The organism is Parabacteroides sp. AF18-52 (assembly GCF_003479145.1).
GTDB lineage: Bacteria > Bacteroidota > Bacteroidia > Bacteroidales > Tannerellaceae > Parabacteroides > Parabacteroides faecis.
The window spans coordinates 57,672-106,752 of sequence record NZ_QUGR01000018.1; the positions used below are offsets into that span (position 1 = coordinate 57,672).

General features: G+C 44.7%; 31 protein-coding genes (1 of these 31 running past the window's edge). 22 read left to right on the forward strand and 9 right to left on the reverse strand.

The features are described from left to right. The 11 genes from DWX23_RS20820 to DWX23_RS25025 all read left to right on the forward strand — a co-directional run. Positions 1–281, forward strand: the end of a protein-coding gene (locus DWX23_RS20820; RefSeq protein WP_233587717.1) for a SusC/RagA family TonB-linked outer membrane protein. The gene continues 2,971 nt to the left of window position 1, outside the view; only the last 281 of its 3,252 coding nucleotides appear in the window; its start codon lies off the left edge, out of view; the stop codon is at positions 279–281. An 11-nt stretch (positions 282–292) separates the two neighbouring features. Next, on the forward strand, positions 293–2,002 hold the full coding sequence (locus tag DWX23_RS20825; RefSeq protein ID WP_122375875.1) for a RagB/SusD family nutrient uptake outer membrane protein: 1,710 nt from the start codon (positions 293–295) through the stop codon (positions 2,000–2,002). A gap of 138 nt (positions 2,003–2,140) precedes the next feature. After that, the gene (locus DWX23_RS20830; protein ID WP_122375876.1) at positions 2,141–4,015 is read left to right on the forward strand and encodes a glycoside hydrolase family 97 protein; all 1,875 of its coding nucleotides are present in this window, start codon (positions 2,141–2,143) and stop codon (positions 4,013–4,015) included. 142 nt (positions 4,016–4,157) lie between these two features. After that, complete coding sequence (locus DWX23_RS20835) at positions 4,158–6,272, forward strand: right-handed parallel beta-helix repeat-containing protein (protein WP_233587719.1); 2,115 nt, start codon at positions 4,158–4,160, stop codon at positions 6,270–6,272. A gap of 110 nt (positions 6,273–6,382) precedes the next feature. After that, positions 6,383–8,371 carry a DUF5054 domain-containing protein gene (locus DWX23_RS20840; protein ID WP_122375901.1) on the forward strand — a complete coding sequence of 663 codons (1,989 nt, stop codon included), beginning with the start codon at positions 6,383–6,385 and terminating at the stop codon, positions 8,369–8,371. A gap of 115 nt (positions 8,372–8,486) precedes the next feature. Further along, positions 8,487–9,050, forward strand: a complete 564-nt coding sequence (locus DWX23_RS20845) for an RNA polymerase sigma-70 factor (protein WP_122375877.1) — start codon at positions 8,487–8,489, stop codon at positions 9,048–9,050. Positions 9,051–9,328: 278 nt separating this feature from the next. Then, a complete protein-coding gene (locus tag DWX23_RS20850; RefSeq protein ID WP_122375878.1) occupies positions 9,329–10,288 on the forward strand; it encodes a FecR family protein in 960 nt (319 codons plus the stop codon). A gap of 210 nt (positions 10,289–10,498) precedes the next feature. Then, entirely contained in the window at positions 10,499–13,879 is a 3,381-nt protein-coding gene (locus DWX23_RS20855; RefSeq protein ID WP_158607108.1) for a TonB-dependent receptor, read from the forward strand. Positions 13,880–13,913: 34 nt separating this feature from the next. Then, the gene (locus DWX23_RS20860; protein WP_122375902.1) at positions 13,914–15,710 is read left to right on the forward strand and encodes a RagB/SusD family nutrient uptake outer membrane protein; all 1,797 of its coding nucleotides are present in this window, start codon (positions 13,914–13,916) and stop codon (positions 15,708–15,710) included. Between the two features lie 199 nt (positions 15,711–15,909). After that, the gene (locus DWX23_RS20865) at positions 15,910–17,832 is read left to right on the forward strand and encodes a glycoside hydrolase family 97 protein (RefSeq protein ID WP_122375880.1); all 1,923 of its coding nucleotides are present in this window, start codon (positions 15,910–15,912) and stop codon (positions 17,830–17,832) included. Between the two features lie 6 nt (positions 17,833–17,838). Continuing rightward, positions 17,839–20,085 (forward strand): hypothetical protein, encoded by a 2,247-nt coding sequence (locus tag DWX23_RS25025; RefSeq protein WP_199673354.1) that lies wholly within the window; start codon positions 17,839–17,841, stop codon positions 20,083–20,085. Between the two features lie 111 nt (positions 20,086–20,196). Here DWX23_RS25025 and DWX23_RS20875 read toward each other — a convergent pair whose 3' ends face one another. Continuing rightward, positions 20,197–21,087 (reverse strand): AraC family transcriptional regulator, encoded by an 891-nt coding sequence (locus DWX23_RS20875; RefSeq protein WP_122353429.1) that lies wholly within the window; start codon positions 21,085–21,087, stop codon positions 20,197–20,199. A gap of 147 nt (positions 21,088–21,234) precedes the next feature. Here DWX23_RS20875 and DWX23_RS20880 point away from each other — a divergent pair, with 147 nt between their 5' ends. From DWX23_RS20880 to DWX23_RS20915, 8 genes are all read left to right on the forward strand, one after another. Then, positions 21,235–23,577, forward strand: coding sequence for a glycoside hydrolase family 3 N-terminal domain-containing protein (locus DWX23_RS20880; RefSeq protein ID WP_122375881.1), 2,343 nt, complete (start codon positions 21,235–21,237; stop codon positions 23,575–23,577). 102 nt (positions 23,578–23,679) lie between these two features. Then, positions 23,680–26,574, forward strand: a complete 2,895-nt coding sequence (locus DWX23_RS20885) for a glycoside hydrolase family 38 C-terminal domain-containing protein (RefSeq protein WP_122375882.1) — start codon at positions 23,680–23,682, stop codon at positions 26,572–26,574. A gap of 142 nt (positions 26,575–26,716) precedes the next feature. Beyond that, a complete protein-coding gene (locus tag DWX23_RS20890; RefSeq protein WP_122375883.1) occupies positions 26,717–29,245 on the forward strand; it encodes an alpha-N-acetylglucosaminidase in 2,529 nt (842 codons plus the stop codon). Between the two features lie 124 nt (positions 29,246–29,369). Then, entirely contained in the window at positions 29,370–31,259 is a 1,890-nt protein-coding gene (locus DWX23_RS20895) for a right-handed parallel beta-helix repeat-containing protein (RefSeq protein WP_122375884.1), read from the forward strand. A gap of 19 nt (positions 31,260–31,278) precedes the next feature. Next, entirely contained in the window at positions 31,279–32,532 is a 1,254-nt protein-coding gene (locus DWX23_RS20900) for a uroporphyrinogen decarboxylase family protein (protein ID WP_122375885.1), read from the forward strand. Positions 32,533–32,552: 20 nt separating this feature from the next. Beyond that, the gene (locus DWX23_RS20905; RefSeq protein WP_122375886.1) at positions 32,553–33,188 is read left to right on the forward strand and encodes a corrinoid protein; all 636 of its coding nucleotides are present in this window, start codon (positions 32,553–32,555) and stop codon (positions 33,186–33,188) included. Between the two features lie 4 nt (positions 33,189–33,192). Next, entirely contained in the window at positions 33,193–33,870 is a 678-nt protein-coding gene (locus tag DWX23_RS20910; RefSeq protein WP_122375903.1) for a vitamin B12 dependent-methionine synthase activation domain-containing protein, read from the forward strand. Continuing rightward, positions 33,870–34,877 carry a uroporphyrinogen decarboxylase family protein gene (locus DWX23_RS20915; RefSeq protein WP_122375887.1) on the forward strand — a complete coding sequence of 336 codons (1,008 nt, stop codon included), beginning with the start codon at positions 33,870–33,872 and terminating at the stop codon, positions 34,875–34,877. The genes DWX23_RS20910 and DWX23_RS20915 overlap by 1 nt, the downstream gene beginning before the upstream one ends. Before the next feature lie 68 nt (positions 34,878–34,945). On the opposite strand, the gene DWX23_RS20920 is transcribed toward DWX23_RS20915, so the two are convergent. The 3 genes from DWX23_RS20920 to DWX23_RS20930 form a co-directional block, all read right to left on the reverse strand. Beyond that, positions 34,946–37,135 (reverse strand): glutamine synthetase III, encoded by a 2,190-nt coding sequence (locus DWX23_RS20920; protein ID WP_122353333.1) that lies wholly within the window; start codon positions 37,133–37,135, stop codon positions 34,946–34,948. Positions 37,136–37,460: 325 nt separating this feature from the next. Continuing rightward, on the reverse strand, positions 37,461–38,627 hold the full coding sequence (locus DWX23_RS20925; RefSeq protein ID WP_122375888.1) for a 6-bladed beta-propeller: 1,167 nt from the start codon (positions 38,625–38,627) through the stop codon (positions 37,461–37,463). Positions 38,628–38,734: 107 nt separating this feature from the next. After that, the gene (locus DWX23_RS20930) at positions 38,735–40,939 is read right to left on the reverse strand and encodes a sodium-translocating pyrophosphatase (protein WP_122375889.1); all 2,205 of its coding nucleotides are present in this window, start codon (positions 40,937–40,939) and stop codon (positions 38,735–38,737) included. A gap of 148 nt (positions 40,940–41,087) precedes the next feature. Between DWX23_RS20930 and DWX23_RS20935 the strand changes: the two genes are divergently transcribed. The 3 genes from DWX23_RS20935 (at position 41,088) to DWX23_RS20945 (ending at position 44,776) form a co-directional block, all read left to right on the forward strand. Further along, the gene (locus DWX23_RS20935) at positions 41,088–41,927 is read left to right on the forward strand and encodes a patatin-like phospholipase family protein (protein ID WP_122353343.1); all 840 of its coding nucleotides are present in this window, start codon (positions 41,088–41,090) and stop codon (positions 41,925–41,927) included. A gap of 58 nt (positions 41,928–41,985) precedes the next feature. Continuing rightward, positions 41,986–43,680, forward strand: a complete 1,695-nt coding sequence (locus DWX23_RS20940) for an alpha-amylase family glycosyl hydrolase (RefSeq protein WP_199673356.1) — start codon at positions 41,986–41,988, stop codon at positions 43,678–43,680. A gap of 154 nt (positions 43,681–43,834) precedes the next feature. Beyond that, positions 43,835–44,776 (forward strand): ribose-phosphate pyrophosphokinase, encoded by a 942-nt coding sequence (locus DWX23_RS20945; protein ID WP_007654670.1) that lies wholly within the window; start codon positions 43,835–43,837, stop codon positions 44,774–44,776. 71 nt (positions 44,777–44,847) lie between these two features. Here the strand turns inward: DWX23_RS20945 and DWX23_RS20950 are convergent, their stop codons facing one another. The 5 genes from DWX23_RS20950 to DWX23_RS20970 form a co-directional block, all read right to left on the reverse strand. Then, a complete protein-coding gene (locus DWX23_RS20950) occupies positions 44,848–45,129 on the reverse strand; it encodes a transcriptional regulator (protein ID WP_122375893.1) in 282 nt (93 codons plus the stop codon). Continuing rightward, positions 45,114–45,743 carry a hypothetical protein gene (locus tag DWX23_RS20955; RefSeq protein ID WP_122375904.1) on the reverse strand — a complete coding sequence of 210 codons (630 nt, stop codon included), beginning with the start codon at positions 45,741–45,743 and terminating at the stop codon, positions 45,114–45,116. The genes DWX23_RS20950 and DWX23_RS20955 overlap by 16 nt, the downstream gene beginning before the upstream one ends. Before the next feature lie 80 nt (positions 45,744–45,823). Next, a complete protein-coding gene (locus DWX23_RS20960) occupies positions 45,824–48,196 on the reverse strand; it encodes an outer membrane beta-barrel family protein (protein ID WP_122375894.1) in 2,373 nt (790 codons plus the stop codon). A gap of 4 nt (positions 48,197–48,200) precedes the next feature. Next, positions 48,201–48,575 (reverse strand): DUF2141 domain-containing protein, encoded by a 375-nt coding sequence (locus DWX23_RS20965; protein ID WP_122375896.1) that lies wholly within the window; start codon positions 48,573–48,575, stop codon positions 48,201–48,203. After that, positions 48,572–48,796, reverse strand: a complete 225-nt coding sequence (locus DWX23_RS20970) for a 2TM domain-containing protein (protein ID WP_075556213.1) — start codon at positions 48,794–48,796, stop codon at positions 48,572–48,574. The genes DWX23_RS20965 and DWX23_RS20970 overlap by 4 nt, the downstream gene beginning before the upstream one ends. Between the last annotated feature and the right edge of the window lie 285 nt (positions 48,797–49,081).

A 49,081-nucleotide genomic window follows, 5' to 3' on the forward strand; every position in this document is an offset into this window, starting at 1 on the left:
AGTATCCGCGTCTGGATTATAATTCAAATGCAAGATATAAAGGAACAAAGTATATGGATCGTAGTTTCATTAAATTACAAAAAGTCGCTTTAAGTTATGATCTCTCTCGTTTTGTTAAACGGTTCGGATTTAATAATATGCGTTTGTCTTTGAGTGCTGATAACCTATTGACGTTTGCTCCTCATTGGGATGGTCTGGATCCGGAAACAGGTTCCGGTTTGACTATTTCGTCTTCTCCTTCTATCCGTACATATCAAATGACTTTATTGTTTAACTTCTAATCTGATTAAAAATGAAATTAATAAAACAACTATTTATAGGATTGGTACTTGCTGGCTCTATGACCTCCTGTTATGATTTACTGACAGAGGTACCTAAAGATTTTTTGACTCCGGAAAATTCATATACAGATAGAAAAGGTTTCGAGGCTGCTTTAGCAAATATTTATCTGAGCATAAGAAATGATTTTTATGCCAATACGGATAGCTGGCAGAATTATGACCTGATGGGGGTGGATGTGGATTTGAACAGTCCTCGTTCCGGTACAGATACATATCCGGAGTATTTTTACTGGAATACGTTGAATGCCGATAATGGATTTGCCAAAAAATGGTGGCAACGGTTGTATGGATATATTTACAGTTGTAATGTCATTATCAATCGGGCAGAGAGTTCACTTGTAAAATGGAATTCTGAAGAAGAAAAGAATGCGATTGTAGGAGAGGCGAAATTCTTACGCGCGTTTGCTTATCGCTTTTTAGCTAATATGTGGGGAAATGCACCTGTCGTTTTAGAAGAAACCACTTCTCCTCAGTTTAATTATAAGAGTGTGTCCCAAGAGGAAATTTATAGGCAATGTAAAGAAGATTTACTGTTTGCAATCCAGTGGATGCCGGAAATAGATAGTCAAAAAGGGGGAAGAGCTTCTAATGTGGCAGCCCGGCATTTGTTATCGGAGATTTTGATTTGTATAAAAGATTATAACGGTGCAGTGGAACAGGCTACTGCTGTTATTAATAATCCGTCGATGTTTTTGATGACGGAAAGATTCGGTAAATTGAAAGATTTTACTTTCGAAGGTTATGATTACCAGGGTGAGAAAGAACGATGGGGGGATGTATACTGGGATCTTTTCAGAGAAAATAATTTCAATAGAATTGACGGAAATAAGGAATGTATCTGGAATGTGCAGTTTGATGTTGAATTGGAAGGAGGTGGAAATGTAGGTGTTTCCGGCGGTAATTTCACTATGGAACGTTGGATAGGTACGAACTGGTGGAACCTGAAAGATACTGATGGCAATCCGAACTGGCTGAAAGATATCTTAAGCGGACGTCCTGTGGATCAGATTTCTATAACTAATTACGCTGCAAATCAAATATGGCAGTACAAGGGAGACTGGGATCGTGATATGCGTAATTCCAAATATAATATGCGGCGCGAATATTACTGGACAAATCCGAATAGCCGTTTTTACGGTCAGTTAATGACAGAAGAGACATTAGGTAATAAAGAGGATTTATTCCGGGTTACTCAACCTATTTTTATTAAAGTCGTTACTGCCCGGCATCACGGACAATTCAAAGATGCAACGAGTGGCGAAACTCATGATAATGGCCGTATTTATAAAGACTGGTATATTATGCGTCTGGCAGAAACCTATTTATTGCGTGCCGAAGCAAATATGTTGGCAGGTAAGCTTGATGCAGCTGCAGCCGATATAAATGTCGTACGTAACAGGGCCAATGCAACTCCTGTTGCAACTTCCGATGTTAACCAGGATTTGATTCTGGATGAGCGGGCTCGTGAACTCTATATGGAAGATTTTCGTCTGAATACCTTGATGCGAATGAATAAACTGACTGAATATCTGATGAAGTATAATCCGAAAGTTGTTCAGGGAGGATATCAGTTAGGAAATCATTTGAATAAATTGCCTGTTCCTAATTCGGAAATAGAAGCAAACAAGGAAGCTGGCTTGATCCAGAATGAGGGTTATTAATTCATAGTATATTAGAAAAAGAGGAGGATTAAGTGTTGGAAAGCTTATGAATCCTCTTTTTTGAATTATTTTTGTTCGCAGAAATAGTAAGATGATGGCTATGGCCGGGAGGGAGAAATAGATAAAAGTAATTATATCATGAAAAAAACAATTATTTTATTAACTGCGTTATTGCAGTCTGTTTTCGTTAGTGCACAAACGACTGGTTCGTTGAAAAGTCCTTCGGAGTTATTGAATGCAGAAATTGATGTGAAGGATCAATCTGTACAGATTTTTTTGTATGAAAAAGGAAGTAAGGTAGTAGATGTGAAAACCCTTCAATTGGAGTTGGCAGAAAATATTTTGCAGGGTAATTGGTCTGTTATTAATCAAACAAAAAAATCAGTTGATCAAACCTGGCAACCTATCTATGGAGAACGTTCTCTTGTGACAGACCGGTATAATGAGTTAAAATTATCATTTCGTTTGGATGAAAACCTGAAAGAAATGACCTTGTTTGTCCGCTTGTATGATGAAGGTTTGGCTTTTCGCTATGCTTTCGATAATTTGGACTTTTGGAACTGTACGCTGACTGAAGAAAATACGCAATTCCTGTTCAAAGAGGACTGCAAGACCTGGGTAACCGGTATGGCGCAAGGAGCTTATTCGGAAAAGAGATTGAGTTCATTGACTGGGGCGGCCGATCGTCCGCAGGTTATTCAGATAAATGATCATCGTTTTGTGGCAATCGGTGAAGCGGCCTTGGTCGATTATTCCCGAATGAAGCTTGAAAAGAGCGAAACCGGTTTGGGGGTACAATCCGTACTATCGGGAAAGGTAAACCTGGATTTGGCTAAATATCAATCCCCCTGGCGCTATGTGATGGTTGCCGAGCATCCGGGAAAGCTGGTAGAACATAATTATTTCGTACTCAATCTGAATGAACCTAATCAAATAGCCAATACGAGTTGGATCAAACCCGGGCAAGTGCTTCGTGAGGTTACGTTGACTACGGCAGGAAGTTTGGCGTGTATCGATTTTGCTGCGGAAAACAATATTGCTTATGTGCTGTTTGATGCCGGTTGGTATGGTGCGGAAGAAGATATGAAATCGGATGCAACAACGGTAACGATCGATCCTGCCCGTTCCAAAGGACCGCTCGATTTGCCTGAAGTGATAAAATATGCAGAATCCAAAGGGGTAGGAATACTTGTGTACGTGAATAAAAAAGCCTTGCATCAACAATTGGATGAAATACTTCCTTTATATAAAAAGTGGGGTATCAAAGGTGTAAAATACGGTTTTGTGAATGTGGGTGACCAGTATGCAACGGCTTGGTTGCATCAGGCTGTACGAAAGGCGGCAAAGTATGAATTGATGGTCGATATCCATGATGAATATCGACCGACAGGTTATTCACGAACTTATCCGAACTTGCTGACTCAGGAAGGTATCCGTGGTGATGAAGAAAGCCCGTCATTAGATCAGGCTATCTATACTTTATATAATCGTATGATTTGCGGGGCAGGTGATTATACCAACTGTTATTTTGCAGAAAGGGTGACGGAAAAGATGGGAGGCCGTGCAGCTCAGCTAGCTAAGCTGGTTGCTATTTATAGTCCGTGGCAGTTTGTTTACTGGTATGACCGTCCCGAGAAGTCTCCGTCCCGTGCAGGTGGAGCAGGTTCTGCCGAATCTGTGATAAAAACAGATGCCGCCACTAAATTTTATAATTCAATTCCGACTGTGTGGGATGATACACGATTCATGGATGGAAAGATGGGGGAATATGCTGTAGTAGCTCGTCGTTCTGGCTCCGATTGGTATATTAGTATCCTGAATGCAGGAGACAAAAGGCAGGTGACATTGCCGCTGGATTTCCTGAAAGATACGTCTGCCTGTGAAGCGACTCTTTATTATCAGGCACCTGGAAAGAAAAAAGATGTGGTAAGTATAAAAACGATAAAACTACAGTCCTCGTTGGTTCTTGATGTAGAGGCGAATAGCGGATGTGTATTGCATCTTACCCGTTGATAAAGGAATCGTTTAGAAAATAGGTAAGCAATAATAATCCACCAAATAGGCAGCTATTTGCTATTTTATATAGCGATAGCTGCTTTTATATTTGTATTCCATAAATTGAGGTTGTTTGTATAGAAGCAATAGGAAGGAGTTAATGATGAAAATGAAGTTCATTTTATTAGTCTTTTTTGTTTTACACGGGAGTATTATCCATGGAAAAGATGAAAACAAATCAGATATAAGTCAAACGAAGATAACGGTAAAACCCGGTTCGGGAACTTTGCAACAAGCTATTCGTAAAGCTACATCGATAGAGGGAGATGTCATTATAGAAATGGCAGGTGGTGAGTATCGTACCGATAAAACGATTGAAATCTTGCCGGGAAACTGGCATTCTTTACGAATAAAAAGTAAAAAAGGGGAGAAAGTCTCTGTTTCCGGCGATAAGGTCATTTCTTTGAGTAAAGTAAGACTGGTTAAAGATCCGGTTGTTTTGTCCCGTCTACAGGAAAGTGTACGTGGAAAAGTTGTTGAGGTGGATTGTAAAAGTGTTGTAGAAACATTGGCGAATATTCGTCCTTCCGGATTTGGACGTAAATCACTACCGGCCTGGTCTGAGTTGATTGTAGATACTGAGCCGTTACATTTATCCCGTTGGCCGAACGATTCGATGGTGTTGATCGGACGTGTCGATATTTCCGGTGGTCCGGAAGATAAGCTGCAAGGTCGGTTGCCTGTTTTCCATTTTCAGGAAGAACGGCCGGGGCATTGGGCACATACGGATAATATGTGGATAGGCGGTTATTTTGGTCATGGTTATGCGGATGATATGATACCGGTAAAATCGATTAACATGCAAGATTCCACAGTACATGCAGGAATGTTTACAACCTATCAGTTTTTTACCGGTGCAGATTTTCGTCGGTGGTTCGCCTTAAATTTATTGGAAGAAATAGATCGGGCGGGAGAATATGTGATCGATCCGGATACACGGAAGTTTTACTTTCTTCCGGGAGATAAAAAAATATCGAAAGTCTGTTTGACTGTTTTAGAGAGTCCTGTTATTGCTGTGGAAAATTGCAGGAACGTGACAATAGAAGGTATTACGATTGAAAATAGCCGGGGAATAGGTGTTTATATGGATAATACGGAAAACATATTGTTACAGGGATGTATAATTCGTAATGTCGGCAATGTTGGAGTTTGCATAGGAAAAGGAACTGATTCTCCTGAGAAATCTGTCGGTGACCAGACACATGCGATGGAAGCAGGTGGGGAACTCTGCAGTAGAAAGGTAGGCGATATGATGGGAAAAATATATGAGAATACAATACTGGATCGGCAAGCCGGTAAAAATAACGGGGTAAAAGATTGTTATATTTACAATACAGGTGCTGGCGGTGTCAGTTTAGGAGGAGGTAACCGTGTTACTTTGACCCGTTCGGATAATTATGTGGAGAATTGTAAAATATCCCGTTATAACCGTATCGAAAAATCATACCGGCCCGGCGTTTGGATCGATGGTGTAGGAAACCGGGTTACGAAATGCGATATATCAGATGCACCGAGTATGGCTATTCTGTTTCATGGGAACGATCATACAATAGAGTACTGTAATATCACGCAGGTTTGTCAGGAGGTAGACGACCAGGGGGCTATCTATTACGGACGTGATCCGTCGGAGCGAGGTAATGTTATTCGCTACAATTATTTTCATGAATTGAGTCCCCGTCACCGTGTAACAGCTACTTATCATGACGATGGGGCTTGTGGAAGCGAGGTTTACGGGAATATTTATTTTAAGGCCGGTTCATTACCTGTTCTGATAGGAGGTGGAATGGATCATAAATATTATAATAATATCTTTATTAATTCTCCTACGGCTATCCATCTGGATAATCGTTTACAAAACTGGGCGAAAAATATGTTGGACAAAGGAGGTATTTATGATAAAAGATTACAAGCTGTCAATTATACGCAGCCTCCTTATAGTATAAAATATCCCGAATTGGTCAACTACTGGCAGGAAGATCCGGCTTTTCCGAAAAGAAACCAGATACATGGAAACTTGTTTTACAAGATAACGGACTTACTGCATGGAAATAGTTTGTGGGGAGAGTTCTGGAATAACTGGGTGACGGATGAAGATCCGGGGTTTGTCGATCCGTCCGATCCTTTGAAAGGATTCAGGAAAGATGCCGGTATTTTTAACCGGATAGCCGGTTTTAAAGAAATTCCTTATTCTGAGATTGGTTCGACATTGGAGTAAGCAATAATAATACACGGAATAAGCAGCTATTTGCTATTTTATATAGTGATAGCAGCTTTTATATTTGTATTCTGAATATATTCATACCATGAAAAAATAAAAATATGTATATGAAACGAATTCTATTATTTCTCCTGGTAGTGTTTGGAGGAATTTTTCAACTTAGAGGGCAGGAAATAAATACCTCTGTCGATAAAGTATATGTTGTTTTTAAAACACATCTGGACGTTGGTTTTACCGATTTGAGTTCTGTAGTAACTCAGCGTTATATAACAGAATTTATACCGAAAGCATTGGATGTCTCGGAAAAGTTGCGTGCTGAGAATACAGATGAACAATATGTCTGGACAACAGGGGCATGGTTGATCTGGAAATATCTCCATACTGCATCCCCAAAAGAAATAGAGCGTTTGGAGGCCGCTATCCGGCGGGGAGATATCGTTTGGAATTCGGTCCCTTATACCGTTGAGTCTGAGTCGATGAATCTGGACTTGTTCGAAACCTGCCTGCTTTTGTCGCATAAGTTGGATGAGAAATATGGAAAGAAAACAATTGCCGCTAAAATGACTGATGTACCGGGACATACACGTAGTATTGTTGCTCCGATGAGTCGTGCGGGGATTCGTTTCCTGCATATAGGTGTGAATCCGGCTTGTCCTATTCCTGCTGTTCCTGAATTCTGCCGTTGGAGAGATACGGATGGTAGTGAGTTGATTCTGGTCTATCAGCAGGATTACGGATCGGAGAACATACTTCCGGGAGGCAAAGCGGTTATATCCATTAATTTTACCGGAGATAATCATGGTCCTCATTCTTATGAAAAGGTGAAGGAAATTTATGCCGGTTTGCATAAACGTTACCCGAATGCTCGTCTGATAGCCTCTTCTTTCAATGAAATCGCCGAAGAATTGGTTGCGATACAGGATAAGCTGCCGGTAGTGACTTCGGAAATCGGCGATACCTGGATTTATGGTTATGGAAGTGCACCTGTACGAATGGCTAAATTCAGGGCCTTGTCCGAACTTTACTCGAAGTGGTTGCGTGAAAAGAAAATAGATAAGAACAGTGATGCCGCACTCGATTTTGCTCTGGAGTTAGGTTTAATAGCTGAACATACACAGGGTGTTGATGTGAAAACACATCTCCATAATTGGGATAAATATGATATGGATCTTTTCCTTCCGGCTCGTTCTACCCCTCCTTTCCAAAAGGCAGAAGCGTCATGGAAAGAGTTGGACGAGTATATTTATAGTGCCATCCAATACCTGCCGAACGATTTGCAAGCAGAGGCGTTGGCTAAAATGAAAGAGATCGATCATCCGGTTGTGCCTTCATTTACAGAAAAAGCTCAATCTATATCTTCTGCTCCTTGGCAGGCCGCAGTATTGAAAAATGGCGTATTGAAGATCGAGGGGCTGTCGTATCAAATGTATGATGCAGCCGACTATGATCATTATCTGGATAATTATCTGCGTGCCCGTTATGGATGGGCTTTGGCCGACATAGGTAAGCCTGAATTGGATAAATCGAAAGCCGTAAGTGTTTCTCTTCCGGTACAGGTCGTCAAGCAGGAAGTTTGTAAAGATAAAAAAGGAATACGAACGGTGAGTGAACTTGCTTTTCCCGAGCGTCCGGAAGTCGACCGGCGGGTATATCCTGAAAAGATGTATGTGGATGTATTGGAATATAAGAATGGCAAGAAAGCAGAAGTTGCGTTGACAATAAAGGGGAAACCTGCGGTTCGCTTGCCGGAAGCCTATTGGTTATCTTTTAATACAGATGATATTCTTTCGATCGTTGCAGAAAAGGTCGGCGAGCGTGTCGATCTGTTCGATGTGGTAGAAAAGGGAAATCGCCAGCAGCATGGCATCGACCGTTATGTGGATTTGGTTACCTCATCCGGAACTATCCGTATATGGAGCGAAGCCGCTTTTCTTGTCAATGTAGGAGAGGCGAAAGGTATAAACTATTCATTGGAATATCCAGACAAAAAAGGAGGTATTCATTTTAATCTGAGCAATAATCTTTGGAATACAAACTTTAGCATGTGGAACGAGGGGTCGTTAACCTATCGCTTTACGATTGAACGTATAAAGTGAATGATTCCCTGTTATACTCCTGAGTTGAAAAATGCATTAACTTAATGTTTTTTATACACAAAGGATATAACAGGGAATTTTTTGTATATCTTTATCCCCTGTTAGCTATATTATTATGAAGGAGAATACCGAGATACAAACGTTTAATCATCTGTTTACGAATTACAAAGGACGTTTCGTTCACTTTGCCAGGACATATGTGGATGATGAGATGATGGCTGAAGATATAGCGATCGAGAGCTTGATGTATTATTGGGAAAACCGTCAAAAGCTCGATTCTCATTCAAATGTGCTTGCTTATATATTGACCGTTATCAAGCATAAATGTCTGGACCATTTACGGCAGTTGCGTATTCAGGAAGATTTTGTCGAGTATGTAAAAACGAACGAGACCCGAAAGTTGAATTTACGCATTGCCACGTTGGAAGCCTGTAATCCGGAACGGATCTTTTCTGAAGAACTTCAGGAACTGGTTGATAAGGCTTTACTTACCCTTCCGGCACAGACCCGTGATATTTTTACAAGAAGTCGTTATCATAACCAGAGCCATAAAGAAATAGCTGATGCGCTGGGACTTTCGACCAAAGCTGTAGAATTTCATATAACCAAAGCATTGAGAGTACTTCGTGTTGCCTTGAAAGATTATTTACCTGCATTGTTTTTCTTTGGTATTTGTTAGTAGACCGGTCTTTTCTTCCTTTTGAATGAATATTCATTTTTGACAAAATGCTTCTTTTAAAACTCTTTGATGATCATATTGATGTGTTAAAAAATATTAGTCGCAGGGGTATTTTCATTTACCTGGTATAGTAATCCTATTTTCATGGTATGGTAGTTACATTTTGATAATCTGAAAAAGGATAAAATAGCACTGTTAAGATATTTATTTCAAAAAAGATCACTTTTTCGTTAGGGATGTTCCATCGTTAATCGCTTTATAGGCAGAAACACGAAAAGATGGAGAAAGAAATACTATATAAATATTTTGAAGGTATAGCCTCCCCGGAGGAAGAAGATGCTGTGTATCGTTGGTTGGATGCCTCTTCCGAAAACGAAGGGGAACTGTTGAAGGAACGTGAATTTTTCGATGCGATGATCCTTGCCGGAAGTATGGAAGAAGATATCGCAGGAAAGAGCGTGATATCAGGGGTAATCCAAGTTCCTTTGATCCGTCCCTGGATGCGTGATGTACTGAAGATTGCAGCAGCCGTTGCGATAACAGTTGCCTGTGGTTTATATTTCTATGTTTCCGAAAAGAAGGAGATGCTGGCTGCCATGAATACAGTAACTGTTCCGGCCGGACAGCGGGTGAATCTTAAATTATCGGACGGAACTACTGTCTGGTTGAATGCCCGTTCTGAAATGGTTTATCCAGCAGTATTTTCCGGAACAAAGAGGGAAGTCAAGTTAGATGGTGAAGGGTATTTCGAAGTGGAACATGATAAGGAGTGTCCTTTTGTGGTTCATACGCAGAAATGTGATATTGAGGTCTTGGGTACGAAGTTTAATGTAGAAGCCTATTCGGATTCGGAAGAGTTTTCCACTTCATTAATGGAAGGTTCCGTGAAGGTGACAGATAATGCCGCTCTTTCTGCATCTGTACTTCTGAGGCCGGATCAGGAAGTTCATTTTAAGGATGGCAGGTTATTGGTATCATCTATTGGAGATTATGATCATTTCCGTTGGCGGGATGGATTGGTTTGTTTTAATGACGTCGCTTTTAATGAATTGATGAAACGTTTCGAGAAATGTTACGGAATATCCATTGTTATAGAGAATAAAAACCTGGAAGAGTATTCGTGTAGCGGAAAGTTCCGTATCTCCGACGGTCTGGATAATGCGTTACGTATTTTGCAGCGGAATGCTAAATATACCTTTGAAAGGAATGAAGACAACTCGATTGTCTATATAAAATAAGTCTAATTAAAAATGAAAAGCCTATGAAACATGGATCGTAAAGTTAATCTTAAATGAAATGCCGACAAGTGCCCCACACTTATCGGCATCCAATTAACACAATTAAAAACAACTGTATTAATCTATTACAATTACAAAGATATGAATAAAAAATTCTTATCGTGGGTTTTCTATGACAAAACCCAACGGTGTAAACACTTTTTTAGAATCATGAAGATAACCACTTTATTCCTGTTCGTGTTAATCTTCTGTCTGCATGCAGAAAACACAAATTCGCAGAATGTCAGGGTTACTGTAAAACAAAACAATGTAGAATTGGGGAATGTCCTTAGTCTTATAGAAAATCAGACGGATTATCTGTTTATATATGATAAGTATGTAAATGTGAACCGTAAAGTATCGGTAAATCTGAATAAGAAACCTCTTGAGGAAGTATTGGGACATTTATTTGAAGGAACCGATGTAAAATATACGGTAGATGGATCCTATATAATTTTGTCACTCAAAGGTGAAAGTAAAGATTTTTCTGAATTAATTCAGCAGGAACGAAAGATTGGCGGTGTTGTTACAGATGGGGCGGGAGAACCGGTAATTGGTGCAAATGTATCAGTAAAAGGATTGAGTATAGGAACAATTACTGATATAGACGGTAATTTTACACTGGAAATTCCTGACAATGCCGTTATTCTTGTTTCTTATATCGGTTATGTATCCCAGGAGATTCGGCCAGGAAGTGGCAATCAGTTAAAAATTATATTGAGAGAAGATACACAGGCATTGGAAGAAGTTGTTGTGGTAGGTTATACCTCTCAGAAAAAGGAACTTTTAACAGGGTCTGTTGCAACGATGAAGATGAACAAAGAATTGGCAAATACCCCAACAACTGGCTTTGGTAATATTTTGGCGGGTAAATTATCAGGTGTCAGTGTCGGAACTCCCGATGGACTTCCGGGTCAGCAACCGTCTATTTCTGTAAGAAGTAAGTCTTCCTGGAATGATCAACCGGTTCTTTATGTTATTGATGGAAAGATTAGTACTCAAAGTGATTTTAATGAACTAAGTGCTAATGAAATAGAGAATGTCACTGTGTTAAAAGATGCTGCTTCCACAGCTGTTTACGGATCAAGAGCGGCTGGTGGTGTAATTTTGGTCACAACCAAACGGGGAGGCTACGGACAGAAGGTACAAATCAATTACTCATTTAGTACAGGCTTTGATAAAAGAGGTAAAAATGTTGAATTGACAGACGGTCCGCAAACGGCCAGACTTTATCAGAGAATTAATCCGACATCCGATCCGGCTGGTTGGGCTTGGACGGATGAGGATATCGAGTTTATTAAAACGATCAATGGTGGATGGGGCTATGATTTATTGAAATCAGTCTGGAGAGACCCCAATACCACATCGCATAATATTGATGTGACAGGTGGTACGGATAAAGTTAAATTTTTTGTCGGAGGATCTTTTACCAAACAAAAAGGATTCTTGCCGAACCTGGATTATAAGAAATATAATATGCGTATGAATATTTCAGCAAAATTATCAGAGAACCTGGATATATTCGCAGCACTATATTTGAATGATAATAATTCGTCTTCAACAACCGGTGCTAGTGTTGGTGACATCTATGGTTTGTACAAATGGTTATTGAACTGGCAACCGGATTATCCCGTATGGACGAAAGGAGGATTGCCTATCGATATTGGTTGGACTGCTAATATTGCTGCTCAGGTTCGTGGGGATGGAGGCTATGTTAAAACCAACTATCTAAAACCGGTCATTAATGCAAATATGACTTACAAAGTACCATTTATCAAAGGGTTGAGTGCGACTGCTGCTTTTAGTAAATCGTATACACAAGAACGAAGTAAAACGTTTTTGACGCGGTATAAAATGTATGTAACGAAAAAAACGGGAAAACATAACTTTAGTATAGATGATGCGGATATTGTAGGGACGACTATGTCTTCCCAAATATCAAAAGATTATATGCAGCAGGATGTAAAATGGAGCGGTGATTGGCAGTTGAATTTGCAGTTGAATTATAACCGTACATTTAAAGAAGATCATAATGTGAGAGCTGCATTGGTTTTTGAGAAATATGAGACTGATGGTGCGGGTGTTTCTGCAGGTATTGAAAGTTTCCCGAATTATCTGACGGACCAATGGTGGGCTGCCAGCGATGACAGATCGAATTCTTATGTCAACAGAAGTACTGATTTTTCAGATTATATGTCAGGCAGGCAGTCGTGGGTAGGACAGTTGTTCTATGATTATCAGGGAAGATATCTGGCTAGCTTTAGTTATCGTTATGATGGTTCAATGAACTTTTCTCCAGATAACAGGTGGGGATTTTTCCCTTCCGGATCTTTGGGTTGGATTATCTCGAAAGAACCTTTTTTTAAAGTGAAAGGTATCGATATGTTGAAATTGAGAGGATCTGTCGGCTTGACCGGTAATGATGCTGTTGGAGGCTGGCAATGGTTGCAATCATATGTAAGTGGTAATTCTGCTTATTTTGGAACAAGTTCGTCGGTTAATCAGGGGATTACATATGGTGTATTGCCAAATGAAAGTTTAACATGGGAAAAATCACTGAATTATAATGTTGGAGTGGATGTGAACTTTTTAAAAAACTTCAATTTTTCAGCTGAATATTACTACGTGAATACATATGATATTTTAGGAGCCAGATCATTGGCTGTTCCTCCGACTTTCAGTATGGAACTGCCTTCAGAAAATTATGGAGAAGTCCATTCCAAAGGTGTTGAACTAACATTAGGGTATGAAAATACTTTTGGCGATTTCAATGTGTTCGGTTCTTTGGTTGCTTCTTATGGTAATTCAAACTATGTGAAATATGATGATGACAAAGTAACTTACAATTCGGAAAAAAGAGTAGGACGTTCAATGACTGCTGTGTATGGTTATGTGGCTGATAGAGTGATCAGAACTGAAACAGAACTGAAACAGTTCAAAGAGGAACATCCTGATTATCGCTTTAATGGCATCGAACCACAGCTGGGACAAATTGTCTATAAAGATATGGATGGACCTGGTGGAACACCGGATGGAATAGTGGATAAATACGATATCTCTATCTTGAAAAAAAGTAATAATCCGGTTGTTTTAGGGTTGACATTAGGTGCTGAATGGAAAGGCTTGGCAGTAGCTGCAACCTTTAATGGGAATCTGAAATATTACAGATGGATGAAAGACCTGGCGGGTGGTACGGAATGGAACAGAATGTGGGTTAATTGGTATGGAGATTCCTGGACTCCGGATAATACGAATGCCAGTTTGCCCAAGAGATTACATGCTTATGATGGATCTGCTACTTATCATGACGATTCATCGTTCTGGCTAAAGAGAGGCGATTTTTTACGGTTGAAGAATTTGAATTTGTCTTATACTATTCCACAAAAAATCTATCGGAGTATAGGGTTGGATAAAGTGTCGGTTTATTTTGTAGGAACGAATTTGTTTGTTCTAAGTGGTTTCAATAAAAACTATTATGATCCGGAAATGAAAGAAGGATTTACTTTCCCGATAATGAAGTCTTATAATTTCGGAGTTAATGTATCATTCTAAACTGTGTAATAAAAGAATTAATATGAAAAACTATATGAATAAAACGATAAAGGCGTTGGCCCTATTTGCAGTTTCGTTTTTTGCATTCTCATCATGTGAATCAGGATTAGATTACGAAAATACCAATGCAATTGTTCCGGATGCAGTATGGAAAGACTCGAAGATGATCGATGGCTTTTTGAATGATATTTATGGAGGGCTTAATCCTCAATGGGTATTTAATGCCTCGGAATCAGACGAAGGACTCAATGGTGCTAAAGACATAAATAATTATTTGCGGGGAATTCTGACTGTCGATAATACCTGCGACTCTCTTAGATATAAGTATGTAGATAAGATCAACTTTTTCCTGCATAATCTGAAAGATGTGACAACCGATGTTTTATCGAACGAAGAAAATCAGATACTGGCAGCTCAGGCTAAGTTCTGGAGAGCCTGGACTTATTGGGCTATGGTAAAGAATTTGGGAGGTGTGCCGCTGATACTTGAGCCACAGGATATGTCTGATAAGGAAAGTTTGTATAAATCCCGTAACAAGACATCTGAATGTGTTGCTCAGATCATACAGGATCTGGATGACGCAATAGCTGTTTTGCCTGGCAAATATTCCGATGCCAGCGATTATGGTCGCATAACAAAAGCGGCTGCTATGGCCTTTAAAGGAAGAATTCTGTTGTGGTATGCCAGTCCATTGTTCAATCCGGATAATAACAAAGAGAGATGGCAGGCTGCTTATGAAGCAAACCATGCTGCTGTCCGGCTGTTGGATCAGGAAGGATATGGATTATATCCGGATTTTAAGCAATTATGGTATGATGAAAGAAATGAAGAAGTCATAATGGTCAACCAGTATTTTTATCCGGGACATCCTATAAATTTCAATGCTATAAGACCTGAGCCTTTTACAAAAGATGCATCTAATCAGAATCAACCGTTGATGTCTTTGCTTCTTGCTTTCCCTAAAAGAGACGGAAGTCCGATGAATCTGGATGTGAACAGGCTGAAGAATGATCCGCAATACAATGTTGATTTTATGACTGATTTTTATATGAATAGGGATGACCGTTTCTATACTTCGATTTATTGTGGGGGAACACCCTACCCTACACCGGATATCCTGAGTGGACAAAATTCAAAAGTCACATTTTGGAACGCATGGAAATGGAGTGAGCAAGACAATAAATACAATACTTTGTACCTGGATTATAATATTGCCGGTAATCCTGGTGTATCCGGTTTTTTTGACAGAAAAGGTTTGGATACGACATTGATTAATGCGGAAGTTGGCAACGGACAAACAGACTGGATTGAAATCAGGTATGCCGAGGTTTTGATGAATATGGGTGAATGTGCCAACGAAATAGGTAAAACCTCGGAGGCCCTGCAGGTTTTATATGATATTCGGAAGCGTGCTGGTATCGAAGAAGGTAAAGGAAATTATGGTGTAATGGCTTCAAGTCAGGAAGATATCCGCATGGCTTATATTAATGAACGTCAGGTCGAATTTGCTTTTGAAGGCAAGCGATTGGGAGATTTAAGACGACTGAAGCGATATGATTTGCTAAATAATCAGGAAAGGCGTCATGTTTTGTATCTGGTTCTTAAACCAGGAGAAGCTGTTCCGGCTTTAACAGAGACAATAATGGATTCTGTGGTAAGAAAGAAATTCAGGTTTGATTATATCGATAATGTGGATGGTGATGACAGTTATAAATTTAATTTAAGTATGAATCATTGGTTCTATGCATTGAATCCTAATCAAATATCTCAATCCATGAATAAACTGGAGCAGAATAAGGAATGGGGTGGTACTTTCGACCCGTTACAGTGATCGATAATTTTTTCTTTAAAGGAATTCCTTTGCTGAAAAAACAATAATCTTCCACTAAATAAGCAACTATTTGCTATTTTTTATAGCAATAGTTGCTTCTATATTTGTACCTGCTATAACAGGAGATGTTCCGAATATGCAGGAGGCATTCCCGGAACATCTGATAGTGAATAGTGATCTACTAAAAAAATAAATACGCATGAATAAACGATTTTTGGTCTTCACATTGCTATTAGCCGTTGGATTAGGAATGTGTATCTCTTGTACAACAGGGGAGTATGAATTAACCTCACCCGATAAAAAACTGGTGATGCAGATACAGCAAGAGGATAACGGTGAACTGACCTATGCTTTCACTGCTAACCGAACTCCGTTAATAAATAAATCCTCTTTGGGCTTCAAATTAGAATCTGAAGAGATTATCCCTTCCTCCGGTTGGAAGATAGAAGATGTTTCCGGCAGGCAGGTTCGGGGAGAATGGAAACCGTTATGGGGTAAACGTGCGGTAGTCCCGGATCATTTTAATGAACTGACAATAACATTGACCCGTCCGTCAGGTATCCTCGATCGCATGGAACTGGTTGCCCGGGCATATAATGACGGTATCGCTTTTCAATATCGCATCCCATCGGGGAATGCGGGAGAAGCAAAGGTCTTGTCTGAGCAGACAGCCTATAATTTTGCGGATGATTATACAGCCTGGTTCTACAACGAAGAGAATCATAATATCGGACCGGAAAAACTGACAGAGACAGACGGAACCCGTTTCCCTGTAATGACGGTTAAGGCCGTGGATAACCATTATCTGGCTATCCATGAAGCCAATCTGGAGACTGGCGCTCCTTTGGTCTTACAATCGAAAGGCGGGGAACGTTTGTTTTCCGTAGCTTCTAAACCCGCGACTCTCTTATCCGGTTATACGTCAGCCTGGCGGGTGATCCTTTACGGAACGACACCGGGAGTATTGACCGACTCTCATCTGATTGAACTGCTAAATCCTGATCCGGATCCAGCCTACGACTTCTCATGGGTAAAACCCGGTATGGCTGTCTGGGATTGGAGAATCAACGGAGCCGAATGGGAGGGATTCAAATATACGATGTCCTATCCTTCCTGGATACGGATGGTAGACTTTGCCGCAGCACAAGGCTTCAAATATCTGGTGTTGGACGCTAACTGGTACGGTCCCGAATTTGCGTCGGATTCTCATCCGGTGGAAGGTGATAAAGCCAAAGATGTACAGAACCTGATCGCTTACGGGAAAGAGAAAGGAGTGGGTATCTGGTTATACCTGAATGATGTTGGTGGCCGGAAGTTCCCGATAGAGGAGACATTGAAACAATATGGCGATTGGGGAGCAGCCGGAGTGAAGTACGGTTTTATGAGTGGAAGTCAGGAAGAAAAAAATCCCTGGACAAGAAAGATTACCGAGCTGTGCGCAAAGAACCATCTGTTGGTCGATTACCACGACGGTCCGGTTCATCCTTACGGACAGATGCGTACCTGGCCGAATGCTGTCACACGTGAATATTGCCATGCTCAGTTGGATGCTCATCGTGTGTTTGAACCGAAGACGTTTGTTACAACGGTTTTTGTAAACATGGTTGCCGGTCCGGTGGATATGAATAACGGAATGTTCGATCTTCGCCAGGGGCATACGACCCGTGTAGACGAAAGTCAGCCGGTTCCTTCGACACTGGTTTCGGAAGCTGCACGTACCTTGATCGTATTTTCCGGTGTAACGATCCTACCTGATATTCCTGAGTTTTATGAGAAATATCCGGCTTTACTCGACTACCTCTCTTCTCAGAAGATGCCTTGGAAAGAGAGTCGTACGTTGGCCGGTGAGATCGGGGAATATATTGTCATGATGCGTCAGACGGAGGATGCTTACCTGGTCGGTGCCGTAACAAATGAATCCGGTCGTACAATCGATCTGCCTCTTACATTCCTGGAAGAAGGCATTTTTGATGCAGAGATAGTGGAAGACGGCGATGACGCTCATTACCTGACAAACCGGGAGACATTGAAAGTATCAAAGAAACAAGTAACAAATAAAGATATTTTGAAATTGAAGCTGGCTCCCGGTGGTGGTGCTTGTCTGAAATTCATCAAACAGTAATTTATCATGAAAAACAAACTATTAGTAACTGTTTTATTCGCATCTGTCATTTTCTTACAGGCAGGTGCAACAGATCGGATTAAGCCGTCTGTCAGATATCATGAAGGGGGAAATGTTGTTTCCTGTACTCATTTTGAATCGGATAAGCAGACAACAGCAACCGATGCGAACGGATGTAAATGGCTGCTGACCGTAGATAAACGAAATGTGGAGAATGATAAGACGGCTCTGGATTATACATTTACCTGGGAGTTGAAGCAGGGGGTTGCTAAAGATGTGTCTTTCTCGGTCGATTTCCAGTTCGATCAGTGGACACCGGATAATTATGTCTTTGTACCCGCTATAGTCTATGACGGAAACAGGTTTGCTACCAAAAATATCGGCTATCCTCCTTTTTGGTATGATAAGGCGGAATGGCGTGTGGACATGCCTACGACCGTCACCTCTTCTCAGCCTACATTGGGAAAGAAGGGGGAACAGTCTAAACCAATCGAGTTGACTTCGGGAAATGCATCTACTCCATTGATGGCCTATTTCTCGGAAAATGACCGGAAGGCTTGGATGGTACAGACCAACCAAGGTAATGATCTGGGAGATTATGGTTTGACCATAAAAGAGAACGAAGATCGTTCCGAAGCTACTTTTTCTATCATAGCTCCTGTAACACGTACCGGTAATAGTGCAGATATTCCGGCAATTGTAAAAGAGGGGGGAAAGGTTTGTATCTCCTGCCGTGTATATAACTTTAAGGCGAAGCGGTTGAATGACATGATGAGCCGTTTCATGGATGTTCGTAAGACATTTAACAACAGTTCTCCCAGAGAGGTTGTACCTTATAGTGAGGTATGGAAGTTGATGAATAATCTGTACCAGACCCGGCGCTGGGACGATCGTATCGATATGTATTGGTTGAGTGATGTGAAGGATAAGGCTTCCTGGAATTTCATTTGGCAACTAGGTTGGTGCGGAGGAGGACAAGCGACATATCCGATTCTGGTGAATGGCTCTGAACAGGATAAAGCCCGTGCCATGAATAATTTGGAGGCTATTTATAATCGGACACAAGCAAAGTCGGGCTTCTTTTATGCCTATGGCGATGGAAAAGAGTTTTATGGTTTTGGGTATGGGGAGCCGTTGGAAAATAATGTGACATTTGTACGTTCACAGGGTGACTGGTTGTATCTCTCGCAGTTGCAGATGAATTTGTTGAAGTCGAGAGGCGAACAGGTGAAATCCCATTGGTCGGAAGGGACCCGGAAGCAGGCTGATGCCTTTGTCCGTCTGTGGGATAAATACGGCCAGTTCGGTCAGTTCGTGGATGTTGAAACAGGGGATCTCTGTATCGGTAATTCGACGGCGGGAGCTATTGTTCCTGCCGGTTTGGCGCTGGCTTCCGAGACCTATAATGAGCCGCGTTATCTGGAAGTAGCCTGCCTGGCCGCCCGTAATTTTTATACTGATTATGTAGTAAAAGGATATACAACCGGCGGTCCCGGCGAAATCCTGTCAACACCGGATAGTGAGTCGGCTTTTGCCTTATTTGAATCATACATGGTGCTCCATGAGGTGACGGGCGGTAAAGAGTGGTTGAAATATGCTTCTGAATTATTGCCAATCTGTGCTAGTTGGACAGTCTCCTATGATTTTAATTTCCCGAAAGAGTCGGAGATGGGAAAGATCGGGGCACATTCCTGTGGATCTGTCTGGGCCAGTGTCGCCAATAAACATTCAGCACCGGGTATCTGTACCTGGTCCGGTCATAGCCTGCTGAAGTATTACCGTGCAACCGGTGATGAACAAGCTTTGGCTTTGCTGACCGATATCGCCCACGGTCTTCCGCAATACATTAGTCGTGAAGAGTGTCCGATCGGGAATATGCCTCCAGGTGGTGTCTGTGAACGGGTAAACCTGAGCGACTGGGAAGGTAAAAACCAGGTGGGTGGAAGTATCTTCGGCTCCTGCTCGTGGTGTGAGGTGGCAACTTTATTGACGGTTACTCAACTACCCAGTATTTATGTGCAGACAGACCGGCAGTCGGTCACAGTCTTTGATCATCTGAAAGTGGAAAAGAAACAAGGCAAGCAGGGACGTATGATCTTGAAAGTAACTAATCCTACTTCTTATCCGGCTGATGTGAGGATCTATTCGGAAACATCGAAAGAGGCTCGTAAAGTTGCAATGCCAGCTTTCATTAGCAAGATGAAATCAGTCTCTCTGAATCCGGGTGAATCAAAAGAAGTTCATATCGAATGAAATAGTTGCCGCACCTGTACCAACTGGCTGCGGCAGTTATTTTAGATAGCTGCGGCAATGTTTTTTAATGACTGCCGCAGTCCTGGAAAACACTAGCTGCAGCCATCCTCGTTATAGTTTGAAATTCTGCTTCCTGAATTCCAGCGGGGAAAATCCCATCACATTGGAGAACGTCCGGGAAAAATATTGAGACTCTTTAAAGCCCAGCTTGTGAGCGATCTGATTCACTTTCATATCTGTCTGGATCAGTAGCTTGCAGGCTTTGTCTATTTTCAGGCGGATAAAATAGTCCATAGGGGGATGCCCGATCTCTTTGACGAACTTACGGTAGAAATAAGACTCCGAATAACCGCAGAACTTCGCGAAATCAGCCAGTTTCAGGTTGGATTCGATATTGTCGTTCATGAAATGTACTACCCGGTTGATAATGTTTTCCGAATATTCCTTTGGGCGGAACTGCCTGCGGTAAATATGGATAAAAAGAAATGATCCCAGGAAATGAGCAAAACACAAGTTCGCATAATGCATGTGATCCATATCCGTACTCTCGTTCAGGGTATTGAACATCTCTTCGAACAAGTCGATCCGTTCCTCTATTCGTGATTGTGCAGAGGGGGGAACCGATGTCGGTTTATCGAAACGGGAAGAGAAAAGCGGAGCTTTATCCCCTCTGAAATGTAACCAGTAAATAGTCCAGGGATCTTCGTCATCCGCCCCGTAAGCATGCGGAATGTTACGGGGTAATATGATGAATTGGTTTGCTTCCAGCATTTTCCGTTTCCCATACAGCTCGATCCATCCCCGCCCGTCTTTGCAATAGATGAACAGATATTCATCGCATCCTTCCGGACGATTTATATAATGGTGGGAGGCACGCGCAAAAAATCCCATCGAATAGAGATACAGGTCGCCTGTGAGTGGACTGTCTTCCATCAGATTGATCATAGGAATCGGCAGATAAATGAAACGTTCGCCGGAAAAACCAAGTTCTACTTTTGCCATAATGCGTATAATCGGGTTGATACTGTAAAGTAAACAATAATAATCCACGAAATAAGCAATTATTTGCTATTTATTATTGGGATAGTTCTTTCTATTTTTGTTTTAACTTACACTTTCTGTTTGCTGTATGAAAAAAACAATGATATCATGAAAAGAAAAACAATGCTATTCTGCCTATATCTGAGTTGTAGTTTAGGCATTCATTCTCTGGCGGCTACGTCAGATCTCCCTTACAAAGATCCGAAATTATCCGTAGAACAACGCGTCACTGATTTGCTGGGGCGTATGACGTTGGAAGAAAAAGTGGCCCAGTTGAATATGAAAAGTCTTAGCGGACTGAAAACCAACGAAAAAGGAAAGGTGACGGAGAGTTCATTGGAAGCCCTTTTTGGGGGAGAGAGCATCGGTTGCCTGGAAAGTCCTTTTATCGAACACGGAAAGATTGCTGCTTATTCGGAAGCGGCCGATCAGTATCTGCGGACAAAGACCCGGTTGGGCATTCCTGCTATTCAGATTGCCGAGTGCCTGCACGGACACATGGCGCTAGGGGCTACAATATTCCCTCAATCGATCGGTTTAGGGTCGACCTGGAATCCGGAGCTGATCAGGGAGATGGCAGGCGTGATAGCCCAGGAAGCTTTACTTGCCGGTGTGGACCAGGCTCTTTCTCCTTTGTTCGACATAGCCAGGGATCCGCGGTACGGACGTGTCGAAGAATGCTATGGAGAGGACCCTTATCTGGTAAAGGAGATGGGTGTGGCTTTCGTGAAAGGGTTACAAGGCGAGCCGGAACAATCTTCCAAAGGAATAGCTCCCGGAAAGCTGGCGGCCATGGGAAAGCATTTTGTCGCCTATTCCAAGCCCGAAGCCGGAATTAACATTGCTCCGGTATTGGTAGGAGAAAGAGAATTGAGGGAAGATCATCTTTATCCTTTTGAGGCGGCGGTTAAGGAGGCCAATATCTATAGTATTATGCCCGGTTACCATGAGATAGACGGTGTGCCTATCCATGCCAGTAAATGGTTGTTGAAGGATATACTCCGCGACGAATGGGGGTTCGACGGATATATATTCTCCGACTATGGGGCGATAGGTATGATGGACTATCTTCACCATACGGCCGACGGACCAAAGGAAACGGGCTTTCAGGCTATAACAGCCGGAGTGGATGTGGAAGCACCCGGTGCCTATGGATATAAACATCTGGTAGAATTGGTAAAGGAGGGCAGGTTGCCTGAATCGGTTGTCGACGAGCGTGTAAGGTGTGTTCTTACGATAAAGTTTAAGATGGGGCTGTTCGATCGTCCCTTTAAAGTGCACAAAGACGACCAACAGAAAGTCCATACGAAGGAAAATGTCGATTTGGCAAGGCGTATAGCCGAGGAGTCTATTGTTTTGTTGCAAAACAATGACAATGTTCTGCCATTGGATAAAAACAAACTGAAATCACTGGCAGTGATCGGTCCGAATGCAGATAAAGTTCAGTTTGGCGATTACAGTCCCACGAAAAATAACGACTATGGCGTTACCGTCCTCCAGGGTTTAAGGGCATATCTGGGAGATGAGGTAAAGGTCAATTACGCTCTCGGCTGTGGCATCACTTCGTTGTTTACCGACAGTATCGCTTCGGCGGTGGAGGCTGCAAAGAATAGTGACGCGGTTATATTGGTATTGGGTGGTACAAGCCAGACCCTTTCAGGTATTGGCTGGGGTGATGAAAACTCCAAAGAACTGGCTACGTGTGGTGAAGGTTACGATCGTAATGAACTGGATTTTCCCGGTGTTCAGCCACAACTGCTCGAAGCTGTTGCCGCTACCGGTAAACCGATAGTGCTTGTGATGATAAACGGCCGTCCGCTGACGATTGGCGAAGAAGCGAAAAAAGTGAATGCGGTTGTCGAGGCATGGTATCCGGGAGAGAAAGGCGGGGAGGCTGTGGCACGTGTGTTGTTTGGAGAGGTCAATCCATCCGGCCGGCTTAGCATGACTTTTCCTCCAACGACAGGGCATATACCGTTATATGCTGCCCAGAAACCATCTGCCAGAGGTTTTTACAAGAGTCCGGGTACGCCTGAAAACCCTGGCCGTGATTATGTTTTCGCCCATCCGAAACCCTTGTTCTGCTTTGGGCATGGTTTGAGCTATACCACATTCGAATATAAAAATATGCATATAAAAGAAGCGGGTGATGTGGTGAGGGTTTCCTGCGAACTTGCCAATACGGGTAAGCGTGACGGGGCAGAAGTCGCACAATTGTATGTCCGTGACGTAGTAAGCAGCACCAGTACGCCGCTGAAGGCTCTTAAAGCTTTTCAAAAAGTATATCTTAAGGCAGGCGAGGCAAAGACAATCGAGCTTGTCGTAAAAAAGGAAGACCTGAAGGTGTGGAATCCGGAGATGAAGAAAGTACTGGAGCCGGGTGAGTTTAAGGTGATGGTCGGTTCTTCGGTTGAGGATATCAGGCTGGATGGCAGCTTCGACGTGAGGTAACATCGAAAGATAGTATAAGTAAACAAGGAGAATGTCTATTGTACAGGAAGTAAAAGGTCTTTTATTTTGTACAATAAAATTGCTAATCTAATAAGTAGTCTAATGAAAAAGCGAATAGGATTCTGTTTATTGATATCCGCGTTGTCTGCCACCGTTCAGGCCGACATAAAACCAGGTGCGATCGATTATATCGTGCGTCCGTTATACGGTTACAGGACTGACGGAACGCCCGGGCGTATCGTGACGGTCCGGTTAAAAGGGGAAGAACTGAAAGGCGATCTTTCGGTCGAGGTGATAGCCAAAGGGAAAACGGAAAAGAGCCATTTTGCATTGAATGCGAGAGACTCGGCGGAGGTGGAAGTCCTGTTGCCTTCTACGGTTCCTACCGGAAAGAAGTCGGAAGTCACATTCGTGCTCCGTGGGGCGGATAAGACGTATAAACAAAAGGTAAGCGTTACGCCTATGCGCCACTGGAACGTTTACCTGTACAACCATGCTCATGTGGATATCGGTTATACCAATACGCATAAGAACGTTGAACAGCTTCATAAGAACAATATCATTGAAGGAATAAAACTGGCGGAAGAGACGAAAGACCATCCCGACGGTGCCCGTTTTGTCTGGAATCCGGAAGTAGGCTGGCCTATGGAACGGTTGTGGCAATCCAATCCGGAGATGCGGGGTGAACTGGTCGAAGCCATGAAGAAAGGACAGATTTGCCTGGACGCCAGCTATCTGAACCTGAATACCAGCACCTGTGCCGATGAGGAGTTGTTCCATGTCTTCAAATTTACCCGCGATATGCAACGGCTGAGCGGGCAACCTTCGGATGTTTTCCAGCAATTCGATATACCGGGCATGTCCTGGGGGTTGATCCCTGTCATGGCGCAGGAGGGTGTCAAGTATATTATCTCATGGCCCAATACCGACCGGGCGGGGAATGCTCATAAGAATATGGACGGGAAACCGTTCTGGTGGGTAGGTCCCGACGGCAAATCGAAGGTGCTGTTCCTGCAGCCGGGTGGCTATGCCAATAGCGGCAGTATGGGAAAAGGGGGAGAGACCGGGCGTCCCTGGTTCGGACAACGTGACCCGGCAAAAGTGCCGAGGGTTATTCGTATGGGATATGCCAATGTCGATTTTACCGAGAAACTGACGGCATTGGAAAAGGAGAATTATCCGTATGACTACACCGTTCTTTCCTGGTCTTTGTGGGATAACAACCCGTTGGATGCCGATGTCCCTTTTGCCGTGAAAGAGTGGAATGAAAAATATGCTTATCCGAAAATCATTATCAGCGGCGGTCATGAGATCATGTCGATGATAGAAGAGAAATACGGTGACCAGTTGCCGGTCGTTTCCGGCGACTATACCGAATACTGGACGGACGGCCTGGGTACGGCTGCCGGTCTGACCGCCAGGAACCGGAATGCCAAGGAGAAACTGGTACAGGCGGAAACGATCTGGTCCATGCTGGCGGACGGTGGTAAAGCTCCGCGTGAAGATTTCGACGAAGCCTGGCGTTATATCCTTTTAGGCTCGGAACATACCTGGTGCTTTGAGAACCCTACCGAACCCTATTTCCAGGATGCCATTTGGAAAGTGAAACAGTCTTACTTCCATGAAGCCGAAGACCGTTCGATCGATATGCTGGATGAATCGCTGGCTCCTGCCACGGACAAGTCGAATGGGGCACTGGGACCTAAGGAAGGCCCGGCAAACGGAGGTATTGCCGTTTTCAATACACATTCCTGGCCGCAGAGCGGTGTGATCCGGCTGACGGCGAAGGAAAGCCTGAAAGGTGATAAAGTGGTCGACCAGAATGGTAAGGAGGTGCTTTCCCAACGTCTTTCTTCCGGTGAGTTGTTGTTCTATGTCCCGGAAGTACCGGCACTGGGTTCCCGTCATTTCCGGGTAGTGGAAGGCAAATGTTCTTTGCCGGGTCACTGTAAAATAGAAGGAACGACATTGGAGAACGATTGTCTGACCGTTCATCTGGATAAGGCGACAGGTAATATCACATCTTTATTGAAGAAAGGTTCTGTATATAACTATATCGGTGAGGGTGCCAATACCTTCTCCTGGTTGCCGGCGAACGTGGATGCTCCGCAGGCAGATACCGTATTGTCTGTTTCCGTGGTTGAAGAAGGTCCGCTGGCTGTAGAACTCTGTGTGACTTCAAAAGCGGCCGGTTGCCGGAGCGTCTCCCGTTCCGTTCGTTTGCAGGCTGGTCAGCCGTGGGTGGAAATATCCAACGTCGTAGATAAACTGCCTTTGGTGGAGAAAGACGGCATTCATTTCGGCTTTGCTTTCAATCTGCCGGACTCAAAGACCCGCGTAGATATCCCCTGGGGAGTGATGGAGGTGGAGAAAGACCAATGGCCGCAGGGGAACCGAAACTGGCTGGCGATGCAGCGGTGGCTGGACGTTTCGAATGCGACGCATGGCGTTACTTGGTGTTCGCTGGATGCTCCTCTGTTTGAGTACGGCGATCGGCATGCCAATATCGCAATGGGCTGGGGAGGCCAGGGTAACTGGATCACCAAACTCGAACCCAGTTCTACGGTCTATTCATGGGCAATGAATAATCACTGGCATACCAACTTCCCGTTGACACAGGACGGTCCTGTCCGGTTCCGTTACCGTTTGTATCCGCATGAAGCATATGATGTGGTGGAAACCAACCGTTTCGGCATGGAGCAGTCGCAACCTCTGGTATATGTAACGGCGGATAAGGACCCGCAGGTACAGCCTCTGATCGCTATCGACAACCGGAAGGTCTACTCGACGATCATCAAATCCCTGGAAACCGATCATACACTGATCGTCCGTCTCCGTTCCCTGTCCGACAAAGAGGAAAGTGTAAAACTATCTTTCCCTAAAAAGACCCCGGCCCGTATCTCTGTCTGCGACCGCGAAGAGATTGCAGGAGAAAGAACCGACGGTAATCTGGTGATGAGTCCGTACGGACAAATCACATTGAAATTGGAATACTAAGATGCGTTTTTTTGAGATAGTAGTGCTAGCAGGGGTAACATAGTAGTGTTACCCCATTTAGGACAGTAGTGTGAGGAGTTCCCACACTACTGTCTTGTTTGGTAAGTAAGGTATGGTTTACATGTTAAACAATTTATGAGTAATGAAAAAGATTTTATTAATTGCCATCTGTAGTCTCTTGTTTCCCGGAAGTCAACATCTGTGTGCTCAGAAGCAAAGGACCGAAGCTGCTTATAAAGTAATTGAACGGGTTGCCGGTCAATCCGGCTTACCGGTAAAGTTCTCTTTGAAGCCGAATAAAGAGAAGGGGGAAGGTAGTACTTATTTTCAATATAAGGCGGCTGAAGGCCGGTTGATGATCGAAGGCAATAGCCCGGTCGCATTATGCCGGGGCTTCTATGATTTTATCAAAAGTAATCGTTCAGGTATATATAGTTGGTCAGGAAGTAATGTTCGATTCCCGGAAAAGCTGGAAGATATTCCTTTGAAACGGGTTGTCTCTCCTTTTGAGAACCATTTTATGTGTAATGTAGTGGTTTATGGATATTCCATGCCTTATTGGGATTGGGACCGTTGGGAGAAAGAGATAGATTGGATGGCATTACATGGCATCAATATGCCATTGGCATTGGTGGGATATGAGGCGATCTTGGCCCGCGTCTGGAAAAAGATGGGACTGACAGATGATGAGATAAATCATTATTTCGTCGGTCCGGCTCATTTACCCTGGATGCGGATGGGGAATATCAGTGGCATTGACGGTCCGTTGAATGAGGATTGGCATCGTTGGCAAATCGATTTGCAACATAAGATATTGAAGCGGATGAAAGAGCTGGGGATGAAACCCATCTGTCCCGGTTTCCCCGGCTTTATACCGGAGGCTTTTAAACGCATTTACCCTGATCTGGAAATTATCCAGACACATTGGGGAGGTGCTTTCTGTAACTGGATGATCTCTCCGCAGGAAGAACTGTTTACCAGAATAGGTACAGAATTTATCCATGAATGGGAAAAAGAGTTTGGAGAGAACGAGCATTATCTGGTAGATAGTTTTAACGAGATGGATATTCCTTTTCCTGCAAAAGGTTCTAAAGAACGTTATGACCTGCTGGCTTCTTATGGCGATAAGGTTTACCAATCTATTCGGAAAGGAAATCCGAAGGCTACATGGGTAATGCAAGGTTGGATGTTTGGTTATCAGAGAGACATCTGGGATTATGAGACGCTGGGAGCTTTGCTCTCTGAAGTACCCGATGATAAAATGCTTTTATTGGATTTAGCGGTAGATTATAATAAGCATTTCTGGAAATCGGAAGTGAACTGGGAGTTTTATAAAGGTTTCTACAATAAGCCCTGGGTATATAGTGTCATTCCGAATATGGGAGGTAAAACCGGTATGACCGGTGTTTTGGATTTCTATGCGAACGGTCATTTGGAGGCGTTGTCTTCTCCTGATAAAGGACGTTTGATCGCTCATGGAATGGCTCCTGAAGGAATAGAAAATAATGAAGTCATCTATGAGTTATTGTCTGATGCAGGTTGGTCGGATAAAAAGATAGATATTCACGAATGGTTGAAGGAGTATTCTTATAATCGTTATGGAAGCTATCCGACAGCAGTTCGTAAATGTTGGGATTTACTGTTGGAATCGGTATATGGGACATTTACCGATCATCCTCGTTATAACTGGCAGTTTCGTCCGGGAACAGTCCGGAACGGTTCGATCTGTTTGAACGAATCTTTTTTCAAAGCGATAGAATCATTTGTTGACGTAAGTGGTCAGTTGAAAGATAATCCTCTTTATTTGGCAGACCTGTCGGAGTTCACAGCCCTTTATCTGGGAGGAAAAGCCGAGTTGCTGGTGAAAGCAATAGACTGGCAGTATGAGATAGGAGATACGGTACGTGCAGTAAAGTTTGAAAAGGATTTTGAATATTTACTGACCGGAATAGATGCTCTGTTATCTGTTCATCCGACATTACGTTTGGAACGTTGGATCGATTTTGCTCATAAGCAGGCTGTAACTCCTGAACAGCATAAGCAATATGAAAGAAATGCGAAGCGTATCGTCACGATCTGGGGACCTCCTGTGGATGATTATTCAGCCCGCGTCTGGTCCGGTTTGATACGTGACTATTATTTGCCGCGTTGGAAGCATTATTTTGAAAGCAGAAAAACAGGAGTTCGTTTTAACTTTGCCGAATGGGAAAAGAACTGGGTTGAATCGGAGGGCTGTTCTCCGCTGGCTTTTCCTACAGATATAGTAAATACAGCTCGTTCGCTGGTTGATTATGCGGCTTTTATAACTCCGGATTTAATACCGGACGGGAAAAAAGGTCAGTTAGGATCGTGGACGGTCGGTTCTGAAAAGACAGAAGTCTTGTCTTTTCAATTGCCTGCAGATAAGTTGGAGAAATTATCTTCCGTCCAAATAGAAAGAAAAAGAGGGGGAAGTCCGGTCGTTTGTTCCCGCTTCAAATTGGTGGCGGATGGAAAGGTCCTGATAGAAGGTGCTTCAGCTGAAATCTTACAAGGGGATAAATTGAGGATCGTTTATCCGGTGACTTTATCCGATGATATTCGTGGAAATAACGGAGTAGAGCTACAGGTGCAGATAGAAAATACCGGATCGGAAACAGCTTCCGGACAAGTCTCTGTTATTGAAGAATAAGGATATTCCGAATAAGCAATAATAATCCACAAAATAGGCAGTTTTTTGCTATTTTATATCGGATAAGGACCCTCTATATTTGTATTGTTCTTCCAGTCGAAGTTACACTAACAATCGAAATACCATGAAGAGAAAGCAGTTATTTTTTATACTATTCCTGATATGCTGCGCAGTAGTGCAGGCGAAAGAATATCATGTATCCGTAAAAGGGAACGATGCGAATGAGGGAACCGAAAAAGCACCTTTCCGGACTATTGGGAAAGCGGCGGAATATGCTTTCCCCGGTGATGTGATCACTGTGCATGCCGGAACGTACCGTGAGTGGATAAACCCTCCGAGAGGCGGTGAAAGCGACGGGAAGCGGATTGTCTATCGTGCGGCTCCGGGAGAAAAGGTAGAGATAAAAGGCTCGGAAAGGATTACCGGCTGGACGAAGGAGAAAGACGGAGTCTGGAAGGTCACGATCCCGAATACATTTTTCGGTGATTATAATCCGTATGCCGACCTGATCTATGGCGATTGGTTTGACGGCATGGGACGCGAACATCATACCGGCGAAGTTTTCCTGAATAACAAATCCCTCTATGAGAAGGAGTCGCTGGACAAAGTGCTTCGCCCGGTCCCGCATGAAAACGGCAAAGATAAGGAAGGGGCTGCCTACACCTGGTATTGTGAGAATGACGGCGTGAATACGATCATCTGGGCAAATTTCCATAAATATGACCCGAATAAGGAACTGGTGGAAATAAGTACCCGCAACACCTGCTTTTATCCATCGAAACCGGGTATCGACTACCTGACTATCCAGGGCTTTTATATCAGTCAGGCTGCTACCCAATGGGGAGCTCCGACGGCAGAGCAGATCGGTATGATTGCTACCCATTGGAACAAAGGGTGGATCATCGAGAACAATGTAATCAGTAACTCCAAATGTTCAGGCATAACGTTGGGAAAAGAACGTCAGACCGGTCATAATGTCTGGCTGAACGATACGAGCATCGACGGTTCCCTGCATTATATCGAAGTGACTTTCAATACGATCCGGAATGGCTGGAATAAGGAGAATATCGGTTCGCATATTGTTCGTAACAATGAGATATCCCATTGCGAACAGACCGGTATCTGTGGAAGTATGGGGGCCGCTTTCAGCCTGATCGAAAACAATCATATCCACGATATCTGGGTGAAGCGTCAGTTTACCGGCGCAGAGATCGGAGGTATTAAATTTCATGCTGCGGTAGACACCCGTATTGTCCATAATCGTATTCATAATGCAGGCCGTGCCCTCTGGCTGGATTGGATGACGCAGGGTACCCGGGTTTCGGGAAACTTATTCTACGATAATGATATGGAAGATCTTTTCCTGGAAGTAAACCACGGCCCGTTCCTGGTTGACAATAACATTTTCACCTCACGCCGGAGTATCCTGGAACAATCCCAGGGAGGCGCTTATGTGCATAACCTGATCGCCGGAGATATCTACCGGTATGTAGAACACGGACGGTACACTCCTTATTTCCTGCCTCATTCGACAGAAGTCGCGGGCCTGTCTATTATTCCCGGTGGAGACGACCGTTATATCAATAACCTTTTTGCCACCGTTCTTCCGGTGACGGAAGGAGAGAATAAGCGGAAATACGGTTTGGCGGACTATAATAAAACGGTTTATCCGATGATGGTGGACGGGAATGTCTATTACAACGGAGCCTTGCCGTTTGAAGGTGAAAAGAACAAAGTAGTCCTCCCGGACTTCAATCCGAATGTGAAGATCGAAGAAACGGCTGACGGCGTTTATCTGTCTTTATCCGTAAAAGGTTTGAGTGATTTGCAGACCAGCCGTGTCAATACGGAAAGGCTGGGAAAAGCCAAACTCCCCGGACAAGCCTACGAGCAACCCGACGGCAGCCCGATTGAAATTGCTGCCGACTATCTGGGGAATGCACGTGGAGACCAGCCCAAGCCGGGACCTTTGGAATCCGTCAAAGACGGCGAGATCAGAATAAAAGTATGGTAATCTAAAATTAGTATTGAACATGACATCCAAACAGCGTGTGCAAAGCGCACTAGCCCATCGTATGCCCGATTGCGTACCGGTCGACTTCGGAGCAACTTCGGTTACAGGCATCCATTGTAAGGTCGTAGAGGCCTTGAGACAACATTATGGATTGGACCCGCATCCTGTCCGCGTCATCGAACCTTTCCAGATGTTGGGAGAGATCGAAAGCGACTTGCAGGAGATTATCGGCATAGACTGTGTCCCTGTTTTCGGACGCAAGGATATGTTCGACATCGATGAAACCCAACTCCACGAACAAATCACTCCCTGGGGGCAGAAGGTGATGATTGCCTCCGGTATCGACCTGACGACCGACGGCCAGGGAGATGTTCACATCTATGCGGGAGGAGACCGTTCCTATCCGCCCAGTGCCGTGATGCCTTCCGGCTGCTATTTTATCAATGCAACGGAAAGACAGGAATATGTGAATGACGAAGAGATCGATCCGGCAGATAACCTGGATGAGTTCGGCCCTCTTTCTGACGAAGATCTTCAATACTATAAAAAGACGGTCGAACAGGCTGCCGCAACCGGAAAAGCGGTTGTTGCCAGCTTTGGCGGTACGGCACTGGGGGATATCGCTTTCGTTCCGGGCATGGGGCTGAAAGACCCGAAAGGTATCCGCAATGTCGCTGAATGGTATATGTCTACCGCCATGCGCCGTGACTATGTACAAACGGTCTTTGAAAAACAGACCGATATTGCACTGGCTAACTATCAACGTCTTTGGGATGCGGTAGGTGAGAAGGTCGATGTCGTCTTTACCTGCGGAACCGATTTCGGAACCCAGGACTCGCAATTCTGTTCGCTCGATACATTCAGGGAGTTATGGCTTCCCCACTACAAACGGATGAACGACTGGATTCATCAGCATACCACCTGGAAAGTATTCAAACATACCTGTGGGGCTATCCTCCCGATTCTTCCCGGTTTGGTGGATGCCGGTTTCGATATAATCAACCCTGTCCAGATCAATGCCAAAGATATGGACCCGAGGGTATTGAAGAAAGAGTTCGGCAGCCAGGTGACGTTCTGGGGCGGCGGTATCGACACGCAACGTATCCTGCCGAATGCGGCACCCGAAGAGGTGCGGAGCCATGTATTGCAGGAATGTGAGATACTGGGAGCTGACGGCGGTTTCGTTTTCAACGCCGTTCACAACATACAGGCTAATGCGCCGGTTCGGAATGTCGTGGCGATGATAGAGACATTGCGTGAGTTACGAGGTTAATAATTAAAACAGATAAAGTTATGGCAGATTTGGAGAAATTGTATGAGGCTATTTTGACAGGAAAACTGGAGATAGCCAGGGCGGTAACCAACGAAGCGATCGCAGAGAATGTCGATCCGCATTTGATCATTAATAACTATATGTCGCGTGCCATGGAAGATATAGGCAAACGTTTCGAGGAAGGAAAAGCCTTTGTCCCTGAACTATTAATGGCAGCCCGTGCCATGAAAGGTGCGCTCGACCTGCTGAAACCGCAAATGAAAGGTGCAGCCTCCCACAGTCTGGGAAAGGTGGTGATCGGAACGGTAAAAGGTGATTTGCATGATATCGGAAAGAACCTGGTAGCCTCCATGCTGGAAGGCTGCGGCTTCGAAGTGATCAACCTCGGAACCGATATCTCTTCGGAAAGGTTTATAAACGCCCTGAAAGAAAACCGGGCTCAGATCCTGTGCCTGTCTGCCCTGCTGACAACGACGATGAATTATATGCAGGAGGTGATCGATGCTTTGGAGCAGAATGGAATCCGCAGCCAGGTTAAAGTGATGATCGGCGGTGCACCGGTTTCCGAATCGTTTGCCCGCCAGATCGGTGCAGACGGTTATAGCGACAATGCCAATGCCGCGGTAACGCTTGCCAAATCCTTATTATCCGCCTGATCGTATGCAGGAATACGAGTTAGACTTTAGCCGGTTATCCCTGACGGTAAATGATTTATTTACCGAGATGGGCTACGGCAGTACGGAACCGGAAGAGCCAGTGGAGGCATTGACCGTCTCCATGCTGGAAGAGGTTTCGTCTTGGATCGTTCCGCGTTGTGCATTCGGTCTGTTTGACGGACGGATGGAGGAAGACGCTGTATCTCTGGATGGCGGCGAACGTATTCATGTCGGAGCGACGATCTCTTCCCTCCTGAAAGGCTCTGGTCGCTTCGCCCTCTTTGCGGTGACTGCGGGGAGTGCTTTTCAGGAGTATCAGAATCGTTTGAAAGCGGAAGAGGATATCCTGAAAAGTTTTATTGCAGATATTATCGGTACTTGTATCGCAGAAAAAGCCGGTGACTGCATGGAACGGTTACTCGAAAAAGAGCTGGCAGGAGAACGGCACACGAACCGCCTGAGTCCCGGATATTGCGGCTGGCATTTATCCGGCCAGCAGACACTGTTCCGCTTGATGGGCGGGAATCCCTGCGGTATCGGTTTGTCGGAGGTATGCCTGATGACACCGATCAAGTCGATCAGCGGTATTATCGGTATCGGGCCTGATGTGGATGAGAAAAAGTACGGTTGCCAGTATTGTGAACTGGAGACTTGTTATAAACGAAAAAGAAAGAAGAAATAATGGAAATACAAAAGTGGCTACACGAAACAAGGAACCGGCAGGAACGTAGGGCTATTCCTATCATGACGCATCCGGGTATCGAGTTATGCGGTAAAACGGTGAGAGATGCGGTTACCGATGGCGAAGTGCATGCGGAGGCTATCTGCCGGTTGAACGAACAATATCCGTCGGCAGCACCGACGGTTATCATGGATTTAACGGTGGAAGCAGAGGCTTTCGGTGCGAAGGTGGTCTTTCCGGAAGATGAGGTCCCCAGTGTAACGGAACCGCTCGTATCGGATAGGGAGTCTATAGATCGTCTGCTAATCCCGTCTCTTGAGGCCGGACGTGTTCCCGAATACCTGAAAGCGAACCGGCTTACGGCAGAACGGGTAAAGGATAAGCCGGTCTTTGCCGGTTGTATCGGTCCGTTTTCGCTGGCAGGGCGTTTGTTCGGGTTGTCGGAATTAATGATCGCCCTGTATGTGGAGCCGGAGAATATGACCGTCTTACTGGAGAAATGTACCCGTTTCCTGATCGACTATACCCGTGCGATCAGGCAGACAGGCGTTCATGGCGTGATCATGGCGGAACCGGCGGCGGGTCTGATCTCTAACGAAGATTGTCTGTTGTATTCGACGGATTATGTTCGTCAGATCGTGGATGCGGTGCAGGATGAGAACTTTATGGTGATCCTGCATAACTGCGGAAACTTCGGACATTGTACGGAGGCGATGATTCAGTCGGGAGCGGCCGGACTGCATTTCGGCAATAAGATAGATATGGCGGAGGCGTTGGAGAGCTGTCCGGAAGACCGGTTGGTCATGGGAAACCTCGATCCGGTCGGACTTTTCAAACAGTCATCGCCGGAAAAAGTATATGCAGAGACAATGAATCTGCTAAAGAAAACCAGCCAATGGAAGAATTTCGTTTTATCGACAGGTTGTGATGTGCCTCCGCATGTTCCGTCAGAGAATATAGAGGCATTTTATCAGGCACTTAATAGTTTTAACAATCGATCAGTGTAAAAAAGAGAATGTCCTGTGTAAGTTCTTTACACAGGACATTTTATGTAGGATGCTGTTTTATCGGTTTCTTATCGGATAAACAACAGTTCCCGATATTTTGGCAACGGCCACATCTGGTTATCCACCATCAGCTCCAGTTCGTCGATATGCTCGCGGATATCATCCAGGAACGGAACCACCGTATCATGATAAGCGATCGCCTTGCTGCGGAGGTCGGTGATGACATTCGCCTTCTTACGGGCTTCGATCATTTCGTCCGTCATGCGTGTTACGGCATTTACGTGTTTGGAAATCTTGCGTACCAGGCGGCGCGGTTCGGCGGACAGGTCTTCGTATTCTTCCGGGCTGAATGTTTCTTTCAGCTTGGTGATATTGCTGAGCAGCAAAGACTGGTAGTGCAATACGACCGGAATAATATGGTTCATCGACAGGTCACCCAATACGCGGGCTTCGATCTGTACTTTCTTGATATAGATTTCCCATTTCACCTCATTGCGGGCTTCCAGTTCCTTTTCATTCAATACGCCCGTTTCCTTGAACATGCGGATCACTTCCGGTTTCAGGTAAGCATCGTATTGCAGCGGAACGCTGTTTTCGCAATCCAGTCCGCGGCGGGCAGCTTCTTCCTTCCATTCGTCGCAGTAACCGTTACCGTCGAAGCGGATCGGTTTGGATTCTTTGATATAAGCCTTCAGTGTCTCGAAGATAGCCACTTCCTTGCTCTTTCCAGCAGCCTGAAGTGTTTCTACATCTTTCTTGAACTGTTGAAGCTGGTGAGCGACAGCCGAGTTGACAGCCAGCATAGCCGAGCCGCAGTTCACGGAAGAACCGGGAGCACGAAACTCGAAACGGTTTCCGGTGAAAGCGAACGGAGAGGTACGGTTACGGTCCGTATTATCCAGCAGCAATTCCGGTATTTGTCCGAAGCCCAGGCTCAGACGTTTCTTGTCGTCTACCTCGATCGCATCTTCGATCGAACTGTTCTCGAATTTATCCAGCACTTCGCTGATCTGCGTTCCGAGGAAAGAGGAGATAATGGCAGGGGGTGCTTCGTTGGCTCCCAGACGGTGTGCGTTGGTAGCAGAAGCGATACTTGCTTTCAGTAAGGCATTATATTTATAAACAGCCATCAGCGTATTGACCACGAACGTGATAAAACGCAGGTTGTCTTCGCGGTCTTTACCCGGCGAGAACAGGTTGATACCCGTATCGGTCCCCATCGACCAGTTACAATGCTTACCCGAGCCGTTCACACCCATAAAAGGTTTTTCGTGAAGCAGGACGCGGAAATTATGACGGCGTGAAACACGTTTCATCACCGACATCAGCAACTGATTATGGTCGTTGGCCAGGTTACATTCTTCATAGATCGGAGCCAGCTCGAACTGGTTCGGGGCAACCTCGTTGTGACGGGTCTTTACCGGGATACCCAGCTTATAACATTCCACTTCCAGGTCTTTCATAAATTCCTGTACGCGTGAAGGGATAGCACCGAAATAATGGTCGTCCAACTGCTGGTTCTTGGCACTTTCGTGTCCGAGCAGCGTACGTTCTGTCAGCGACAGGTCGGGACGGGCCGAATACAATTCTTCGTCTACCAGGAAATATTCCTGTTCCCAGCCCAGATAGGTGATCACCTTATGAACATCTTCGTTGAAGTAGTTGCAGACCTCTTTGGCTGCTTTGTTCAATGCTTCTACTGAACGGATAAGCGGTGTTTTGTAGTCGAGTGCTTCACCGGTATAAGCGATAAAGACAGTCGGGATACATAAAGTGTCGTCTACAATAAATGCGGGAGAGGAGGGGTCCCAGGCTGAATATCCGCGGGCTTCGAACGTGTTACGCAGTCCGCCGTTAGGGAAGCTGGATGCGTCGGGTTCCTGCTGGGCGAGCAGTTTGCCGCTGAATTCTTCGATCATACCGCCGTTGCCGTCATGTTCTACAAAAGCATCGTGCTTTTCGGCTGTTCCGTCGGTAAGAGGTTGGAACCAGTGGGTGTAATGGGTAACTCCTTTTTCCAGTGCCCACATACGCATACCGGCAGCTACATGGTTGGCTATTTCCCGGTCGATGGGTGTTCCATTATCAATGGCGTGGGTTAGGGCTTTGTACGTTTCCTTGGAGAGATACTTCTGCATTGCCTTGCGGTTAAATACGTTCTCGCCATAGTACTCGGATACTTTCTGTTTGGGAGTGATGGCTTCCACGGCCTTCCGGTTGGAAGCTTTCTCCACTGCATTAAAGCGTGAGATTGACATACGGATTATTTTTTTGTTTTACCGGCTGCAAAGATACAAGCAAATCTTTATTTATACTTTCTGCTTGTAGTTAAAAAGAAACAATGCCTATCCTACTTGAGACAGACTTGAAATATATTAATCTGTCTTCAGGCTAAAACATGTAAAAAATCATCTCTTACCTTCATTGGCATATTGGCAAATTTTGGCAACTTGGTCTCTTTTTAGCAAAAGAATTATCTTTAATATAAATCAGATGAAAAAAAACTAGACGCCGCCCGGCTTAGTAAGGTGGCACAAGACTTGAAGAATGAATGTGTGAAACTGAAAAAGATTTCACCTTTTTCTATTGCCTGACCTTCCCGATAAACAGCACATTATTATCATTCTCATTCAGCGATGCTGCCAGCTCCTGAAGTTTCTTTTTATCCTGGCTGGGGCATTTGCCGGAGGCGAGATGCTTTTCTATTTGTTCGGCCAGTTGTCCCGGTTCCAGGTTCTGGATGAAATAGCCACGGTAAAAACTGTGTCCCGGCGATGAGACAGGAAGATTACCGTAGAAATCGTTTACGAGATTGAAATAAGAAGAGGCATTCTTTTGTTTGTCTATTAGAATGTTTCCACCTCTCTCCGGACCATTGTTCCCCCAATAGTAATAGCTGACCATAAAATGATGGGGCAATCTGTAATACAGATGAATCGGTTTCTCTTTCGGGTTCGGGAATGTCATGGTGAATTCGGGTAACAACCGGTTGCCCGCTACGTCGTAAACAAAAAGAGTATCTATACCGGTATGGAAGAAATCGAAATCGTTGCAATTCCTGTAAGAAAAGACCTCGCCGTCAAAATTTTCAGCTTTCATCGCTGCGGTGGTCGGTATTTTTTCCAGTATATTTCCTTCTGTGTCCATCTGGAAAGCAAATGGCTCATCTTCGCTGAAAGGCATGTGAACAACCGCTAATGTTCCGTCCGGATTGAGCGACAATTTGGGTTTCTGGAGTCGTCCGGGCAGTTTGATGTCTTTGATCCATCTGCCGTCTGTTCCGTACATCATAATTTTGTCACCGACAAAAGGAGTGAAAAAGATATGCCCGTTCTTTTCGTCAATGACTTCATCATAAATGGAAATGGCATATTCTCCGGCACCGTTGCCCACTGCGCCGATGTCATGCAGGAATTTACCTTCCTTGTCAAACAGCTTGAATGCAGCACCGCTTTGGCGAACACCGATATATTGGTCGGTGGCAAGAATGAACCAGGCTTTGAATAAAGCCTCGTCAGAATTGTCGAACCGGATAATGCGACAGTCTTCGACGAACTCACTGAGAGGTACTTCGATCGTATCTTTTACGGCAGCAAAATCACATACTGTCAGTTTGTTTCCCGAAGTTTCAACAGTGCTGAGACTTCCGTCGTTGGTCTTCATCGCCTTTTGTTTCTGTGTAGAAGGGTTGCAACCTGAAAAACAGGCCAGTAACAAGGCAGCGGATAGGAGTAAAGGAGTTGTTTTCATGTCTGATAGTATTTAAACGGTTGATAATAAACAAAAATACGAATAGCTCGGAATTACGAACTATTCGTATTTGAATATATGTCTTCGATTATGTTATATTAACTATTTCAGAACAAACTCCATGCGACCGTCAATCCGGCCATCACGATAGCCACCATGCTCATCAACTTGATCAAGATATTGAGGCTCGGTCCGGAAGTATCTTTGAACGGGTCGCCGACAGTATCGCCAACGACAGTCGCTTTGTGAGCTTCACTGCCTTTGCCGCCATGGTTGCCTTCTTCGATATGTTTCTTGGCATTGTCCCAGGCACCGCCGGCATTTGCCATGAAGATAGCCAGGACAAACCCCGTGCTCAACCCGCCGATCAACAACCCGATCACTCCGGTTACCCCGAAGATCAGCCCGGTGACGATCGGAGCGATGATAGCCAGCAACGAAGGTACGATCATTTCATGTTGTGCCCCTTTGGTCGAGATCTCCACGCAACGCGCATAATCGGGTTCCGCTTTCCCTGTCAGGATACCCGGAATTTCGCGGAACTGACGGCGTACTTCTTCCACCATGTGACCCGCGGCACGTCCTACGGCATTCATAGTCAATCCGCAGAACATAAAAGCCATCATCGAACCCAAGAACATGCCCGACAGCACTTTCGGGTTCATCAGCGTCACGTCATAATAGACCATGAAATCGGAGAAAGAAGCCTTCGATATCTCCATTGTCCGTCCGTCGGCGAATGAAAGGACGGTTTCTCCCAAACGGAGCAGACCTATTTTGATCTCTTCTATATAAGAAGCCAGCAACGCCAGTCCTGTCAGCGCAGCCGAGCCGATGGCAAAGCCTTTACCTGTAGCGGCCGTGGTATTTCCAAGTGAGTCGAGGGCATCGGTACGTTTGCGCACTTCTTTTCCCAAACCAGACATTTCGGCATTTCCCCCGGCATTGTCGGCGATCGGTCCGTACGCATCGGTTGCCAGCGTGATACCCAATGTCGAAAGCATGCCGACAGCGGCAATACCGATTCCGTAAAGTCCCATGCCGGTATTATTGAAATCGAATCCGGAAGCAAAGAGGAATGAACAAATGATGCCGACAACAACTGCCAGTACGGGGATGGCGGTAGACATCATCCCCAGCCCCAGTCCCGAGATGATAACGGTTGCCGGTCCGGTCAGACCCGATTCGGATACCCGTTGTGTCGGTTTATACGATTGCGAGGTATAATATTCCGTTGCTTGTCCGATCACGATACCGACCAGCAAGCCGATCACTACCGAACAACTGATCCAGAACCAGTTGTCTAGTCCCAGTGTATAAAGTATACCAAATGTAGAGAGGGCGATCAGTACGGAGCTGAGGTTCGTTCCTGTTGCCAGCGCTTTCAGCAGTTGACGGATAGAGGCATCTTCCTTCGTCCTGACGGCAAAAATACCGAGGATCGAAAGAACGATCCCGACAGCAGCGATCAGCATCGGGGCGATTACGGCCTTGTATTGCATTTCTATATCTCCGGAAGAGACAAAGGCGGCTGCGCCCAGGGCGGCGGTCGCCAGTATCGATCCGCAATAAGATTCATACAGGTCGGCTCCCATACCGGCAACGTCACCTACGTTGTCGCCTACGTTATCGGCGATGGTGGCAGGGTTACGCGGGTCGTCTTCCGGGATGCCGGCTTCCACTTTTCCGACGAGGTCGGCACCAACGTCGGCAGCTTTGGTATAGATTCCGCCACCTACACGGGCAAAGAGCGCCTGTGTGGATGCCCCCATTCCGAAGGTAAGCATGGTGGTGGTGATAATGGTCAGTTTATGAGTCGGGTTCAGTGCTTCATCCGGGATAAAAGCATTCAACAGGATATACCAGAAAGAGATGTCGAGCAGTCCGAGCCCCACAACTACCAGCCCCATGACGGCACCGCTGCGGAAGGCTACCTGTAATCCTTTGTTTAACGACGAACGGGCTGCATTAGCAGTACGGGCGGAGGCATAAGTGGCAGTCTTCATCCCCAGGAATCCCGCCAGTCCTGAGAAGAAACCGCCGGTCAGGAAGGCGATGGGAACCCATTCGTTCTGCACACCGAAACCATAAGCCATAATGGAAAACAGGATAACCAATACAAGAAAGACCGAAGCCACGACTTTGTACTGTTGCTTCAGGTACGACATCGCACCTTCACGCACATAAGAAGCGATTTTTGCCATCGTTTCCGTTCCTTCACTCTCTTTCATCATTTGCCGGAAGAAGAACCAGGCAAATACCAGCGCCAGAACTGACGCCACGGGCACAATCCAGAAAATACTTGTTATCATAGTCGTTCGATTTAAAGTGATTCAAGACCTTATTTTGTCTCCCGTAAATGTAACGAAAATAAAGAAGTGGAGAAACTTTTTCGTAAATAATAATGTTTCATTCTAAAAAAAACAGCATATTTGTCACGTTAAAGAGAGAAAACATACAATGACGCAAGAATCGAACCATAAGACCTATAAACTGGGATTGGCCTTAAGCGGAGGAGGCGCGAAAGGTTTTGCACACCTGGGAGTATTCAAATTACTGGAGGAGTGCGGACTGATGCCGGATGTCATCGTCGGGACGAGTGTCGGGTCGTTGATGGGGACTTTGTTTGCCGACGGTTATTCGGCGGATGAGTTGAAAGAACTCTTTACCGGCCGTGAATTCTCCGAATTCGCACAGCTTCAGCTTCCCAAATCCGGATTGTTTGACAGTAAACGTTTCCGGTATTTTTTGAAACGCCATTTGAGAGCCAAGACATTTGAGGAGCTGAAGATCCCTATGATAGTGGTTGCGACCGATCTCGATAACGGCGAAAGCCATGAGTTTAAGAGCGGGCCTATCGTGGAGGCAGTGACTGCTTCGTGCAGTATCCCAATCATTTTCAGCCCGGTGGTCATCAACGGAGTGCATTATGTGGATGGCGGGTTGTTCCATAATTTCCCGGTATCTATTATCCGCGATATGTGCGAGAGGGTGATCGGGGTGAACGTCAGCCCGCTTGTTCCCCAAAAATACAAGCAAACGATCTTTCATATTGCAGAGCGTTCCTACCATTATATGTTCCGGGCGAATACGCTGGAAGACCGGGAGATGTGCGACGTGCTGATCGAGGCGGAAGAATTCGGCATGTATAAGACCTTTGATCTGGAGAATGTGGAACAGATTGCGCGTATCGGTTACGATGCGGCGATCCGGGCATTCGAACTGGTGATACAAGAGAATAAATATGAAACCCTGGTGAAAGCGATTATGGCACGAAAGAACAATATACTCATGCCATAGCTTTGTCCGGCACTGGTCCGGGCAACTTTTACCGATAATTTTTAAAGTGGATAAAGCGATGAAACAAATGGATAAGATGGTCATTTATCAGGTATTTCCCCGTTGGTTCGGAAATTTGAGATCTTCGTTGGTAAAGAACGGCAGTAAGGAAGAAAACGGAGTAGGTAAGTTCTCCGCCTTTTCGTCGACGGCACTGGCTAAGATCAAGGAGTTGGGTACTACGCATATCTGGTATACCGGAGTGATAGAACATGCCACCCAGACTGATTATACCGCTTATCAGATACGTAAGGATCATGCGGACGTGGTGAAGGGTAAAGCCGGTTCGCCTTATGCTATAAAAGATTATTATGATATAGATCCCGACCTGGCTGAAAAGGTGCCGAACCGGATGAAAGAGTTTGAAGCGCTGGTGAAACGTACACACGAGGCCGGATTGAAGGTGATCATTGATTTTGTGCCTAACCACGTGGCACGCGAGTATCATTCGGATGCGCGTATGTCGTATGTGGAAGACCTGGGCCAGCATGATAATACGACGAAAGGATTCGACCGCAATAATAATTTCTATTATATCCCCGGATGTCCGTTACACCTCTCGTTTGCCGATTCGCATGGTGATTATGACTATAGCGAGTTCCCGGCAAAAGTAACCGGAAATGACTGTTTCAGTCCTTCCCCCGGAAAGAACGATTGGTATGAGACAGTCAAACTCAACTATGGTGTGGATTATGTGAACGGGCGGATCGGTCATTTCGACCCGATTCCGAATACCTGGACGAAGATGCTGGATATCCTGCTGTACTGGGCGGATAAAGGCGTGGACGGTTTCCGTTGCGATATGGCGGAAATGGTGCCTGTGGAATTTTGGAACTGGGTGATCCCGAAGGTGAAAGAAAAACATAATGTGTGCTTTATAGCCGAGGTTTATAACCCGGCGGAGTACCGTAACTATATTTTTAACGGTCATTTTGATTATCTCTATGACAAAGTAGGCTTGTACGATACGGTGCGCGCAGTTATGTGTAACCAATCTCCGGCAAGTAATATCTCTTACACCTGGCAAGGATTGGAAGGTATCCAGTCGCATATGCTGAATTTCCTGGAAAATCATGACGAGCAGCGTGTAGCTTCTTATTTCTTTGCAGGCGATGCCCGTCCGGGTATTTCCGGTATGATCGTATCGGCGATGATGAATACGAATCCGGTCATGATCTACAGCGGTCAGGAACTGGGCGAACCGGGCATGGACGAGGAAGGATTCAGCGGCCGCGACGGTCGTACGACGATATTCGATTACTGGAGCGTCGATAGCTTGCGTAAATGGATCAACGACTGGAAGTTCGACGGCGCCGGGTTAACGGCCGAACAGCGTGCCCTGCGCGAAAAGTATGCTAAGATACTGAATGTGGCAAAGACGGAACAGGCGATTACACAGGGGGCTTTTTTCGACCTGATGTATGCCAATTCTCGGAATCCGTATTTCAATACGCACCGGCAGTATGCCTTTATGCGTAAATTCCGTAATGAAGTCGTACTGATTGTCGTTAATTTCGACAAGAACGAACAGACCGTACGGGTGAAGATCCCTACGGAAGCTTTTCAAACATTGGGATTTGACGATAACAAAGCGGCTGTACAGACTGATTTGCTGACGGGAGAGACTTGTGTCAGTACGTTGACGACGGCTTGTCCGTACCAGCTGGTTCTGCCTGCCTATTCCGGTAGAATACTGCGTTTTACGTATAAATGATAAACATGATATCGAGAGATAAGAAGTAATAGGGGCAGGCACAACTTGCCCTTATTGTTGAAAGTTTTCCGAAGATAAAGGGATTATTGCAAATAAGTTTTGTACTTTTGCACCACAATTCAAATCTATTTACTTAAGATAAATATTCGGAATAATGAGTGCACAAACTCCTTTCTTGGTGTTTTCGGGAACCAACTCCCGGTATCTTGCAGAGAAAATTTGCAATAGTCTTGGTTGTCCTCTGGGACAGATGAACATTCAACATTTTGCTGACGGAGAATTTTCAGTTTCTTATGAAGAATCTATCCGTGGCCGCGATGTGTTCCTGGTTCAATCGACATTTCCTAATTCGGATAATCTGATGGAATTGCTCCTGATGATTGACGCTGCTAAACGTGCTTCCGCACACTCTGTAATTGCTGTAGTTCCTTATTTTGGTTGGGCCCGTCAGGACAGAAAGGATAAACCCCGTGTATCTATCGGTGCGAAACTGATCGCCGATATGTTGAGCACTGCCGGTATTGACCGTCTGATCACGATGGATTTGCATGCAGACCAGATCCAGGGATTCTTCAATGTTCCTGTCGATCACTTGTATGCTTCTTCTATCTTCCTGGATTATATCAAGGGCGAACTGCCTTTGGATAACTTGTGTATCGCTACTCCTGATGTAGGTGGAACGAAACGCGCCAGCAGCTATTCCAAATATCTGGGATTGCCGATGGTTATTTGTCATAAGTCACGTCTGCGTGCCAATGAAGTGGCTGAAATGCGTATCATCGGTGATGTAGAAGGTCTGGATGTCCTGTTGGTAGACGACATGGTCGATACAGCCGGTACGATCACGAAAGCTGCTAACCTGATGATAGAAAATGGTGCTAAGTCGGTACGTGCGATTGCCAGTCATGCTGTCATGTCTGACCCGGCTTCTACCCGTGTAGACCAGTCTGCATTGACGGAAATGATCTTTACGGATTCTATTCCTTACGCAAAGAAATGCGAGAAGGTGAAAGTTTTGTCTGTTGCCGATATGTTTGCCGAAGCGATCCGTCGTGTTTGCAGTGGCGAATCTATCAGTTCTTTATATGCTATTTAATTAGCAGGATTAATGATATAAAAAGGCTGCCGTCTGTTGATGGCAGCCTTTTTTATGTTTGATCCTTGGGGTTATCCGATGTAACCTTTCAAGGCGTTTACGTAATTCTCGAATGCCTGCCGTCCTGTAGGTGTTATCCGGCAGGTCGTACGGGGTTTCTTTCCGACAAAGCTCTTTTCTACTTCTATATAACCGGCTTCGCTCAGTTTATCTATCTGCACACTCAGGTTGCCGGCCGTTGCCTGTGTCTTTTCTTTCAGGTAGACAAAATCCGCCTCCTCGACCGAAAGAAGTATAGACATCACGGCGAGCCGTAATTGGGAGTGGAGTAGCGGATCTAGTTCTTTAAACATTGTTTCTTGGCTTTATGATTGACGATATGTCCGGGTATGATCATCATGAACACGAACGATAAACCGAAGTAAAGATACCATAAAGTGGTCGCTTTTTCACCAATCATCAGCATGGTAAGCATATAGATTGCGATAATAAAAGCGATCAGAGGTGTATAAGTCATCCAGCGCTCCTGTATGATAATGCCGGTAATGGAAACGCCGATTCCGCAATAAATCAAAGAGAGCGGCAACATCAGAATAAAGTCGATATACCGGGCGAAACTAAATTCGATGATACCGATCGTCAGAAAAGTAACGATGAACATCCAGCCCATTACCTGCCATACCTGAGAAATGACTTTGTCGGTATAAGTCACGACTCTGGGCGGTTTCTGTCTTTGTCTGTAAGACATTATCGGCCACATGACGAACATCAGCATCCATCCCCAACTCCATATAAAGTTGTGTGTGAGGTTGACTAAAGCAAATAAGATGATTGAGAGGGTAGTTGTGAAATACCCCCAGATCAGCATGTAATTCCCTTGTCCGATCTCCATGTTTTTCTTACTGGAACTTATCATTTGTGTGATGAGTGCCAGGCTTTCTTTTTCGTTTAATGTTCTTTCTTCCATGATTTTATATGTTTTAATTTTGTTCTTAATATCTTTGTTCAAAGATAATGGCATTGTTTTTAACAGTCAATCATTCCGGTTTATTTTTCGTTTAACCGGTTTCTTTCCGAGTCGGAACTTCGTTCCACCGTTTTCTTTTTGATCTTCTTGCCGCTGTTGAAGTTCCAGGTCAGGGAGACTTTGAATGTACGTCCCAGGCTGCCGCTTTCGTAATGGCTTCGTGTCGTATATGCATCGATATGACTCACGAAATTATTGTAGCGGTTGAAGATGTTGTTGACCGATGCAGTTAACAGGAAACGGTTGCCGGCGAATTTTTTTCGTGCGGACAGGCTGAATACATGGCGGGAGGCGATTTCACTGTTCCCGGAATATAAGCGGCTTGTTCCGTTGTACTGAGCTTCCAGTGTGATGTCTTCCGGTAATCGGAAAGATGTGTTCACGTTGGCAAAGGCCAGATAATGATGTGCGAAAGCGGCTTCTTCCGTCATGCGGATATCTTGCTTTACACCTACGAAATTAGCCGTCAGATCGAGCCACGGGGTCGGTTGCAGCGGTATGTTGGCTGCGACGAACCAATGGTTTTCGATGTTATGGTTCTCATAGGTGATGTAGGATATGTCCGGATCGGTTGCATCTTGTTTACAGAATTCGCGGATCAAGTCGTGGTGCAGGCTACCGCCGATAGTCAGTGTATAACGGTAATTGTAGACTATGGTGGCGCTGAAACGGTTGATATACGTTGGTTTCAGATACGGATTGCCGATGTTATAGCTGTAGTCGGAAGTCTGAAGGCGGTTCGGATTGAGCGTATAGAATGCCGGGCGTTCGATATTGCGGGCATATTGTCCGACAAGCATCCATGTTTTCAGGTTGTTGAAAGCGTATGTGATATTCAGATTCGGGAAAAGATCGAAATAATCCCGGTCGATGTGGTCGCTTTTATTGGAAGTTCGGGTATATTCTCCCCTTACTCCTGCGATGAACGACCAACGGTTGACATCGGCAGAAAAGGATGCGTATGCCCCGAAGATGTTCTCTTTATATTCGAGCGCATATCCGTATCCCGGGGTTACGTTCCATTGTTGGTTTTCCGACAAGCCTTCGTAGCATGCGTTATCGTCCATGAATGTATAGGTGTACTTCAGGCCGGTGTTCAGTGACATTCCCTTTTTAAGATGCTTCCTGAGCGAGATGTCTGAAGTGACGATCTGGTAGGTTGCATCCGAATTGCTCCTGTATGTACTGTCTTTATTCCATTCTTTCTGCATGGTGTAGTAGTTGTTCTTTCCGGTTGACTTTTTATTGGCGTAATCCGTGATCAGTTTAAGGATGGAACCTTTATTGTCGAGCTTATGCAGGTAGTTTGCCGTGGCGGATAATGTATTATAGTCGTCTTTCTGATAATAATCTCCTGTACTGTTCAATAGAAAACCTTGTTTCGTTAATTCCGTTTCGCTGTAAGAACTACTTTTGGAAACTTGTCCGATATATTCTATTTCTGCACCTATACTGTTAAGTGTGTCGATTTCAAAAATGGAGCTGATACGTCCGGTTCCGTAGTTCGAACGGGTATCGAATTCGGAAAGACTCGAAAAACGGTCGCTGTCGTTCGTGTATTCTCTGGAGGAAGTCATTTCGCTATTGTTCTTAGGTGTGAAAGAACCTGATGCTGCTGCATTTACCGTCCATTTCCCCATACGGGCGTTTAATGTCGCGGAAGGCAGATAACGGTTCAGGGAAGATGATAAAGCCGTCCCCATCATTATATTTCCCTGCACGCCGTTGTACTGTCGTTGCCGGAGTGTGATCGAAATGATCCCGCCACGGGAACTGGCTTCATATTCTGCCCCGGCAATGGGAATGACTTCTATCCGTTTGATCTCTTCTGATTTCATGGAACGTAAGTAGGAGAGAAGTTCTTCGCCGGTGAGTTTGATCTCTCGGTTGTCGACAAATACTTTTGTACCCTGCGCACCATTTATGGATATGTTTTCGTCCGTCAGCCATACGCCGGGAGCCTGTGAGAGTAACTCGGTTCCGTCTTTGCCGCTGGAAGGGGAAACGGATAATATGAAGCGATCGGCTTTTCGTTCAATGTTTTTAGCTTGTACCACGACCTCTTTCAATGCATAGGAGGATTGTTTCAGTGAAATGGTATCGGGGTGGGAGAGCGGTAACCGAATGGTTTTCCGCACCGGATCGTATCCGAGACATTGGGTGACGACGGTATAAGTTCCGTTTTCTACTTCCAGTTTGAAGTCACCTTCATCATTGGTCGTAACTCCGGCTTTCTGTATATCATCTTTCAGCAGAACAATGGTGGCATATTCAATCCTTTTTCCCGGTTCATCCGTTATATGTCCGGAGTAAACCGTCATTCCTGCCGGCTTTTGGGCTATGCCCGAAAAGCTGGCAGCGAAAAAGAACAGGAGAAACGAGGTACTTTTCATGGTATTATTCGCTTGAAGGATAATATAATTTAAGCTTGACTGTCTCTTCTTCTTTTTGAGTTTTGCAATTTTTCATGACATATCCTTCGGCCGGTTTATGGTCGTCTGTGAAATCCATTTTATGATTGCCGTTCTCATCGTGGAAGACTGAGAGGTCGAACTGTTCCCATTCTACGTTTTCGAGCGTGACGGTGGCTTCTCCTTTTTCAGGTTTAGCCATACCGTATACAGGTTTGCTTTCTTTTCCTGACTGGGCCATGACGAGGATCATGCCGTTATCTCCCCGGATATTACTGATTTTTACTGTAATGGTCCGCGACCAGGCCATGCTGCCGGTAAAAAACATTGTCATGATAATTAGTAATATTGTCTGTTTCATTTTTCTTCCTCCTCTTCTTTAATCATATAATGACTAGCGATCTCTAATCCCAGATTGATGCCCCAACCGGCTATTACCCACAAAACCCACCAGTAATATGGACTTGTGACATAATTAACTACTGCCAAAAAGCTGCATATAACGATATAGCGGAGGATATTCATTTTCAGCTGTGCTGGAAATGAATTGTTTTTCTTGTTTGAGTTTACTGTTGCTTCCATTGTTGTTCTCTCTTTAATTGTTGTTTGTAAACAAGTTTATATTATAAACCATAGATGGATTAAAAAAGTGCAAGGAGCTACGCGTTTCTCACTTACACATCGCAAATATAAAATGGTTTATAATATAAACCAAATAAAACAGAAAAAAAATAGACTGATCTGGTATAAATTTATTTTTCTATCCTATCTGATGTAGATTACATGGCGTACTAAATGAAATTACTATGTGTCCTGTCCTGAAATAAGTTGACAAAACACCACGGTAAACTTATGTCAGAATCGAAA

Excerpts from the sequence above, each read along its gene's own strand:
- DWX23_RS20825 (WP_122375875.1), top strand. The coding sequence starts at position 293 with ATGAAATTAATAAAACAACTATTTATAGGATTGGTACTTGCTGGCTCT.
- DWX23_RS20830 (WP_122375876.1), top strand. The coding sequence starts at position 2,141 with ATGAAAAAAACAATTATTTTATTAACTGCGTTATTGCAGTCTGTTTTC.
- DWX23_RS20835 (WP_233587719.1), top strand. The coding sequence starts at position 4,158 with ATGATGAAAATGAAGTTCATTTTATTAGTCTTTTTTGTTTTACACGGG.
- DWX23_RS20840 (WP_122375901.1), top strand. The coding sequence starts at position 6,383 with ATGAAACGAATTCTATTATTTCTCCTGGTAGTGTTTGGAGGAATTTTT.
- DWX23_RS20845 (WP_122375877.1), top strand. The coding sequence starts at position 8,487 with ATGAAGGAGAATACCGAGATACAAACGTTTAATCATCTGTTTACGAAT.
- DWX23_RS20850 (WP_122375878.1), top strand. The coding sequence starts at position 9,329 with ATGGAGAAAGAAATACTATATAAATATTTTGAAGGTATAGCCTCCCCG.
- DWX23_RS20855 (WP_158607108.1), top strand. The coding sequence starts at position 10,499 with ATGAAGATAACCACTTTATTCCTGTTCGTGTTAATCTTCTGTCTGCAT.
- DWX23_RS20860 (WP_122375902.1), top strand. The coding sequence starts at position 13,914 with ATGAATAAAACGATAAAGGCGTTGGCCCTATTTGCAGTTTCGTTTTTT.
- DWX23_RS20865 (WP_122375880.1), top strand. The coding sequence starts at position 15,910 with ATGAATAAACGATTTTTGGTCTTCACATTGCTATTAGCCGTTGGATTA.
- DWX23_RS25025 (WP_199673354.1), top strand. The coding sequence starts at position 17,839 with ATGAAAAACAAACTATTAGTAACTGTTTTATTCGCATCTGTCATTTTC.
- DWX23_RS20875 (WP_122353429.1), bottom strand. The coding sequence starts at position 21,087 with ATGGCAAAAGTAGAACTTGGTTTTTCCGGCGAACGTTTCATTTATCTG.
- DWX23_RS20880 (WP_122375881.1), top strand. The coding sequence starts at position 21,235 with ATGAAAAGAAAAACAATGCTATTCTGCCTATATCTGAGTTGTAGTTTA.
- DWX23_RS20885 (WP_122375882.1), top strand. The coding sequence starts at position 23,680 with ATGAAAAAGCGAATAGGATTCTGTTTATTGATATCCGCGTTGTCTGCC.
- DWX23_RS20890 (WP_122375883.1), top strand. The coding sequence starts at position 26,717 with ATGAAAAAGATTTTATTAATTGCCATCTGTAGTCTCTTGTTTCCCGGA.
- DWX23_RS20895 (WP_122375884.1), top strand. The coding sequence starts at position 29,370 with ATGAAGAGAAAGCAGTTATTTTTTATACTATTCCTGATATGCTGCGCA.
- DWX23_RS20900 (WP_122375885.1), top strand. The coding sequence starts at position 31,279 with ATGACATCCAAACAGCGTGTGCAAAGCGCACTAGCCCATCGTATGCCC.
- DWX23_RS20905 (WP_122375886.1), top strand. The coding sequence starts at position 32,553 with ATGGCAGATTTGGAGAAATTGTATGAGGCTATTTTGACAGGAAAACTG.
- DWX23_RS20910 (WP_122375903.1), top strand. The coding sequence starts at position 33,193 with ATGCAGGAATACGAGTTAGACTTTAGCCGGTTATCCCTGACGGTAAAT.
- DWX23_RS20915 (WP_122375887.1), top strand. The coding sequence starts at position 33,870 with ATGGAAATACAAAAGTGGCTACACGAAACAAGGAACCGGCAGGAACGT.
- DWX23_RS20920 (WP_122353333.1), bottom strand. The coding sequence starts at position 37,135 with ATGTCAATCTCACGCTTTAATGCAGTGGAGAAAGCTTCCAACCGGAAG.
- DWX23_RS20925 (WP_122375888.1), bottom strand. The coding sequence starts at position 38,627 with ATGAAAACAACTCCTTTACTCCTATCCGCTGCCTTGTTACTGGCCTGT.
- DWX23_RS20930 (WP_122375889.1), bottom strand. The coding sequence starts at position 40,939 with ATGATAACAAGTATTTTCTGGATTGTGCCCGTGGCGTCAGTTCTGGCG.
- DWX23_RS20935 (WP_122353343.1), top strand. The coding sequence starts at position 41,088 with ATGACGCAAGAATCGAACCATAAGACCTATAAACTGGGATTGGCCTTA.
- DWX23_RS20940 (WP_199673356.1), top strand. The coding sequence starts at position 41,986 with ATGAAACAAATGGATAAGATGGTCATTTATCAGGTATTTCCCCGTTGG.
- DWX23_RS20945 (WP_007654670.1), top strand. The coding sequence starts at position 43,835 with ATGAGTGCACAAACTCCTTTCTTGGTGTTTTCGGGAACCAACTCCCGG.
- DWX23_RS20950 (WP_122375893.1), bottom strand. The coding sequence starts at position 45,129 with ATGTTTAAAGAACTAGATCCGCTACTCCACTCCCAATTACGGCTCGCC.
- DWX23_RS20955 (WP_122375904.1), bottom strand. The coding sequence starts at position 45,743 with ATGGAAGAAAGAACATTAAACGAAAAAGAAAGCCTGGCACTCATCACA.
- DWX23_RS20960 (WP_122375894.1), bottom strand. The coding sequence starts at position 48,196 with ATGAAAAGTACCTCGTTTCTCCTGTTCTTTTTCGCTGCCAGCTTTTCG.
- DWX23_RS20965 (WP_122375896.1), bottom strand. The coding sequence starts at position 48,575 with ATGAAACAGACAATATTACTAATTATCATGACAATGTTTTTTACCGGC.
- DWX23_RS20970 (WP_075556213.1), bottom strand. The coding sequence starts at position 48,796 with ATGGAAGCAACAGTAAACTCAAACAAGAAAAACAATTCATTTCCAGCA.